Below are 43,734 nucleotides of genomic sequence, written 5' to 3'. Positions count from 1 at the left end.
ACCGGCACGTTCAGGGCCTTAAAGCGCGCCTCCAGGGCATCGACAACCGGGCCGGCCGCGCCGTTGCCGGAGTTAATTACCAGCTTCAGCGGCTTCAGGTTTGCCACGTTGATGTAGCCCAGCAGGTGGTCGATGTATTCTTTCTGCAGGTTGATTTTTTTGTAGCTGCCGCGCTTCGCCTCGTTCACCGGCGGGAAATCGTTGGCTTCCGCCAGGCGCTGCACGTCGCGCAGGCCGGTGTCGCCGCTGATAGGACGGGCGCCCTTGCGCACCAGCTTCATGCCGTTGTAGTCCATCGGGTTGTGGCTGGCCGTCACTTCGATACCGCCGTCCACGCCCAGGTGGAACGTGGCAAAGTAAATCTCTTCGGTTCCGGAAAGGCCGATGTCCAGCACGTCCACGCCTGCATCCTGCAGCCCTTTCGCCAGGGCCAGCTTCAGGGATTCACTGGTCAGACGCACGTCACCGCCCAGCACGATGGTCTGCGGTTTTAAGTATTCGCCGTACGCGCGGCCAATGCGCCACGCGATATCCTCATTCAGCTCTTCGCCCAGCTTGCCGCGAATATCGTAGGCTTTAAAACAGGTTAATTTTTCCATGATGACCCCTTTTTCAGGCAACAGTCGGCCCTGACCACTAAATGGCCAAATTGATTTTTTTGTCATTCGTAGGCCCGGTAAGCGTAACGCTACCGGGCATAATGCAGAGTGCTACACCCGCCCGTAGCGGTCCTGGAAGCGCACGATATCGTCCTCTTCCAGATACGAGCCGGAGCGCACCTCAATTAAGTCGAGAGGAATTTTCCCCGGGTTCTCCAGACAGTGCGTCGCCCCCAGCGGAATATAAATGGACTCGTTTTCGCCCAGCAGTTTGACTTCACCGTCGATAGTGACTTTAGCGGTACCCGCAACCACCACCCAGTGCTCGGCGCGGTGATGGTGCATCTGCACCGACAGCCCCTCGCCCGGCTTCACGGTGATGCGTTTCACCTGATAGCGGTCGCCTGCGTCGATGGAATCATATTTACCCCAGGGACGGTAGACTTCACGGTGAATGTGGTGCTCGTGGCGTCCATCCGCCTTGATCTTCTCCACCACTTTTTTAACGTCCTGCACGGCGTTACGGTCAGCAATCAGCACCGCGTCTTTGGTCTGGACCACCACCAGATCCTTAACCCCAACCGTGGTGACCAGGCCGGACTCGGCGTAGACGTAGCTGTTTTCCGTTTTGTGGCTAATGACATCGCCGTGGTGGACGTTACCCTCAGGGGTATGGGCGCTGATCTCCCACAGGGAGGACCAGGAGCCCACGTCGCTCCAGCCCGCATCCATCGGTACCACAACGGCGTCCGCCGTGCGTTCCATCACCGCGTAGTCAATCGACTCTTCCGGGCAGGCGAGGAACGCCTCTTCATCCACGCGGATGAAGTCGAGATCCGGGTCCACCACCGCCATCGCTTTCTCGCAGGCGTGCAGAATATCCGGGCGATATTTGCTCAGCTCTTCCAGATAGCGTCCGGCGCGGAACAGGAACATCCCGCTATTCCAGTAATACTCACCGCTGGCGACATACGCCTGCGCGGTTTCCAGATTCGGTTTTTCAACGAACTGCGCCACGTCAAACGCCACGCTGTCGCCTTCACCCGGCGTCACGTTGCCGCGACGGATGTATCCGTAGCCGGTTTCCGGCAGATCCGGCACGATGCCGAAGGTCACCAGCTTACCGCTTTCGGCGTAAGGAATGGCCGCACGCACCGCGTCGCGGAAGGCCTCTTCCTGCTGGATGACATGGTCTGCCGCCAGCACCAGCATCAGCGGGTCACAGTTCGGGCTGCTGCGTTTTGCCGCCAGCGCCGCCAGGGCGATCGCAGGCGCGGTATTGCGTCCGGCAGGCTCCAGAATGATGTTTTCTGTTAGTTTGTTCAGCTGACGCAGCTGCTCGGCAACAATAAAGCGGTGCTGTTCGTTACAAATCACCACCGGGCTTTCACACTCCACGCCGTGGAGACGGTTCACCGTCGTCTGCAGCATGGTGAGATCCCCTTTCAGGCAGAGGAACTGTTTTGGATAGAGCACGCGGGACAGCGGCCACAACCGGCTACCAGAGCCACCAGCCATCACAACCGGATACAAAGTGGTTTGACTCATGATTTATCCCCGTATATCTGCAATAAATTGGCTCAGCACGTTCTCTTTCTCAAGCGTGCGTTCGGCATATTCACGTGCCACCGTGTTCACTTTTGGCATGGCAAGTGCCAGCTCAATTCCGGTGACCAGCGCCGGAACCGATTCCGGCTCTACGCACACGGCAATCCCCGGATAGCTGTCACACAGCTGGCCTAATTCAGTTTCGGCTTCGGCCGTAATCACCGCGTTGCCGCCCACTGCCAGAATGTTGGTCAGCTTGGACGGCAGCACCGCATCCGCCGCGCCGCGTTTTTGCACTACCAGATGGCAGTCGCCCATCTTCAGCAGCGCAGGCAATGCCTCGTAAGACTGAAGCGGGAAGAATTTCACGTTGGTCATGCCGCGTTCGTTGACCATTTTTTCCAGACGCGCTTTCCCACCGCCCTGCCCGACAATCACAAACGTCCATGGATGTTTGTTCAGCAGTTGAGCCGCCTCGATCACGCTCTCCAGCCCCTGCTTTTCGCCGATGTTGCCTGAGTAAAGAATGATTTTTTGATCTTCAGGCAAACCGAGCTGCGCGCGAAGCGCCTGAGCGTCTTGCTCAGTCACGTCGCGAAAACGCGCCACTTCGGACCAGTTCGGGAAGAAGATCACCTTCTCCGCCGGGACGCCTTTCTCTTGCGCCTTGTTCATCATCGAGCGCGAAATAGTTGAGACGTAATCCACGTTGTGTAAGCCACTGCGCTCAAAGGCGCTGGCGAGCTTCGCCACCTTTCCACCTTTGCTTTTGCCTGCCATCCCCAGGCCCAGCATGGCGTCCACTTCATAATCCTGAATGTGCAGCAGGGTGCGCGCGCCGGAGAGTTTGCCCAGCAGGCGCATGCCCGGCGTGCAAAACAGCGTCGGCACCACGCCGATAATGCGATCCGGCTTCCAGCGACGCTGCGCCATCAGCGGGAAGAAGCTGCTCAGAGCAAAGCTGCCGAGATGAATCAACCGCTTCAGCGTCGAGGGCTGCTTAGGCACATACAGGGGGCAGCGCCAGACGGTCGCTGCGCCCTCTTCGCGACGGTAGCGCCAGCTTGAGTAGCGCTCCCCCACTTTCCATTCCGGGTAGTACGGCGGCGCGGTAATGACCCGCACGTCATGTCCCTGGCTCGCCATCCACTCGACCATCTCGCCGGTGTATTTACCGATGCCGGTTAATTCCGGCGAGTAGTTGATTCCGTATACGAGGATCTTCATAAGCCCGGCACCCCGGACTGACGTTCAGCGAGGAAATAGGCGCGACTGTTGTCATGCACATTGTCGCTCGCCAGCAGCGCCTCTGGCGTCTGCCAGCGGTAGTCGTCGTGCTGAGAATCAGGCAGACGCAGGTCTGCCTCACTCACCTTCAGGCGGAACCCCAGCACGATGTAGTGCGTGGTGAACCCGGTGCCTGAAAAGTTATCGTCATAGAAGTGCTGCCAGACCCCGTAAAACTGGCCCGCTGCCATCGGCAGCTGCAGGCCCAGTTCCGCCAGAGTAAGACGCTCAAACGCATCGGCAAGCGTCTCATCCTTCTGCACGCGCCCGCCGGGCACGAACCAGAAGCCCTGTGCAGGACGGTTGGTTCGTTTCCCCAGCAAGAACTCGCCGCGTTCGTTCTCCACGATCAAATCAATTGAGATGAGCGGAGTGGAACGCACTACCGTGGCAAAATCTTCCTGACTTAAAAACATCGTTACCCCCGGAAGCGGTGCTGGTTTTCCAGGAACCACTGGTAGGTACTGGCCAGACCCTGCTCCAGTGACACCTCGTGATACCAGCCCAGCTGATGCAGACGGGTCACGTCCAGCAGCTTGCGCGGCGTGCCGTCCGGTTTCGTGGCGTCAAACACCACGCGGCCTTTATAGCCCACCACCTGCGCGATGGTCTGCGCCAGCTCGCGAATGGTGCAGTCCACGCCGGTACCGACGTTGATGTGCGACAGCATCGGCTCGGTGTTCTCCTGCCACACCTCGCGATCCAGCTCCATAACGTGAATGCTGGCCGCAGCCATGTCGTCCACGTGCAGGAATTCACGCATCGGCGTACCGCTGCCCCACACCACCACGTCCGGGGCGTTCTCGGCGGTCGCCTCGTGGAAGCGACGCAGCAGCGCCGGGATCACGTGCGAGTTGCTCGGGTGGAAGTTGTCGTGCGGTCCGTACAGGTTGGTCGGCATCACCGAACGATAGTCGCGGTTGTACTGACGGTTGTAGGACTCGCACAGCTTGATCCCGGCAATTTTGGCAATCGCGTACGGCTCGTTGGTGGCTTCCAGCGTGCCCTGCAGCAGCTCGCTTTCGGCGATCGGCTGTTTCGCCATTTTCGGGTAAATACAGGATGAGCCGAGGAACAGCAGCTTGTTCACGTTGTGCAGATGCGCCGCGTGAATAATGTTGCTCTCAATCATCATGTTTTCGTAGATGAAATCCGCCGGGTAGGTGTTGTTGGCAACAATGCCGCCCACCTTCGCCGCCGCCAGATACACCTGGTCAATGCGTTCGTTAGCAAAGAAGTCCTGTACCGCACGGCTGTCGAGCAGGTTAAGCTCGTCGCGCGTGCGTACAACCACTTCGACGTCACCGCGCTGTTCAAGCTGGCGAACAATCGCGGAACCCACCATTCCGCGATGACCGGCGACAAAAATACGTTGTTTTGTCATTCTCAGGACTCCAGCGCGATGGCAACCTCGTAGCCATGAGATTTGAGCAGGGAGTGCTTTTTCGCTGCTTCAAGATCTTTGGCTACCATCTCGGAAACCATCTCCTGCAGAGTGGTTTCTGGTTTCCAGCCCAGCTTCTCGTGCGCTTTGGTTGGGTCGCCCAGCAGGGTTTCTACTTCAGCAGGACGGAAGTAGCGCGGGTCAACCTGCACAATCACGTCGCCAGGCTTCACGCCCGGTGCGTCATGGCCGGTCACGGAAACCACGATGCCCTTCTCTTCCACGCCGGTGCCTTCGAAGCGTAGCTTGATGCCCAGCTGTGCGGCAGCCATTTCAACGAACTGACGAACGGAGTACTGCACGCCGGTCGCGATCACGAAGTCTTCTGGCTGTTCCTGCTGCAGCATCATCCACTGCATTTTCACGTAGTCTTTGGCATGGCCCCAGTCACGCAGGGAATCCATGTTGCCAAGGTGCAGGCAAGACTCCAGACCCTGCGCGATGTTGGCGATAGCGCGGGTGATTTTGCGGGTCACGAAGGTTTCGCCGCGACGTGGGGATTCGTGGTTGAACAGAATGCCGTTACAGGCGTACATGCCGTAGGATTCACGGTAGTTCACGGTGATCCAGTAAGCGTACAGTTTCGCTACCGCGTACGGAGAGCGCGGGTAGAATGGCGTGGTCTCTTTCTGCGGGATTTCCTGCACCAGACCGTACAGCTCAGAGGTGGATGCCTGATAGAAACGGGTTTTCTTCTCGAGGCCCAGGAAGCGAATCGCTTCCAGCAGACGCAGCGTGCCCATGGCGTCAACGTCAGCGGTGTACTCCGGGGATTCGAAGGAGACCGCAACGTGGCTCATCGCGCCCAGGTTGTAGACTTCATCCGGCTGCACTTCCTGCAGGATACGGGTCAGGTTGGAGGTATCGGTCAGGTCGCCGTAATGCAGGTGGAATTTCGGGTTCGCCGCGTGCGGATCCTGATAGATGTGATCCACACGTTCGGTGTTGAAAGAAGACGCACGACGCTTAATACCGTGTACTTCATAACCTTTTTCCAGCAGTAATTCTGCCAGGTAAGAACCATCCTGCCCGGTAACGCCGGTGATGAGAGCGACTTTAGACATGTTTATATTCCTCTACTAATGAATTTAATCAGTTTCAACGCGTTCGCGTATCACCACTGCGGGGTTGCCACGGCAAACTTTATTTGCCGGTAGCGATTTAAAAACGCTGCTGCGGGCACCGACTACCGTGCCATCGCCAACAGAAACACCCGGTGCAACAAAAACATCCGTTGCCAGCCAGCATTTTTCGCCAATCACAATAGGCGAGGCGGTAATATCAAAATGCTGACTCATAAAGTCATGGCTTCCGGTACACAAATAACATTTCTGTGAAACCACCGAATTTGCGCCAATCGTAATCTCGCCAAGGGTATATAACACCGCGTCATCCCCTACCCAGGCATAATCCCCGAGCGTTAATTTCCACGGATAGGTAATTTTCACCGAAGGCCGAATGACTACGTTTTTTCCTATTTTTGCGCCAAACAGGCGCAATAAAAATGCTCGCCAGCGGTACAGTATTTGCGGTGACCAGGCAAATAAGGTGCCCTGAACGGCCCACCATAGCTGCACTTTAATACCGCCCGCCCCCCGAAAACCTTTCGGTACGGAGAAACCGTTCAGATCCTGCATTACGTTTCCTTATATTCAGGCTTTGTTATATAAGGCTTTCGTTTTACTCGTGGTGCGCACGCGTAAAAAATAAGATAATTCCGCCCAGAACCCCGGCACGCGTAATATTTTACGCTGTACATTTTTGGCATCCTGGCACAACTCCAGATTATTCGAGGTTGACACACCACCCATTGAAAATTCAGATACCAGCCCTTTAATTCGGCGGAACGGGTAACCTGACTTATACAGACTGGCTGCCAGCGCATAATCGGATGACACTTTATACTGCAAATCGTAAGGCTGTTTTTTCAGACCTTTTACCGGAAAGAAAATGGCCTGATGGCTGGCGGGCAAACTATGGTAGATATACCAGCCCGGCTTCGCGCTGCGGCACACTTTATGTCCGTCGCCAAAATCAAGCATCGCATCGCCAATATACATTGCGTCCTCTTTCTGGCGCGCCAGCTGACGGGCAAACAGCGCCACGTCGTCATGGAAAATATCACCCGAATTCAGGAAGATGGCATAACGGCCTTGCGCCATATTGATGCCTTTGTTCATCGCATCGTAGATGCCTTTATCTTTCTCACTGATGTAGCGTAAGTTGAACTCACCGTTGAGTTTTTCCAGAAACTCCGCCGTGCCATCGTTCGAGCCGCCGTCGACCACAATCCACTCAAAGGTGAGGCTTGGATCGCGCGCCAGGTTGCGCAGCGAGCGCCAGGTTTTTACCACCCCTTCGTAATTACGAAAAGCGACAGTAATGACGCTAAGAAACATAAATCACCTCATTTCGTCATACGTGCGTAATATTAAGCGCTTTGCGCAGAATAAACGGACAGACAATCAAGAAAGCATATTCCGGGCTAAATATTGACCCGGTAAAAAACAGCGACACCGGCGTAAACAGATAAAGTTGCACGCGAAAGTTCTGGTTATCACCAAACGCGTTAATCATCATTTTGAAAACTTTAAACAGATACCACAGCGTCAACAGTACGGCGAACCACGAAAAATAAATAATTAACAGATACAGACCATTGTCTATGGTTTTACCGACATCCGCACCGTTAAAGATTCCGAATGATGCAACATATTCGTAAAGTGAGCCGAATCTTACTACACCATCAATATGGGTTAAGGAATAACCCACCATCACCAGCGGTCCAATGATGCGATAATAGGACGAAGACCCTTCCGTTCCCAAATCACCCAGACGTTCTGAGATGTACGGGAAGGCAAATATCACGCCCACCATAAATACCGTCAGGGAGATAATCGCCAGCGGCAGTTTTTTCTTAATCGCATCTTTGTTCAGGTACTGAAACGCCCATTCCAGCAGGTAAAACAGGATAAATGTCATTACCCCTGAGAACGATCCAGAGAGAACAATTCCTGCAAGAATCATAGCATCGGTCTTAGGCGTTTTGATACCAAACTGTTTGATGCTGAGCCAAATTGAGATTAACGCCAGAGCGAAAAACGCCGGTTCAAAATAGAGGGCCGTGGTACGCTTCCCGCCGAACTTGATGAAGTTCAATACATAGCTGTTGCTGTAAATGAGATATTTCGAAATTATCTCCATCAGGCTGCTGCCGCCGGTAAGAATAATTTGCGCCATCTCCATTGCAGCAAGCATAACAATTAACGCAACGGCAATATAAAAGAACCTGAGGATTTTCCGATAATTGTGCGGAGAAATCGTTTTGAAGCGAATACTCCAGACCATTCCGATAATAATAACGATATAAACAAACAGCATGGTCGAGGTGACGTATTTACTGGCATCCAGCGACTGGCCAAAGATGTAGTTAAACAGCGTCAGGCCCGTGCCCAACCCTAAGGCAATCATCAGCTTCTTAAGGTTGATTTTATCGACATACAGCAAAAGCAGAACGGGCAAGAAGGTGACGATGGTTATCGGAAAGCTTTCGCCGAGCTGGGCAATTTTGACGTTGACCAGCAGGTAGATCAGCGGCAGCAGCAGATAACTACAGATTCTGATAGAACGAGACATATTCCTCCAGCATCTGTTGTCCACTGTAGGCCTTGCGGCTGCGGTTGCGGAACGATTCCAGGTCAGTGCCAAAAACGGCCTGAGCGATCTGCGCCTTCGGCAGCTGAACCAGCGGCAGAACCTCCTGCTCGGCAAAAGTTTTGCCGCCGGATTTTTCCAGCACTTCACGTGCCGCATCGCTGTGGGTGGCAATCACCGGCACGCCGATGGAGAGCGCTTCACAAAGGATCAGCGGATAGTTATCCACGCGTGAACTGAATACCAGCGCATCCATTTCATTAAGCGCGCTCATCAGCTTGCGCTTATCGGTTTCAAACCCGTGGTTCACCACGTTATCCCCTTCGAACGGGGAAAATTTGCCGAAGGTATGAAGCTCAATTTTGTCACCCAGCGCCATCATGTCGCGCACCAGCTGCTGGTTTGTTTTCCCGTCGTAGCGCAGGTCATGCGCTACGATAGCAATTTTCGGTTTGCCCGCGGTTTCTGCCACCGGCGTCAGCTCGGCGAGAATGGCTTCCGTCGCCACGTCGATGCCGTTGTTAATAATCTGACAGCGCCCTGCCCCGTACAGGCTGTTGAAGGCATCGGCCACGTGCTGGCTCGGGGAGATAAACGTACAGCCGAGCGACAGCATGTCGCGGAAAAGCTGGCGCTTTCCGGCGACCAGCTGATGCGCGCGATCCACCTTCACCGGCGGGTAGTTGCTTAATGTGGGGCACTTCTGGCAGTTATCTTTCCAGCCTTCGCAGCCGTCGGTAAACGCACAGCGCCCGGTTACGCTCCAGTGATCGTGCAGCGTCCAGACAAAGCGGGTGTCGGGCTTGTGGGCCTGCACCTTCTGGCAAAACGCCACCACCTCTTCCAGATTCAGCCAGTAGCTGTGCAGCACGTGAAAATGCAGCACAACCGGGCCGGTGGTACGGGTTACCGTGCGGTACAGCGTGTTCAGGTTGCCAAACAGATCGCGGTTAAACAGACGGAACAGCGCAATGTTAGCAATCGAGGTCAGGCGCGGCGTGTGCTTATGCACCTGCGGGAAATTATCGTGGCTAACGCTTTTCTTGCCGCCTTTGCCATAGCCGTAAATAAAACGAGACTGGAGTCCTTTTTGCAGCGCGCGCTGGTGCAGATCCAGCGCCACCCCTGCCGCTCCGCCTTCTGCGAGGCGTACGTTAAATTGCAGAATGTTCATTTAATCACCTTCACGCGGGCTTTTTCTCCCACCACCAGCGCGTTATCCGGAATGCTGTCCAGCACCACGCTGCCAGCACCAATCGTGACGTTATTACCAATCGTAATGTCACCGATGATCACCACGTTCGCGCCCAGCTCGACGTTATTGCCGATAACCGGGCAGGCCAGGCTGTCCGGCCCGCGGTTGCCAATGGTCACCCCATGGCGGATGGTGAAATCATCCCCGGCAACCACGAACTTGTTGATCACCACCGCATAGCCGTGATGGATGGTAAAGCGGCGGCCAATGGTGGCAGCGGCCTGAATTTCATAGCCAAAAAAGCATTCGGTAATGATGCGGTACAGCACCAGCACGGGTGCCGCCCAGATATTGTTCAGCACATTTTTCTTGCGCCACACCGAGCAAAAGTGCGCGATGCGGTACGCCAGAACCATGCAGCACGGACGCAGGCTCCAGCTGTTAGCGCGGCAATCTTCCAGAAACATTATTTCCCCCGAAGTCCATCAGCCAGACGCTTGCCGTTACGCACGGACAGCAGCGTCAGCAGCGTGCGCCAGTTCATGCGCTTATTGCGGATCTGATAGAGGGTAAAGAGCTGATATTTACGGCTGGCACGGTCAAACTTGTCCTTGTGCTTGCGGTAAAAATGGAAGTAGCCGGAGAACTTCTTCGGCGAGGAGGTGATTTGCATCTCCCCGTGATTGATGTGCAGGATCTGCGTAGCCTCTTCTACTTTCCACGGCTCGCCGTATTCCACCACCATGCGCAGGAAAATATCGTAATCCTGCGCGGCCTTGAGTTCGGTATCAAACAGGCACTCTTTGAAACGCCAGGCCCAGGTGAATACCTGGTTACCAATGATGTTGCGCTTGTAGAACAGGCGGCGTGAGTACGGTGATTTCGGGTACAGCGGCAGGCTGGCGGGCTGCGAGTAGACCTCGCCCTGGCAGACATAGTCGTTGGCGTACAGGAAAGCGTGCGTAACCAGCTGTTCTTTATGCGACAGGAAAATAGACAGGCGGTTAGGCGTCCATTCGTCGTCGTCGTCGATTCCGGTGAGATACTGCCCTTTGGCCTGCATAATCGCCTGATTACGCACCGCACAGGCGCCGGAGTTGATGGCGTTGTGGGTATAGACCACCCGCGGGTCGTTGAGGTCAGTCACAAACTTTTGCAGCTGTTCATACGAGGAAGAGCAGTCATCAACGATGATCAGCTCCCAGTTATCGTAATCCTGACGTAACACCGACTTGATTGCGCGGATCGCCAGCTGCTGACGATTCCATGTCGGCATATAGATTGAAACTAAAGGGCGTTGTGTGGTCATGATCTTCCCCTGATCCCTCACCCCGCCCCTCTCCCCTCGGGAGAGGGTTAGGGTGAGGGGGATTGTTATTTGCTGTCAGACTTATATTCGTACTCGTAATACCCGTAATCCTGGTACCCGGTCGCGCGGCGGAAGATGGAGTTCAGGATCACCCCTTTCACCTCAATCCCGTTCTGCTCGAAGCGACTCAGGCTGGTTTCCACCTCTTTCAGGGTGTTCACCGCGTAACGCGCTACCATCAGCGTGGTGCCCGCATGGCGGCCAACAACGGCTGCGTCGGTCACGGCCAGAATTGGCGGCGTATCGATCAGCACCAGGTCGTAGTTTTTGCTCGCCCACTCCACCAGTTCGGTGAAGCGTTCGCTCATCAGCAGTTCGGACGGGTTAGGCGGCACCTGACCGCGTGGGATCAGATCGAATTTCGGCACCGTTGTAGGTTTCGCGCTCTGGCTGATGTCACCTTTACCGAGCAGGATTTCCGACAGACCGTTAACGTTGTTGGTACCCAGCAGCTCGTGGGTGTAGCCCTTACGCATATCGCAGTCGATCAGCAGCACACGCTTGTTGGTCTGGCTGACAACGGCCGCCAGGTTGGCGCAGACGAAGGTTTTACCGATTGACGGGCTAACGCCGGTTAACATCAGGACGTTGTTTTTGGCCTGCATCATCGCGAAGTGCAGGCTGGTGCGCAGGCTGCGGATCGCTTCGATAGCGAGGTCGGTTGGGTTACCCACCGCCAGAAGCTGGCTCTGTTTGTAACGCTTAACGCCCTTGATGGTTTTCACGCTGTCACGGGATTTTTGCCACTCAGACAGCGGAATGCTGGCATAGACGTTGATACCGCTCTCTTCCAGCACCTGCGGGCTTTCGATTCCGCGGTTGAACAACGAACGCAGCAGTACACCGACGATGGAGAGCATCAGGCCGAGAATAATGCTGCCGAGAATAATCAGCGCTTTCTTCGGCTTCAGCACCCCTGGCTGGGTAATCGCCGGGTCGACAATACGCACGTCACCGACGGTACTGGCTTCGGTGATTTTCAGCTCCTGCTGCTTGTTCAGCAGCTGCATGTAAACCTGCTGTCCGGACTCCACGTCGCGGGTCAGACGCACGATCTCCTGCTGCGTTTTCGGCATCGCGGTCACGCGGTCATTGAGCTTCGCCTTCTCCTCTTCCAGCGTACGGCGTTTCTCCAGCAGCGTGCGGTAGGCCGGGTGGCGTTTGGTATAAAGCTTGGAAATTTCCGCCTCTTTGAAGGTCAGCTCGTTGAGCTGCGCATCAATGTTGACCATCGAATCAAGGACCGATTTTGCCTCCAGCGGCAGGTCAACGGAGTCTTTATCCTGACGATAAGCGTTCAGCTTGTTCTCGGCTTCATCCAGATGGGCGCGCACTTCCGGAAGCTGTTTTGACAGGAACGCCAGGCTTTTCGCCGCTTCCGCCGACTTACGCTCGACGTTCTGCTCAAGGTAGTTGCGGGTAATGCTGTTCAGGATGTCGCGGATTTGATCCTTATCTTCACCGGTAAAGGTCATGCTCAGCACGCCGGTGTCCTTACCGTTTTCGGTGACGGTCAGGTTGTTTTGCAGATTGTTGATCATCCCCAGCGTGGAGAATTTGGTGACGGTGAATTCACCGCCCTCCTGGGCGTTAATCGCGCTGACCATCATGCTGACGCCGTCTTTGGTCAGCATCTGCCCCACTTCACCGCGGGCGCTAAAACCTGCGTCGCTGGTTAGCTGATACTGTTTCGGGCCAAGAACCGTCAGGGTAAACGTCTGATCGGCAGCCCCTTTCGGCAGCACAAAGTCAGTGACTTTCACCGTGTCATTGCTTCGCCCCATCAGACGGTCCCAGCCGGCACCAAAGACTGGGAAGGTATTTTTGGTGACGGAGATATCGAGCCCGAGATCGTGAACCGTTTTACCCAGCACCAGACGTGACTGGATGAGCTGAATTTCAGCGTCGGATGCCGGCGGCTTGTTCGCCAGCGCGGAGCCGATATCCTGCACCAGCGAGTTGCCGGTATTCTGCTCGATCTGCACCAGCGCGTCGGCGCTGTAGATAGGGGTGGCGAACAGCGTATAAACGACGGCCGCCGCGGCGAATACGGCGGTAATGCCAAGCACCCACCACTTTGCCTCTACAACAGTGCCGACCAGGCGCCCAATATCAATTTCATCACTGCCCGAAGTCGGGGCGGCAGAAGGTCTTGTTTTTTCTGTCATTGTTATCCCTGCTGAACTTTCAGTGCCTGCGCCCACTGTTGGGCAGACTGGTCAAGTAAGGTGTAAACCGCCTCAAAGGCCTCATGGCTTTTGCGATACGGATCGGGGATTTCACGTTCATTGTCCCAGTGACCAAACAGCATCACCTTGCCGCGCATCTCCGGAGCGATATCGCACAGCGCATGAATATGGCGTTTTTCCATCGTCAGGATCAGGTCATACTCCCGGCACATGCGGCCAGTGACCTGGCGGGCCACGTGACCGTCAAGAGAGAGGTGATGATCCCGCGCTACGCTCGTTGCGCGCTCATCGGCACCTTTACCGACCAGTGCACCCAGCCCTGCCGAATCAACGGTTAGTTCGGGCTGGTAGTGTTTCAACAACCGTTCAGCCGTAGGGGAACGGCAAATGTTCCCCACGCATACCACCAGAATTTTGTTAAACATCGCGGATTACCAGGTATGAATGTCGCGCGCCGTATCCGTCATGTAGCGAACGCCACTGATGGTTGGCAGCAACTGGTTGATCAGACGGTTCCAGCGGGCAACCGGCGCGGTGGTGACATACACCACATCGTATGGCTGGAGACGGAACTCCGTCGCCATCACCAGAGAGGTCGCATCGGACATATCCAGCTGGTAGATGTTGGCGATCTTGCCTTTCGCGCTGCCCTCACCTTTCAGCGGACGGATCACGAAGATACCGGTCGCGTTAGAGGTCGTCAGATCGATACCCTCAGCATTGCCCAGCGCTTCGGTCAGCGTCATACCGCTGAAGTCCATCTTGAGGGTGCTCTGTTTCTTCACTTCACCCATCACGAAGACTTTCAGATCGTCATTGCGCGGCACGTAGAGAATGTCGCCCGGATAAAGCAGGCGGTTCTGGGTCAGATCGCCGTTTTGCATCAGCGCCTGTAGCGAAATGCGCTGCTCCTTCCCGTTGTGGGTGAGCACGACGTTGCGCCAGTCGGCGCCGTCGGTTAACCCGCCCGCGGCGTTGATGGCATCCAGTACGGTCAGAGGAACGTTGGTGATGGCCTGCTGGCCGGATTTGTTCACCTGGCCCGAGATATAGGCTTTTTGCGAGCGGAATGCGGCGATATTAACGTCCACCTGCGGATCGGCGATGTACTGCGCTAAGCGGCCGGTAATATCACTACGGATCTCGGCAAGCGTTTTCCCCGCAACATGGACTTTACCAATGTAGGGATAGAACATGGTGCCATCTGACTGCACCCAGTTACCGGTGTCGCTTGAGCTGCGGTACTGGCCCGCAGGCGTGGTCAGTTCAGGGTGGTCCCAGACGGTCACGTTGATCACGTCACCCGGCCCCACGCGATACTGGTAGGACGCAATTTCCTGGTCCAGCGACATATTCGGCTGGGCAACATTCGGACGTGGACGTAATTGTTCGACCAGACGAGGCGTAAGTGGATAAACATTCACCATTTTGTCGAGATCAAAATCGGCATCCTGTTGCTTGATCACATCCTTACCCATTGTTGACATATTGCTGCCGGGAAAGACCGTGCAACCACTCATCAAGGTCACAGACACCAATAATGGCATCAATTTCATTTTGGATTTCATCATTGATTATTTATCACTTTGGCAGAGTAATTATCCTGTGCAATTTAAATAAGCTCGAGTCGTATTGGGTTTCAGCATGCAGTTAATCAAATAGAAATATAACTGGCATCAGTCCTAAAAAAAGCTTATTCATCCATTGGCTCTTGACAGAATAATCGAGGCTGATTCACACGCTTTCAGGCACGCTACCGCCCTTGGCTTTCAGTTACCAATCCACTGACTAAACAATGTGTTATGGATAGACACCCTCTTGAGCAAGGTCTTCTGGAAATATATCAGTCGCTTGAGAAACCCGACGAATAATGAATAACCATCCCTGAAGACCGAACATTAATAGCAACACCGAGATTTAACATTTGATGCTGGGAGAATTGTTGCAGCTAACCTAATAGCAGGCAAGGAGACAACTGTCCTAATATCGGTTTTTAAGATTAATATTAAGAGCAAATTTTTGACCTTTTAGGATTTTCTTTATATTGACAAAATGAAAGTAAAAATCATCGCCTGCGATATATCCTAAAATGCTTTCCCTGTAATTAAATATACGTATTTCGCTTATTTACAGATTATTGAGAATGCTCTCTTTTTTACCCGTCGTATTAAGAGAAATCTCAGCCCGGCATTGCAATTTCCCCCAGCTTTATCCATGATCGAAGTGTGACATTTGTCATATTACAGAAGGTATTGCTATTACTATGGAATGGATTGCCGATCCCTCAATCTGGGCCGGGCTGGTTACGCTGGTCGTCATCGAGCTGGTGCTCGGGATTGATAATCTGGTCTTTATCGCCATCCTCGCTGAAAAACTGCCTCCTTCCCAGCGCGACCGCGCGCGCGTAACGGGTCTGCTGCTGGCTATGGTGATGCGGCTACTGCTGCTGGCCTCTATCTCCTGGCTGGTGACGCTCACTCAGCCTCTGTTCTCCATTCACGGTCTGAGCTTTAGCGCCCGCGATCTGATCATGCTCTTCGGCGGGTTGTTCCTGCTGTTTAAAGCCACCGTGGAGCTCAACGAGAGGCTGGAGGGCAAAGACAGCGAGAACCCGACCCAGCGCCGCGGGGCGAAATTCTGGCCGGTGGTGGCGCAAATCGTGGTGCTGGATGCGGTCTTCTCCCTTGACTCGGTGATCACCGCCGTCGGGATGGTGGACCACCTTGCGGTGATGATGGCCGCAGTCATTATTGCCATCACGCTGATGGTAATGGCCAGCAAGGCGCTGACCCGCTTCGTGAACAGTCACCCGACCATCGTGATCCTCTGTCTGAGCTTCCTGCTGATGATTGGCTTTAGCCTGGTGGCCGACGGCTTTGGCTTCCATATTCCGAAAGGCTACCTGTATGCCGCCATCGGATTCTCCGTCATGATTGAAGCGCTTAACCAGCTGGCGATATTTAACCGCCGCCGCTTCCTTTCCGCGAATCAGACCCTGCGTCAGCGCACGGCCGACACGGTTATGCGCCTGTTAAGCGGTAAGAAAGAGGATGCCGAGCTTGACGCCGAATCCTCCGCCATGCTGGCCGATCACAGCGACGGGCAGATCTTTAACCCGCAGGAACGGCTGATGATTGAGCGGGTGCTCAATCTCAATCAGCGGACGGTTAGCAGCATCATGACATCGCGACATGACATTGAACATATCGACCTGACGGCCCCGGAAGCGCACGTTCGCGCACTGCTGGATAAAAACCAGCACACCCGCGTGGTGGTGACCGGCGGTGAAGAAGAAGATGAGCTGCTGGGCGTGGTGCACGTTATTGACCTGCTCCAGCAGCAGCTTCACGGTGAGCCGCTCAATCTCCGCGTCCTGGTCCGCCAGCCGCTGGTATTCCCGGAAGGGCTACCGCTACTTTCCGCCCTGGAGCAATTCCGTAACGCGCGCACGCACTTTGCCTTTGTAGTAGATGAGTTTGGTTCAGTGGAAGGGCTGGTCACGCTCAGCGACGTGATGGAAACGATCGCCGGTAATCTGCCTAACGAGGTGGATGAGATTGACGCGCGCCACGACATTCAGAAAAACGCAGACGGCTCCTGGACGGCTAACGGCCACATGCCGCTGGAAGACCTGGTGCAATACGTGCCGCTGCCGCTGGATGAAAAACGAGAATATCACACCATTGCCGGCCTGCTGATGGAGTACTTGCAGCGTATCCCGCAGCCGGGAGAAGAGGTTCAGGTGGGAGACTATCTGCTCAAAACGCTGCAGATTGAAAACCATCGCGTGCAGAAGGTTCAGCTCATTCCGCTGCGGGATGAAGAAGAACTGGATTTTGAGGTTTAGGTAAAAAAAAACGGCAACCCGGTTGCCGTTTTAGTATTTGCTCCCTCTCCCGTGGGAGAGGGTCGGGGTGAGGGCATCAGGCCGCACTGGCCTCCGGGTAAGGCGAGGCACAACGGACATCACAGCTTATCCAGCAGCTTTTTCACATCCTTGCCGTCCTGTGAATCTTTATTACGATCCGCCCAGCCGCTAAGCCGACGTTTCGCTTCATCCTGCAGATGCTTGCGCAGGATCTGATCCACCTGCAGGCTGTAATTCAGTGCCTGCCATTTGCCGTATACGGTCAGCGGGACCGGCGTCTCTTTCAGGAAGTCGATGAGCTTGCTTTCACCCTGCCAGCCGGAAAGTACCCGAACGTTAAAGCGCGTATCCGCCGTCTCTTTCACCAGATCCAGCTTGCCTTCACCGGTCACAGATAAGAGTGAAGAGTCGCCCTGCATTCCGTCGAGAGTAAGCTGGCCGTTGTCCAGCGTCAGGTCCGCGGTGAAGCTCTCGAGGCGGGTGGCGCTGTCGTAGTTATCCTGGGCTTTTACATCGCTGCTGCGCTCAACCGCCTGCTGCACCAGCTGCTGGAAGTTAAGCCCTTCCATACGGGAATTTTTCAGATCGAGATGCGCCTGCCCCTGCCACTCGCGGCGGAAAGCATCGGCATCAATTTGCGAACCTGAGAAGTCACCCGCGAGCGTCAACTGCCCCGTCAGGGATATCGGGTAGTTAAACGCCTTCAGGATGGTGCCTATCTCAACATTGTCGAGACGCGGCTGGAATTCGGCGCTGGCAACGTCTTTACGGACATCCAGCGTACCGGGCAGCGAGAGGTTTCCTGCGCCCATCTTACCGCTCAGTTCGGAGATCACCAGCAAACCGTTATGGTTAAACATCTGGCTGCTCACGTCGGTAAATTCCATGCCTCGCCAGCGCAGGCTATTGGCTTTCAGCAGAATATCCGCCGTGAATCCACGCAGGGCGTTATAGTCAGGCTGATCGAGATTAGACGAGATGACCGGACGTGATACCGGTGCCTGGCTTTGCCCCGTCTGCGTGGCATCGCTGTCCGTGGCGCTGGCTGGCAGAGGCGGCAACAGGTTTTCAAGGTTGAGCCTGTCAAACTGCAGATTCAGCACCCACTTCGGCTTCTCTTCGAGCGTGACGCTCGCCTGCCCCTTCAGGCTACTGTCATTAGCCTGCAGGTTGAGATTATCCAGCTCCAGCTGTTTTTGTTCTTCGCGCCATACGGCCTGCAGCGTTCCCTGCCCGGCGATCCCCAGGGCGGGAAGATCTGCCCCCGTCAGCTGCCAGTTAAGCTGCTGGATATCAGCCGTGAGCTGATGCGGGTAGTCTGACGCATTCACATTCGCATTCAGCGACAGGGTCAAATCACGCTGATCGCGATTCACGCGTCCGCTAAACTCTACCGTCGCAAGGTGGTGAGCATCCTGTTCCATCTGTAGGTTAATGTCGCGAACGGTCACCTGCTCCTGGTGTTCATGCTGGAAAACTAACACGCTATCGGCAACTTTCAGCTTGCCGATATCAAAAGACCAGCCAGTATCGGACGGCTCATCAGGAAGGGTATTCTCGCGCGGCGCGACCGGCGCATTTGCATCACGCACGGCTTCGGTTTGTGGGGTGAGCTGAATCACCGCGCCTTTCAGCATCACCTGCTTAACCTGCAGCTGATGGGAAATGAGCGGGATCAGCGCCACATCAAGGCGCATGTTGTCTGCGGACACCAGCGGCTGGGACGCTCCCGGCGCGGTGAGCGACATGCGGCCAGAGAGAATGCTGAGCTGCGGCCAGACGTGCCAGCGCAGCGGCCCGTCAAGATTCAGTTGATAACCACTGCGTGCCTCGACCTGCCGCACCATGTAAGTGCGGAAATCGTTGGGGTTAACCAGCAGAACCAACGCCGAAAGGCCAGCCACCAGCACCACCAGCAAAATCATCAGCGTTGTCAGAACTCTTCTCATGGCATCCTCAATGGGCTAACGATCAGTCTTTATCAATGCGGCTGGCAACCGCGCCCTGCTGGTCGCGATATTTTGCGTCCTGCCGACGGTTATAAGGACGATCTGCCGGGCCTGACAGCGGTTCAAAACTTAACGCGCCGATCATCATTCCCGGACGCAGCGCCAGCGGTAATTTACCGGCATTGAAGAATTCCAGAACGATACGCCCCGACCAGCCGGGATCGATACGGTGCGCGGTCACGTGAACCATCAGCCCCAGTCTCGCCAGCGAAGAACGGCCATCAAGCCAGCCGACCAGGTCCGCAGGCAGGGTTACAGATTCAAACGTCACCGCCAGGGCCAGTTCACCCGGATGCAGATAAAAAGCTTCGCCCTCGTCGATAACGATTTCGTCACTCATCACACGATCGAGCGCAGCGCTGACTTCGTCCTTCGGCCCGCTGAGGTCAATGAACGGTGCGGTATGGCCGCTAAAGGTGCGGAATTTATTCCCCAACCGTACATCAACGGTCACACCATTGATACGCTCAATGGGTGGACGTGGGGTAATAGACAAACGGCCTTCATCCAGCCAGGCTTCTATATCGCGATCACAAAGACGCATGGCACTTTCTCCTTTCATGCATCGTACCCTGAGGCGGTAAGCGCTCAGGGTAAAACCAGGTTATCTCTGAACGGTACACAATTCACGCGGCTTATTCAAAAAACTGGCTGATTTTCGCTTTTAAGATATCTATAGCAATGCGGTTTTTACCCCCGCGCGGCACAATGATATCGGCGTATTGTTTGGATGGCTCAATAAACTGCAGGAACATCGGGCGAACCGTTTTCTGGTATTGCGCCATGACGGAGTCCATCGAACGGCCGCGCTCATTCACGTCACGCTTGATGCGGCGCATCAGGCAGATATCCAGCGGAGTATCAACGAAAATCGAGAAGTTCATGGATTCACGCAGGCGGGCGTCGGTCAGAAGCAGGATGCCTTCGAGGATAATGACCTTTTTCGGCTCGATGCGGATGGTTTCCTGGGTGCGGGTGTGTTCTACGTAACTGTAAACGGGCAGTTCAATCGCCTGGCCGCTTTTGAGCGCTTCTAAATGCTGGAACAGCAAGCTGTGATCCATTGCATTTGGGTGGTCATAGTTCGTTTTAACGCGCTCTTCCATCGACAGATGGGATTGATCTTTGTAATAGCTGTCTTCGGGAATGACGCCGATATGCTCATCACCTACTTGTTCACGCAGTTCGCGATAAAGCGTACTGGCAATTAGACTTTTACCTGAAGCCGATGCGCCGGCGATGCCTATAATGACGCACTGATGAGACTTATCAGTCATAAATTTAGCGACCTGATTAACCTGGATGTTAAGGAAGGACGACGCCGGAGCGTCAAACGCGGCAATTATAGGGATTTCGCGGGCGTGATACCAGTCGAATGCACAGGTTCTGCGAGACTGGCCTAAAAGTGACGTCTTATTCCCTGAGTGAAATTTAAATGAGCGTTTTTTCAGCGTTTAACCGTTTTTTTTCACGGAGCTTCTATTTAATAAGTCTGTGGTGTCAAATTCTGAGCGGTCACCATATGAATTGTAAATTGTTTGTACTAGCATAAACCAAATTATCAAATTCACGCGTTCGGACATCTTCCCTGACGGCATGGCGTCTCTGGATAAAGCGGTAATGAATAAACAATACCAGCGGGTTTTGGTTACCACCCCACATCCTTTAATACGACTTGTCTGTCTGGGCCTGGTCACCTTTATCTTTACCTTATTTTCGCTGGAGCTCACCCGGTTCGGCACCCTGCTGGCCCCGCTCTGGTTCCCCACCGCCATTATGATGGTGGCGTTTTACCGCCATGCAGGAAAAATGTGGCCGGGAATCGCCCTGGCCTGTTCGTTCGGCAATATTCTGGCCACATGGATGCTGTTTTCGTGGGGATCGATAAACCTCACCTACACCTCAATTAACGTGGTTGAAGCCTTTACCGGTGCGTTATTGCTGCGCAAATTGCTGCCGTGGTACAACCCGCTGCAGAATCTGAATGACTGGATCCGGGTGGCCATCGGCAGCGCCGTGATACCGCCCCTGGTGGGCGGCGTCCTGGTATCTCTGCTGGCGCCCGGCCCTGAACCAGCGCGTAATTTCTTCGTCTGGGTGTTGTCTGAAGCCATTGGCGCGCTGGCGGTGGTACCACTGGGACTGTTGTTTAAACCGCATTATCTGCTGCGCCACCGTGACCCACGATTGCTGCTGGAAACCCTGACCACCCTGGCCGTGACGCTGGCCCTCAGTTGGGCAGCCATTACCTGGCTGCCGTGGCCTTTCACCTGCGTTATCGTTTTGCTTATGTGGAGCGCGGTGCGCTTGCCGCGAATGGAAGCGTTCATGGTGTTTCTTGTCACCGTGATGGTTGTGTCGCTGATGATTGCCCGGAACCCTGTGGCGCTGACAACCCAGCACGTCGGGCCGATGTTGAACGCCCCCTGGCTGCCGTTTCTGATGCTGCTCCTGCCTGCCAACGTGATGACCATGGTGATGTACGCCTTCCGCGCCGAGCGCAAGCACATTACCGAAAGCGAGGAGCGTTTCCGCAATGCGATGGAGTATTCCGCCATCGGTATGGCGCTGGTCAGCATCGAAGGTAAATGGCTTCAGGCTAACAAGGCGCTGTGCAATTTCCTCGGTTACAGCCAGACGGAGCTCCAGTCGCTGACCTTCCAGCAGCTCACCTGGCCGGAAGATCTGAATACCGACCTGGAGCAGCTCGAACAGCTGGTCAACGGCGACATCAACACTTACACCCTCGAGAAGCGCTATTACACCCGCGACGGGGAAGTGGTCTGGGCGCTGCTTGCCGTCTCCGTCGTGCGCCATGCCGACGGCTCGCCGCTCTACTTTATCGCCCAGATTGAAGACATTAACGACCTGAAGCAGACCGAGTGGGTCAATAAGCGCCTGATGGAGCGCATTACGCTTGCTAACGAAGCGGGCGGCATCGGCATCTGGGAGTGGGATCTCGAGCCAGACATCATCAGCTGGGACAAGCGGATGTTTGAGCTGTATGAAATCCCGCCGCATATCAAGCCTACCTGGCAGCTCTGGCACGATACGATGCTGCCGGAAGATCGTGCCCACGCTGAGAAGGTGCTGCGGGACTCGCTGATATCCCGTCTGCCGTTTAAGCTGGAATTCCGCATCCGCGTGAAGGAAGGCGTGCGCCATATTCGCTCCCTGGCGAACCGGGTGCTCAATAAGCAGGGCGAAGTCGAACGGCTGCTCGGTATCAACATGGACATGACCGAGGTTAAGCAGCTTAACGAGGCGCTTTTCCAGGAAAAAGAGCGGCTACACATCACGCTCGACTCTATCGGTGAAGCGGTGCTGTGCACCGATATCAACATGAACGTCACCTTTATGAACCCGGTCGCGGAGAAAATGAGCGGCTGGCTGCAGACCGAAGCTATCGGCCAGCCGATCCTGAAGGTGTTGCATATCACCTTTGGTGAAAAAGGGCCGCTGATGGAGAATATTCACAGCGGCGATATGTCCCGTTCTGATATCGATCAGGACGTGGTGCTGAACTGCCGTACCGGTGGTAATTTTGATATTCATTACAGCATTACGCCGCTCAGCACGCTGGATGGACAGAATATTGGCTCGGTTATCGTGATTCAGGACGTGACAGAGTCGCGCAAAATGCTGCGCCAGCTGAGCTACAGCGCCTCCCACGATGCCCTGACCCATCTGGCAAACCGGGTCAGCTTCGAAAATCATCTCAAACGACTCCTGCAGACCGTTCGCGAAACGCGACAGCGCCATGCCCTTGTCTTTATCGATCTCGATCGCTTTAAAGCCGTCAACGATACGGCGGGCCATGCGGCGGGCGATGCCCTGCTGCGGGAACTCTCTTCTCTGATGCTGACCATGCTCCGCTCCAGCGACGTGCTGGCGCGTCTGGGCGGGGATGAGTTTGGGTTACTGTTACCGGAATGCAATATTGAAAGCGCGCGCTATATTGCCGGTCGCCTGATTCATGCCATCAACGACTATCACTTTATGTGGGAAGGCCGCCTGCACCGGATCGGCGCCAGCGCAGGTATCACGCTGATTGATGAAAATAACCATCAGGCGTCAGAGGTAATGTCGCAGGCGGATATTGCCTGTTACGCCTCAAAAAACAACGGGCGCGGTACTGTGACGGTTTACGAACCCCAGCAGGAGCGGGATCACAACACGCGCAGCATGATGTCGCTTGATGAACAGTGGCACATGATTAAAGACAATCATCTGATGATGATCGCCCGCAGCGTCGCCTCCCCGCGCATCCCGGAAAGCAGTAATTTCTGGCTGCTTTCGTTACGCCTGTGGACCAGCCAGGGTGAAGTACAGGAGGAGCATGCCTTCCGCTCGGGCCTGGCGGAGCCTGAGCTTTTGCACGCCCTCGACAGACGTATCTTTAGTGAATTTTTCCGTGCCTCCGCCGCGCAGGTGGCCAGTAAAGGCATGGGCGTGGCACTGCCGCTTTCTGAGGCCGGTTTAGCCAGCGTAACGCTGGTCGATGAACTTCTCGAGCTGCTGGATAAAAGCCCCATGCCGGGCCGTCTCCTGCATCTGGTTATCTCTGCCGACGTGGTGTGCAGCCCGGATAAAAACCTGCAGCGGGGTCTGCAAAAGCTTCGCCAGGCGGGCTGCCGTGTGATCTTCAGTCAGATAGGACGCGACATGAACGTCTTCACGCACCTGAGCCCGAACATGGCCGACTATCTGATGCTGGACGCAGAGGTGGTCAGCAACGTCTATGGTAATCTGATGGATGAGATGATGGTGACCATTGTTCAGGGCCACGCCCAGCGTCTGGGAATGAAGACCATAGCAGGGCCGTGTAATCAGCCCATCATGATGGATACGCTCTCGGGCATCGGCATTGATTTTATCTATGGCGACACTATCGCCGAGCCGCAGCCATTAGATCTTCTGCTAAACACCAGCTATTTCGCCATCAACTGACGGTGCCCAGCCGTCGGTATACCAGATGTGCAGCAGCGCGTAGGAGCGCCACGGTTTCCAGCGTTCGGCATAACGACGAATTTGCGCGGGCGTCATTCCTGCGAAGCGTTGCTTAATCAGGTAATCATCCGGCAGAAACACATCTTTCGCCTGCCAGCCGCGCAGGGCCAGATAATTTGCCGTCCAGCGCCCTATCCCCGGCCGCTGCTGTAGCGCCTTCATCCCCTCTTCTATATTCACGGGCGGGAAAAGCGGAAACGTTCCGTCGATAACCGACTGCGCCAGATGAATCAGCGACTCCGCGCGTTTTACGGGCATGCCCAACGCTTTCAGCGCCAGCGGGTCCGCTGCCGCCAGCGCCTGCGGCGTGGGGAAGCAGAGATACCCCGGGCAATCCGCCACCGGTTCGCCGCATAACGCCACCACGCGCGACGCCAGCTTCGCCGCCATCGCCACGCTCACGAGCTGCCCGAGGATCGCCCGGACGCCCTGCTCGTACGCATCCATCGATCCCGGCAAACGTAAGCCCGGCCTTGCAGCTCCGAGATCGCCCAGCGTATCCGCTATGTGCTGCGGGTTGCAGGAGAGATCGAACAGGCGTTCTATGCGCTCGAGACATGCCTGCGCAACCGGAATCAACCCCGGACTGAACGTCACGGTCAGCGTATGGGCTGCGATATCCGGCGTCACGCGAAATATTCCCTGATGCCCTTCGCAGGCAAAACTGCGCTCGTAGTAGTCGTTTGTGACGGTTTCAATGCTCGTCACCGCACGCGCGCCAAGAAAGCCAAACATCCACTGCCAGTCGTAAGGGGGAAGCCAGTTCAGGGTGTACATCGTCTCTCCTTTTGGGTTCTTCACAGCATAAACGGAAAGGTCCTGTTTCGCCTTGCTTTCATATTCCTGTTGTCGCCATGCGGACATTTCGTTAAAGTCTCGCCCCTTCTCACCGGCATGGGGATTCATCGTGTTTATTGGATTTGACTACGGTACGGCAAACTGCTCGGTTGCGATTATGCAAAACGGGCAGCCACGGCTCCTGAAAATGGAAAAAGAGAGCACGCTGCTGCCGTCTATGCTCTGCGCACCGACGCGTGAAGCGGTGAGCGAATGGCTGTTCCGCCACCATCAGGTTCCGGCCACGGCGGCGGAGACCCAGGCGCTGCTGCGCCGGGCGGTCAGCTTTAACCGTGAGGAAGATATCGACGTTACGCCGTCCAGCGTGCAGTTCGGCCTCTCTTCGCTCGGGCACTACATTGAAGATCACGAAGAAGTCTATTTCGTTAAGTCGCCAAAATCCTTCCTCGGCGCCAGCGGCCTGAAGCCGCAGCAGGTCGCGTTGTTCGAAGACCTGGTGTGCGCGATGATGCTGCATATTCGCAATCAGGCGCAGACGCAGGTCACCGATGCGATTACCCAGGCGGTGATTGGCCGCCCGATCAACTTCCAGGGGCTGGGCGGCGACGAGGCCAACCAGCAGGCGCAGGGGATCCTTGAACGCGCGGCGCACCGCGCAGGCTTCCGCGATGTGGTATTCCAGTATGAACCGGTTGCCGCGGGGCTGGACTTTGAAGCCACGCTGACGGAAGAGAAGCGCGTATTGGTCGTGGATATCGGCGGGGGCACGACGGACTGCTCGCTGCTGCTGATGGGCCCCGAATGGCATAACCGTCGCGATCGTGAAAACAGCCTGCTCGGGCACAGCGGCTGCCGCGTAGGCGGTAACGATCTCGATATCGCGCTGGCATTCAAAAGCCTGATGCCGCTGCTCGGCATGGGCGGTCAGACGGAAAAAGGCATCGCCCTGCCGATCCTGCCGTGGTGGAATGCGATTGCTATCAACGATGTACCTGCGCAAAGTGATTTTTACAGCACCGCGAACGGCCGCTTCCTTAACGATCTGGTTCGCGACGCGCAGGACGCCGAAAAAGTCGCCCTCCTCTATAAAGTGTGGCGCCAGCGTCTGAGCTACCGCGTGGTACGTACCGCGGAAGAGAGTAAAATCGCCCTTTCCGACCGCGCCGAGCATGCGGTCTCCCTGCCGTTCATCAGCGACGAACTGGCCACCGCCATTTCGCAGGACGGTCTGGAGACGGCGCTTGCCCAGCCGCTGCAGCGCATTCTGGAACAGGTGCAGCTGGCGCTGGAGAACGGCAAAGAGAAGCCGGACGTCATCTACCTGACCGGCGGTAGCGCCCGTTCACCGCTGATTAAGAAAGCGCTGGCCGAACAGCTGCCGGGTATTCCGATTGCAGGGGGCGATGATTTTGGTTCCGTTACAGCAGGGCTGGCGCGCTGGGCGCAGGTGATGTTTAGCTAGCGTTGTTGCGGTGCGGCCTGGTGCCCTCACACCGCCCCTTTCCCACAGGGAGAGGGATAAAACACCAAAAACGGCAGCGGATGTTGCCGTTTTGCGTTTACCTCCATTCAGACCATTCCTGACAGTCTTCCATATTTCCTCCATTTTTCCGCTGTGTTAGCTGACTAAACTAGTATCATTCCCCGAAGTCTTCAGGATGAGAACGTATAACGATGAAAGGCAGTAACAAACCCCGCTGGGCAATCGCCGCTGGCATCATTGTGGTGGCCCTTGCCGCCGCCTGGTACTGGCACAGCCAATCCGCGAACTCCGCAGCTCCCGCCGGTGCCAGCAATCAGGCACAGCGCCCGGCAGGCGGAGGGCGTCACGGCATGCGCGGCGGAGCCCTGGCGCCGGTACAGGCGGCGACGGCGGTGAATAAAGCCGTTCCTCGCTATCTCACAGGTCTCGGGACCATTACCGCCGCCAATACCGCCACGGTGCGCAGCCGCGTCGACGGCCAGCTCGTCGCGATCCACTTCCAGGAAGGTCAGCAGGTCAAAGCGGGCGATCTGCTGGCCGAAATTGACCCGAGCCAGTTTAAGGTTGCCCTCGCCCAGGCGCAGGGACAGCTCGCGAAAGACAAAGCCACGCTCGCCAACGCCCGCCGGGATTTAGCGCGCTACCAGCAGCTGGTGAAAACCAACCTCGTGTCTCGTCAGGAGCTTGATACCCAGCAGTCGCTGGTCAGCGAAACGCAGGGCACTATCAAAGCCGACGAAGCCGCCGTTGCCAGCGCCCAGCTGCAGCTGGACTGGAGCCGCATCACCGCGCCGATTGACGGACGCGTCGGCCTGAAGCAGGTCGATATCGGCAACCAAATCTCCAGCGGCGACACCACGGGCATCGTGGTGATCACCCAAACCCACCCGATTGATTTAGTCTTTACCCTGCCGGAAAGCGATATCGCGACCGTCATGCAGGCGCAAAAAACCGGTAAAGGCCTGGTGGTGGAAGCCTGGGACCGCACCAACAAGCAGAAACTGAGTGAAGGGTCCCTGCTCAGTCTGGATAACCAGATCGACACCACCACCGGCACCATCAAGCTGAAGGCGCGCTTTAATAACCAGGACGATGCCCTCTTCCCGAACCAGTTCGTCAATGCGCGCATGCTGGTCGCGACCGAAGAGAACGCGGTGGTGATCCCCACCGCTGCACTGCAGATGGGTAATGAAGGTAACTTTGTCTGGGTGCTTAACAGCGACAATAAGGTCAGCAAGCATCTCGTAAAAACCGGAATTCAGGACAGCCAGACGGTGGTCATCAGCGCCGGCCTTTCCGCAGGCGACCGCGTGGTCACCGACGGTATTGACCGTCTGACCGAAGGAGCCAAAGTAGAAGTGGTTGAACCGGCGAAACAGGGAGCGACCTCCTGATGCAGGTGCTGCCGCCAGGCTCTACAGGTGGGCCATCACGCCTGTTTATCCTCCGTCCTGTCGCCACCACGCTGCTGATGGTGGCGATCCTGCTCGCCGGGATTATCGGCTATCGCTTCCTGCCCGTATCGGCGCTGCCGGAAGTGGATTACCCAACCATTCAGGTGGTGACGCTCTATCCCGGCGCCAGCCCTGATGTCGTGACGTCCGCCATCACCGCCCCGCTTGAGCGCCAGTTCGGCCAGATGTCGGGGCTAAAACAGATGTCCTCCCAGAGCTCCGGCGGCGCATCCGTCGTGACGCTGCAGTTCCAGCTGACGCTGTCGCTGGACGTCGCCGAGCAGGAGGTGCAGGCCGCCATCAACGCCGCCACCAACCTGCTGCCGTCGGATCTGCCTAACCCGCCTGTCTACAGCAAGGTGAACCCGGCGGATCCGCCGATCATGACGCTGGCCGTCACCTCCTCCGCCATGCCGATGACCCAGGTAGAGGACATGGTCGAAACGCGCGTGGCGCAAAAAATTTCTCAGGTTTCCGGCGTCGGCCTCGTCACCCTGGCGGGTGGACAGCGCCCGGCGGTGCGCGTCAAGCTGAACGCGCAGGCCATCGCCGCGCTGGGGCTCACCAGTGAAACCATCCGCACCGCCATTAGCAACGCCAACGTCAACTCGGCGAAGGGCTCGCTGGACGGCCCAACCCGCGCCGTGACGCTCTCGGCGAACGACCAGATGCAGTCCGCCGACGAATATCGTCAGCTGATTATCGCCTACCAGAACGGCGCGCCGGTGCGTCTGGGCGACGTGGCGACCGTAGAACAAGGTGCGGAAAACAGCTGGCTGGGAGCCTGGGCCAACAGGCAGCAGGCGATCGTGATGAACGTGCAGCGCCAGCCGGGCGCGAACATCATCGAAACCGCCGACAGCATCCGCACCATGCTGCCGCAGCTGATCGAAAGCCTGCCGAAATCGGTCAGCGTGAAGGTGCTTTCCGACCGTACCACCAACATTCGCGCGTCGGTCACCGACACCCAGTTTGAGCTGATGCTGGCGATTGCGCTGGTGGTTATGATCATCTATCTGTTCCTGCGTAACGTCCCGGCGACCATTATTCCTGCCGTCGCCGTACCGCTCTCGCTGGTCGGCACCTTTGCGGTGATGGTGTTCCTCGATTTTTCGATCAATAACCTGACGCTGATGGCGCTCACCATCGCCACCGGGTTCGTGGTGGATGACGCCATCGTCGTTATCGAGAACATCTCGCGCTATATCGAGAAAGGCGAAAAACCGCTGGCCGCCGCGCTGAAGGGCGCAGGGGAAATCGGCTTTACCATTATCTCGCTGACCTTCTCGCTGATTGCGGTGCTGATCCCGCTGCTGTTTATGGGCGATATCGTCGGGCGGCTGTTCCGCGAGTTTGCCGTGACGCTGGCGGTCGCCATTTTGATCTCCGCCGTGGTGTCGCTGACTCTGACGCCGATGATGTGTGCCCGCATGCTGAGCCACGAGTCCCTGCGCAAGCAAAACCGCTTTTCGCGCGCCTCCGAGCGCATGTTCGAGCGCATTATTGCCGCCTATGGTCGCGTGCTGGCGAAAGTTCTGAACCATCCGTGGGCAACGCTCGGCGTGGCGCTCGGCACGCTGGCGCTCAGCGTGATGCTGTGGATTTTCATTCCGAAAGGCTTCTTCCCGATCCAGGACAACGGCATTATTCAGGGCACGCTTCAGGCCCCGCAGTCGGTCTCCTTCGCCAATATGGCACAGCGCCAGCAGCAGGTGTCTGAAATCATCATGAAGGATCCGGCGGTCGAGAGCCTGACCTCCTACGTGGGCGTCGACGGCACCAACCCGTCGCTCAACAGCGCGCGTCTGCAGATCAACCTCAAGCCGCTGGATGAACGCGACGATCGCGTCAACGCCGTCATTGAGCGTCTGCAAAACGCCGTCGCGCGCGTGCCGGGCGTTGAGCTTTACCTGCAGCCGATTCAGGATTTGACCATTGATACGCAGGTCAGCCGCACGCAGTACCAGTTCACGCTGCAGGCCACCACGCTGGATGCCCTCAGCACCTGGGTGCCGCAGCTGGTGAACAAGCTTAACACCCTGCCCCAGCTCTCCGATGTTAGCAGCGACTGGCAGGACAAAGGGCTGGCGGCGTACGTTAACGTCAACCGCGATACCGCCAGCCGTCTGGGTATCACCATGGCGGACGTGGACAACGCCCTGTACAACGCCTTCGGTCAGCGCCTGATCTCCACCATCTACACCCAGGCGAACCAGTACCGCGTGGTGCTGGAGCACAACACGGAGAACACGCCCGGCCTGGCGGGGCTGGACTCGGTGCGCCTGACCAGCAAAGACGGCGGCATTGTGCCGCTGAGCGCTATCGCCACGGTGGAAGAACGCTATACCCCGCTGTCGATCAACCATCTGGATCAGTTCCCGTCCACCACCATCTCATTTAACGTGCCGGACAACTATTCTCTGGGCGAAGCGGTGGAGGCCATTCAGGCGGCGGAAAAAGATCTCAGCTTCCCGTCCGATATTCAGACCCAGTTCCAGGGCAGCACCCTGGCGTTTCAGGCCGCGCTGGGTAACACCATCTGGCTGATCGTGGCGGCGGTCGTGGCGATGTACATCGTGCTCGGCGTGCTGTATGAAAGCTTTATCCACCCGATCACCATCCTCTCTACCCTGCCGACGGCGGGCGTGGGGGCACTGCTGGCACTGATGCTGGCGGGCAGCGAGCTGGACGTGATTGCCATCATCGGCATTATTCTGCTTATCGGGATCGTGAAGAAAAACGCCATCATGATGATCGACTTTGCCCTGGCCGCCGAGCGCGAGCAGGGCATGTCGCCGCGCGATGCGATTTTCCAGGCCTGCCTGCTGCGTTTTCGCCCCATCCTGATGACCACGCTGGCCGCCCTGCTGGGCGCGCTGCCGCTGATGCTGAGCACCGGCGTCGGCGCGGAGCTCCGTCGTCCGCTGGGTATCGGCATGGTAGGCGGTCTGCTGGTGAGCCAGGTGCTGACCCTCTTCACCACGCCGGTGATCTACCTGCTGTTTGACCGCCTGGCGCTGTGGACCAAAAGCCGCTTCCCGAAACGTGAAGAGGAGGCGTAAGTGAAGTTTTTCGCCCTCTTCATTTATCGCCCGGTGGCGACGATTTTAATCTCGCTCGCCATTACCGTCTGCGGCGTGCTGGGCTTCCGGCTGCTGCCGGTAGCGCCTCTGCCGCAGGTGGATTTCCCGGTGATCATGGTCAGCGCTTCGCTGCCAGGCGCCTCACCGGAAACCATGGCCTCGTCGGTTGCCACGCCGCTGGAGCGTTCGCTCGGGCGGATTGCGGGGGTCAACGAGATGACCTCCAGCAGCTCGCTGGGCAGCACGCGCATCATTCTGGAGTTCAGCTTCGACCGGGATATTAACGGCGCAGCGCGCGACGTGCAGGCGGCCATCAACGCCGCGCAAAGCCTACTGCCGAGCGGGATGCCGAGCCGCCCAACCTACCGCAAGGCCAACCCGTCCGACGCGCCGATCATGATCCTGACGCTGACCTCGGATACGTACTCGCAGGGGCAGCTGTACGACTTTGCATCCACCCAGCTGGCGCAGACAATCTCACAAATTAACGGCGTCGGCGACGTGAGCGTTGGCGGGAGTTCCCTGCCCGCGGTGCGCGTGGGGTTAAACCCGCAGGCGCTGTTTAACCAGGGCGTGTCGCTGGACGACGTGCGCTCCGCCATCAGCAACGCCAACGTGCGTAAACCGCAGGGAGCGATTGAGGACGGCAGCCACCGCTGGCAGATCCACACCAACGACGCGCTGAAAACCGCGGCGGAATATCAACCGCTCATCATCCACTATAACAACGGCGCGGCGGTGCGATTAAGCGACGTTTCCAGCGTCACCGATTCGGTGCAGGACGTGCGTAACGCCGGGATGACTAACGCAAAGCCGGCGATTCTGCTGATGATCCGCAAGCTGCCGGAGGCCAACATTATCGAGACGGTGAACAGCATTCGCGCCCGTCTTCCGGACCTGCAGGAGACCATACCGGCGGCGATCGATCTGCAAATTGCCCAGGATCGCTCCCCGACCATTCGCGCCTCGCTGGAAGAGGTAGAGCAAACGCTGGTGATCTCCGTCGCGCTGGTGATCCTGGTGGTCTTCCTGTTCCTGCGATCCGGCCGCGCGACGCTTATTCCGGCGGTCGCCGTGCCGGTCTCGCTGATCGGTACCTTTGCCGCCATGTATCTGTGCGGGTTTAGCCTCAACAACCTGTCGCTGATGGCCCTGACGATTGCGACGGGTTTCGTGGTGGATGACGCCATCGTGGTGCTGGAGAACATTTCCCGCCATCTGGAAGCGGGCGTGAAACCGCTGCAGGCCGCGCTGCAGGGCACGCGCGAGGTGGGCTTTACGGTACTCTCCATGAGCCTGTCGCTGGTCGCGGTGTTCCTGCCGCTGCTGCTGATGGGCGGGCTGCCGGGCCGGTTGCTGCGCGAGTTTGCCGTCACTCTCTCCGTCGCCATCGGCATTTCGCTGGTCATCTCCTTAACGCTGACGCCAATGATGTGCGGCTGGATGCTCAAGCGCAGCAAACCCCATTCGCAGCCGCGCCGCAAAGGCTTTGGTCGCCTCCTGATCGCCATGCAGGAAGGCTACGGCAAATCGCTGAAGTGGGTGCTGAACCATACCCGACTGGTCGGTCTGGTGCTGATCGGCACCATCGTGCTTAACGTCTGGATGTACATCACCATCCCGAAAACCTTCTTCCCGGAGCAGGACACCGGCGTGCTGATGGGGGGGATTCAGGCGGACCAGAGCATTTCGTTCCAGGCGATGCGCGGCAAGCTGCAGGACTTTATGAAGATCATTCGTGAAGACAACGCCGTGGATAACGTCACCGGCTTTACCGGCGGGTCACGCGTTAACAGCGGGATGATGTTTATTACCCTGAAACCGCGCGGCGAGCGCAACGAAACCGCCCAGCAGGTGATTGACCGCCTGCGGGTGAAGCTCGCCAAAGAGCCGGGGGCAAACCTGTTTTTGATGGCCGTTCAGGATATCCGCGTCGGCGGGCGACAGGCGAACGCCAGCTATCAGTACACGCTGCTCTCGGACGATTTGGCCGCCCTGCGCGAGTGGGAGCCGAAGATCCGCAAGGCGCTAGCCGCCCTGCCGGAGCTGGCGGACGTAAACTCCGATCAGCAGGACAACGGCGCCGAGATGGCGCTGACCTACGACCGCGAAACCATGTCGCGGCTGGGTATTAATGTTGAAGCCGCCAACAGCCTGCTGAACAACGCCTTCGGCCAGCGCGAGATCTCCACCATCTACCAGCCGATGAACCAGTACAAGGTGGTAATGGAAGTTGACCCGCGCTACACCCAGGACATCAGCGCCCTGGACAAAATGTTTGTGATTAACAACGACGGCAAGGCGATTCCACTCTCCTACTTCGCCAGCTGGCAGCCTGCCAACGCGCCGCTGTCGGTGAACCATCAGGGGCTTTCGGCGGCATCGACCATCTCCTTTAACCTGCCCGCCGGTTCGTCACTTTCTGAGGCCAGCGACGCAATCAACCGCGCGATGACCCAGCTTGGCGTGCCGTCCACCGTGCGCGGCAGCTTTGCCGGGACCGCGCAGGTGTTCCAGGAGACGATGAACTCGCAGGTAATTTTGATTCTGGCCGCCATCGCCACGGTCTATATTGTGCTGGGCGTGCTGTACGAAAGCTACGTGCACCCGCTGACCATTCTCTCGACGCTGCCGTCGGCGGGCGTGGGGGCACTGCTGGCGCTGGAGCTGTTCGGCGCGCCGTTCAGCCTTATCGCGCTCATCGGGATCATGCTGCTGATCGGTATCGTGAAGAAAAACGCCATCATGATGGTGGACTTCGCGCTGGACGCCCAGCGCAACGGCAATCTGTCGCCGGAAGAAGCCATCTTCCAGGCCTGCCTGCTGCGCTTCCGTCCGATTATGATGACCACCCTGGCGGCGCTTTTTGGCGCGCTGCCGCTGGTTATCTCGGGCGGCGACGGCTCAGAACTGCGCCAGCCGCTGGGGATCACCATTGTCGGCGGCCTGGTGATGAGCCAGCTGCTGACGCTGTACACCACGCCGGTGGTCTATCTGTTCTTCGACCGCCTGCGGCTGCGCTTCTCGCGTAAAAACAGAACCACGGTGACCGAGTAAATGACCGATCTCCCCGCTAACGTTCGCTGGCAGTTATGGATAGTCGCCTTCGGCTTCTTTATGCAGTCGCTGGATACGACCATCGTCAACACCGCCCTCCCCTCAATGGCGAAAAGCCTGGGGGAGAGCCCGCTGCATATGCACATGGTGATTGTCTCCTACGTGCTGACGGTGGCCGTGATGCTGCCCGCCAGCGGCTGGCTGGCCGATAAGGTGGGCGTGCGGAACATCTTCTTTATCGCCATCGTGCTGTTTACTACCGGCTCGCTGTTTTGCGCCCAGGCCAATACCCTCGACCAGCTGGTGATGGCGCGCGTGCTGCAGGGCGTCGGCGGGGCGATGATGGTGCCCGTCGGGCGGCTAACGGTGATGAAAATTGTGCCGCGCGAGCAGTACATGGCGGCGATGACCTTTGTGACCCTGCCCGGTCAGGTGGGGCCGCTGCTGGGTCCGGCGCTGGGCGGCATTCTTGTGGAGTACGCCTCGTGGCACTGGATCTTCTTAATCAACCTGCCGGTGGGCATCATCGGTGCCATCGCCACCCTGGCGCTGATGCCGAACTACAAAATGCAGACGCGGCGCTTTGATTTCTTTGGCTTTATCCTGCTGGCGGCGGGCATGGCTACGCTTACCCTGGCGCTGGACGGGCAAAAAGGGCTCGGGATTTCCACCATGACGCTGGGTATTCTGGTCGCTCTCGGCGTCATCGCTATTTTGTGGTATCTGCGGCATGCCAGAGGTAACGATAAGGCGCTGTTCAGCCTGAACCTGTTTAAAAACCCTACCTACCGCCTTGGCCTGTTCGGCAGCTTCGCCGGGCGCGTCGGCAGCGGGATGCTGCCGTTTATGACGCCCGTTTTTCTGCAAATTGGCATGGGCTTTTCGCCGTTCCACGCGGGCCTGATGATGATCCCGATGGTGCTCGGCAGCATGGGGATGAAGCGCATCGTGGTGCAGGTCGTGAACCGCTTTGGCTACCGTCACGTGCTGGTGGCCGCCACGCTGGGGCTGGCGCTGGTCAGCCTGCTGTTTATGGCCGTGGCGCTGATGGGCTGGTACTACGTTCTGCCGCTGGTGCTGTTCTGCCAGGGGATTGTCAACTCCATGCGCTTCTCGTCGATGAATACCCTGACGCTGAAGGACCTGCCGGACGATCTGGCGAGCAGCGGCAACAGCCTGCTGTCGATGATCATGCAGCTCTCGATGAGCGTCGGGGTGACCCTCGCGGGCTTACTGCTCGGCATGTACGGCCAGCACCATCTCAGCGTCGACACGCCGGTGGCGCATCAGGTCTTTTTGTATACCTACCTCAGCATGGCGGTCATCATCGCCCTGCCCGCTTTCATCTTCGCCAGAGTGCCGGATGATACCAGCAAGAACGTCGTGATTAGGCGCGGCAAAAGGAGTGGCTCATGAAATTCTGGCGTCCGGGTATTACCGGCAAGCTCTTTGTAGCGATCTTCGCCACCTGTATCGTCCTGCTGATCACCATGCACTGGGCGGTGCGGGTAAGCTTCGAGCGCGGCTTTATTGATTACATCAAGCATGGCAATGAACAGCGTTTACAGGGCTTAAGCGATGCGCTGAGTGAACAGTACGCCCAACACGGCAACTGGCGTTTTCTGCGCAATAACGACCGCTTTATTTTCCAGATCCTGCGCTCGCTGGAGCACGATACCGGTGACGATCGCCCGGGGCCGGGCATGCCGCCGCACGGCTGGCGCACCCAGTTCTGGGTGATCGACCAGGATATGCGCCCCCTGGTTGGGCCGCGCGCGCCGATACCGCCGGACGGCACCCGGCGGGCAATTAAAGTGAATAACGCCACCGTGGGCTGGGTGATCGCCTCGCCGGTGGAGCGCCTGACGCGCAACACCGACATCAACTTTGACCGCCAGCAGCGCCGCACAAGCTGGCTGATTGTCGCCCTCTCCACGCTGCTCGCCGCGCTCGCCACCTTCCCGCTGGCGCGCGGCCTGCTCGCCCCGGTGAAACGGCTGGTGGAAGGCACGCACAAGCTGGCCGCCGGGGATTTCACCACCCGCGTCGATACCCGCAGCCAGGACGAACTGGGCAAGCTGGCGCAGGATTTTAACCAGCTCGCCAGCACGCTGGAGAAAAACCAGCAGATGCGCCGCGACTTTATGGCCGATATCTCGCACGAGCTGCGCACCCCGCTGGCGGTGCTGCGGGGCGAGCTGGAGGCCATTCAGGACGGCGTGCGCCAGTTTACGCCCGAATCGGTGGCCTCCCTGCAGGCGGAGGTGGGTACGCTCACCAAGCTGGTGGACGATCTCCACCAGCTCTCCATGTCTGACGAAGGCGCGCTGGCCTACCAGAAAGCGCCGGTGGACGTGATTAACATTCTGGAAGTGGCGAGCGGCGCCTTCCGCGAGCGGTTTGCCAGCCGCGACCTGAAAATCGACCTCTCCCTGCCGGACAGCGCGGTGGTGTTTGGCGACAAAGACCGGCTGATGCAGCTGTTCAACAACCTGCTGGAAAACAGCCTGCGTTACACCGACAGCGGCGGAGGGCTGCACATCTCCGGCAGGCAGGAAAACGGGCGCTTTGCCCTCACCTTCGCGGATTCCGCCCCCGGCGTGCAGGACGTGCAGCTGGAAAAACTGTTTGAACGTTTCTACCGTACCGAAGGCTCCCGCAACCGCGCCAGCGGCGGCTCCGGCCTGGGGCTGGCGATTTGCGTTAACATCGTCGAGGCGCATAATGGCACGATCCGCGCCGCCCATTCGCCTTTTGGCGGGGTTAGCATTACAGTAGAGTTACCTCTGGAACGGGATTTATCGAGAGAAGTATGACCGAGTTACCGATTGACGAAAACACGCCGCGCATTTTGATCGTCGAAGACGAACCCAAGCTGGGACAGCTGCTGATCGACTACTTACGCGCGGCCAGCTATGCCCCGACTCTGATAAGCCACGGCGACCAGGTGCTGCCGTATGTACGCCAGACTCCGCCGGATCTTATCCTGCTTGATTTAATGCTGCCAGGCGTTGATGGCCTGACCCTGTGCCGGGAAATTCGTCGCTTCTCCGACGTGCCGATCGTCATGGTCACCGCCAAAATTGAAGAGATTGACCGCCTGCTGGGGCTCGAAATCGGCGCGGACGACTACATCTGCAAGCCCTACAGTCCGCGCGAGGTGGTAGCCCGCGTGAAGACCATTCTGCGCCGCTGCAGGCCGCAGCGCGAGCTTCAGGTGCTGGACGCTGAAAGCCCGCTGATTGTGGATGAAAGCCGCTTCCAGGCAAGCTGGCGCGGCAAGCTGCTGGACCTGACCCCTGCGGAGTTCCGCCTGCTGAAAACCCTCTCCCACGAGCCGGGGAAAGTCTTTTCCCGCGAACAGCTGCTGAACCACCTGTACGACGATTACCGCGTAGTGACCGACCGCACCATCGACAGCCATATCAAAAACTTGCGCCGCAAGCTGGAAGCGCTGGACGCCGAACAGTCGTTTATTCGCGCGGTGTATGGCGTGGGGTATCGCTGGGAAGCGGATGCGTGCAGGATTGCCTAGTCATCCGCAGGTCAATCCAGGCCGGGTAAGGCGAAGCCGCCACCCGGCACAATAACTTTACCTCCCTGCCCCGCAGCGCTACAATGCCCGCCCTTAAAGTGGGGGATCTCCCCTTACCGCTGCACCAGGTGCACGCGGATCTGACCTGTCATCAGAACGAGAACAAACATGTTTAAACCGGAACTCCTTTCCCCGGCGGGAACGCTGCAAAATATGCGTTACGCTTTCGCCTATGGCGCCGACGCCGTGTATGCGGGCCAGCCGCGCTACTCGCTGCGCGTGCGTAACAACGAATTCAACCACGAGAACCTGCAGCTCGGCATCAACGAAGCGCATGCTCTGGGCAAAAAATTCTACGTGGTCGTGAACATCGCGCCGCACAACGCCAAGCTGAAAACGTTCATCCGCGACCTGAAGCCGGTGGTGGATATGGGGCCGGACGCGCTGATCATGTCGGACCCGGGTTTAATCATGCTGGTTCGGGAGAATTTCCCGGAGATGGATATTCATCTCTCCGTACAGGCTAACGCCGTCAACTGGGCGACGGTGAAGTTCTGGAAGCAGATGGGGCTGACCCGCGTCATTCTGTCCCGCGAACTGTCTCTGGAAGAGATCGAAGAGATCCGCACTCAGGTGCCGGATATGGAAATCGAAATCTTCGTCCACGGCGCGCTGTGCATGGCCTACTCCGGCCGCTGCCTGCTTTCCGGCTACATCAACAAGCGCGACCCGAACCAGGGCACCTGCACCAACGCCTGCCGCTGGGAATATAACGTCCAGGAAGGCAAAGAGGATGACATCGGCAACATCGTCCACAAGCACGAGCCTATTCCGGTGACCAACGTTGAGCCGACGCTGGGCATCGGCGCGCCAACCGACAGCGTGTTTATGATTGAAGAAGCCAAACGTCCTGGCGAGTACATGACCGCCTTTGAAGACGAACATGGCACTTACATCATGAACTCAAAAGATCTGCGCGCCATCGCCCACGTCGAGCGTCTGACGCAGATGGGCGTGCACTCCCTGAAGATTGAAGGCCGCACCAAATCCTATTACTACTGCGCGCGTACCGCGCAGGTGTACCGTAAAGCCATCGACGATGCGGTCGCCGGTAAACCGTTCGATACCAGCCTGCTGGAAACTCTGGAAGGCCTGGCGCATCGCGGCTATACCGAAGGCTTCCTGCGCCGTCATACCCACGACGACTACCAGAACTACGAGCACGGCTACTCCGTTTCCGAGCGCCAGCAGTTTGTCGGTGACTTCACCGGCGAGCGTAAAGGCGCGCTGGCGGCCGTCGCGGTGAAAAACAAGTTCACCAAAGGCGACAGCCTGGAGCTGATGACCCCGCAGGGCAACATGAACTTCACGCTGGAGCATCTGGAAAACGGCAAAGGCGAAGCGATTGACGTGGCGCCGGGTGACGGGCATACCGTCTGGCTGCCGGTTCCGGAAGAGGTGGAGCTGAAGTTCGCGCTGCTGATGCGTAACTTCAACGGTGAAAGCACCCGAAACCCACACGGCAAATAGTCAATCAGGGAAATTTTTTCGCGCTGGGATAATTCTTAGAATCGGATCACATACCGCTTCGTTCAATACGGGTATTATCCCCCCGCTGAAAAACATAACCCATAAATGCTAGCTGTACCAGGAACCACCTCCTTAGCCTGCGTAATCTCCCTTACGCGGGCTTATTTTTTGCCTTCTCTCTCCTCAATCCAGGCAATGAGTTCGTCGATTTGCTTCTCTGAGAACACGGCGATCCCATGCTCAGCGAGCAACGATGCCGCAACCCCCCTCCCCGCTTTATGTATGCCGCGAAACGATCCGTCATAAATGAACTCGCTGCCGCACGTTGGGCTGCCATCGGTTAACAATGCAGCGCTACACCCCGACTCCTGAGCAGCGCGTAGCGCAAGCCAGGCTGCAAGCTGATAATGTGCGGTCACATCCTGCCCGGTATTTTCAATAATTCTGGCTTGCCCGTGCATCACGTCTTTCCCATCAGCGGACATAATCTCTGCCGGAGGACGAGGTACAGGCAACCCGGCCGCCAGTTCAGGGCAGTGGATAACCAGACGTTGTTCCTGTTGCCAGCGAGCAAGTTGCTCACCCATTCGCGCTTTCTCACTTGCGTTATAACGAACCCTGAAGCCCATCAGGCACGCGCTTACCAAAATTTTATTCATCATCACTTTCCTGTGATTACGTTCATATCATCGCTGGAGTGTAACGCGCTTTCGGGCATATTTTGTTCCTTTCATCCTGTTCTTACCCGCTTTTTTCCTCTCTGCTATACACTCTTACTAACGCTAAAAAAGGGAGCAGCGCGGATGGCAACCTATCCAGACAGTTTATTGATTCTCAACGGCAAAAGCGCGGGCAACGATCTGTTGCGTCAGGCAATTCACGGCTTGCGCGACGACGGCGCGCGCATTCACGTCAGGGTGACGTGGGAAAAAGGCGACGCGGCACGCTATATCAATGAAGCCCTCGGGCTTGGCGTTGAGACCATCATTTCCGGCGGCGGCGATGGCACTATCAATGAGATTGCCTCAGCGCTAATCGACCTGCCCCCGGCAAACCGCCCGGTGATGGGCATTTTACCGCTCGGCACCGCCAATGACTTTGCCACCAGCGCCGGGATCCCGGAGGAGTTAGAGAAGGCGCTCCAGCTGGCGATCCTCGGTAAAGCCACCGCTGTAGATATTGCGCAGGTGAATGATAAAACCTGCTTTATCAATATGGCGACCGGCGGGTTTGGCACGCGCATCACCAGCGAAACGCCGGAAAAGCTGAAGGCGGCGCTGGGCGGCGTGTCATACCTGATCCACGGCCTGATGCGCATGGACACCCTCAAGCCTGACCGCTGCGAAATTCGCGGCGAGGATTTTCAGTGGCAGGGTGACGCGCTGGTAATTGGCATTGGCAATGGTCGACAGGCAGGCGGCGGTCAGCAGCTGTGCCCGGAGGCGCTAATCAATGACGGTCAGCTACAGCTGAGGATTTTCACGGGCGACGGCCTGCTGCCCGCGCTGTTTACCACGCTGACGCAGCCGGAAGAGAGTCCAAATATCATTGACGGGAAATCGGCGTGGTTTGAGGTAAATGCGCCGCACGGGATGACGTTTAACCTCGACGGAGAGCCGCTGAGCGGGACGCAGTTCCGCATTGAGGTGTTGCCCGGCGCGCTGCAGTGTCGGTTGCCGCCGGACTGTGTGCTTTTGCGCTGATGGTATTGCCGGGTGGCGGCTACGCCTTACCCGGCCTACACTTCGCCCTCAGGTCAGGCAATCGTGACTTTGCTGTCCAGATAGACGTCCTGCACCGCATTGATCAGCTTCACGCCGTCGGCCATCGATTTCTTAAACGCCTTACGGCCCAGGATCAGCCCCATGCCGCCCGCACGTTTGTTAATAACCGCCGTACGCACCGCATCTGACAGGTCAGTATCGCCGCCCGCCGCGCCGCCGGAGTTAATCAGCCCAGCACGTCCCATATAGCAGTTCGCCAGCTGGTAGCGCACCAGATCGATCGGGTTATCGCTGGTCAGCTTGCTGTAAACGCGGTCATCGGTGTAGCCAAAGTTCACCGCTTTATAGCCGCCGTTATTCTCGGCCATTTTCTGCTTCACGATATCAGCGCCAATGGTCGCCGCCAGATGATTCGCCTGGCCGGTCAGGTCGGCCGACACGTGGTAATCCACGCCGTCTTTTTTGAACGCCGAGTTACGCAGGTACGCCCACAGCACGGTCACCATGCCGAGCTCATGAGCGCGCTCAAACGCCGCAGAGATCTCTTCAATCTGACGACGGGACTGTTCAGAGCCAAAGTAAATCGTCGCCCCAACGGCAACCGCCCCCATATTGAACGCCTGCTCGACGCTGGCGTAGAGCGTCTGGTCATATTCGGTAGGGTAACTCAGGGTTTCGTTGTGGTTCAGCTTCACGAGGAACGGAATGCGGTGGGCATAGCGACGCGAGACGGAGGCCAGCACGCCGTAGGTGGAGGCTACACAGTTACAGCCCGCTTCAATCGCCAGTTCAACAATGTTCTTCGGATCGAAGTAGAGCGGATTCGCCGCAAAGGAGGCGCCCGCCGAGTGCTCAACGCCCTGGTCTACCGGCAGAATAGAGAGATACCCGGTGCCGCCGAGCCGTCCGGTGTTGTAGAGCGTCTGCATATTTCGCAGCACGGCAGGGGGACGGTTGTTGTCGACCATCACGCGGTCAACGTAATCATGACCAGGCAGGTAAAGCTGGTCGGCTGGAATGGTCATACAACGATGCTGTAAAAGGCTGTCGGCGTCTTTGCCAAGCAACTGCGCAATATCAGTCATGTGATACTCCCGTAAGTTCGACGTCATGTCGGTGTGCGTTAATCCAGTCCCATTATTTATGGGCAGACTAAGCCTGGTACCGACTTAACAGATTTTCCAGCCTTTGCATTTTTTTTCAGCACAATCTGCTGGCTCGATTCGTGTACAACAAAACTGTTACATTGATCAAACAATCGCCACAAAGGTATTTAAAAGGTATTATTGAGTGGTATGTTAAAGGCGTACCCTCTCTGACATGCAGGATTAAAAAATGAAAACGAAAGTCCAACTGTCATTCATGATGTTTGTTGAATGGTTTATCTGGGGCGCGTGGTTTGTGCCGCTGTGGCTGTGGCTGAGCAAAAGCGGTTTTACCGCGGGGGAAATTGGGTGGTCTTACGCCTGTACTGCCATTGCCGCTATCCTCTCCCCGATTCTGGTCGGCTCACTGACGGACCGCTTCTTCGCCGCGCAGAAAGTGCTGGCGGTGCTGATGTTTGCCGGCGCGATTCTGATGTACTTCGCCGCACAGCAAACCCAGTTCAGCACCTTCTTCCCGCTGCTGCTGGTTTACTCCCTGACCTACATGCCCACCATCGCGCTGACCAACAGTATTGCCTTCGCGAACGTGGATGACGTCGAAGCCGATTTCCCGCGTATCCGCGTGATGGGCACTATCGGCTGGATCGCCTCCGGTCTGGCGTGTGGGTTCCTGCCGCAGATGCTGGGCTACAGCGATATTTCCGATACCAATATTCCGCTGCTGATGACGGCCGCCAGCTCCGCCCTGCTCGGCGTCTTTGCCCTGTTCCTGCCGAACACCCCGCCGAAAAGTACCGGCAAGCTGGACTTCAAAGTGATGCTCGGGCTGGACGCGCTGATCCTGCTGCGCGACAGAAACTTCCTCGTGTTCTTCTTCTGCTCGTTCCTGTTCGCCATGCCGCTGGCCTTCTACTACATTTTCGCCAACGGCTATCTCACCGAAGTGGGAATGAAAAACGCCACCGGCTGGATGACGCTCGGCCAGTTCTCCGAAATCTTCTTTATGCTCGCCCTGCCGTTCTTTACCAAACGCTTTGGTATTAAGAAGGTCTTACTGCTGGGTCTGATTACCGCCGCCATCCGCTACGGGTTCTTCGTATACGGTGGTGCGGAACAGTACTTCACCTACGCCCTGCTGTTCCTCGGGATTCTGCTGCACGGCGTGAGCTACGACTTCTACTACGTCACCGCGTATATCTACGTGGATAAAAAAGCGCCGGTGCACATGCGCACCGCCGCACAGGGCCTGATTACGCTGTGCTGCCAGGGCTTTGGTAGCCTGCTGGGTTACCGCCTGGGCGGCGTGATGATGGAAAAAATGTTCGCATACAAAGAGCCGGTGAATGGGCTGACCTTCAACTGGGCCGGAATGTGGACGTTTGGTGCAATCATGATTGCCGTGATTGCCGTGCTGTTTATGCTGTTTTTCCGCGAATCGGACAAAGAGATCGCCGCAATTGCGGTGGTTGATGGCGATACCGCGCTGACACAAGGGGAAGTTAAATGAAACAAGAACGTGTTCTCGGTGCCCTTTACGGGCAGGCTTTAGGGGATGCGATGGGCATGCCGTCGGAGCTGTGGCCGAGAAAGCGCGTCAAGGCGCACTTCGGCTGGATTGACCGCTTTTTACCCGGCCCGGCAGAGAATAATGCGGCCTGCTATTTCAAACAGGCAGAGTTTACCGACGATACCTCAATGGCGCTGTGCCTGGCTGATGCGATCGTCGAGTGCGACGGGGAGATCAACGCGGACGTTATCGGCAAGCATATTCTGCGCTGGGCTCTGGATTTCG

34 protein-coding genes (1 of these 34 only partly in view) are annotated in these 43,734 nt (G+C 57.2%); 13 read left to right on the top strand and 21 right to left on the bottom strand.

The window, feature by feature from the left end; genetic code table 11:
* From F0319_RS06475 to F0319_RS06405, 15 genes are all read right to left on the bottom strand, one after another.
* On the bottom strand, positions 1-599 hold a 599-nt coding region (locus F0319_RS06475), incomplete at its 3' end, for a phosphohexomutase domain-containing protein (protein ID WP_478210371.1).
* A 111-nt stretch (positions 600-710) separates the two neighbouring features.
* Positions 711-2,147, bottom strand: a complete 1,437-nt coding sequence (cpsB, locus tag F0319_RS06470; protein ID WP_047174549.1) for a mannose-1-phosphate guanyltransferase — start codon at positions 2,145-2,147, stop codon at positions 711-713.
* A gap of 3 nt (positions 2,148-2,150) precedes the next feature.
* Positions 2,151-3,374, bottom strand: coding sequence for a colanic acid biosynthesis fucosyltransferase WcaI (gene wcaI / locus F0319_RS06465; RefSeq protein WP_149366518.1), 1,224 nt, complete (start codon positions 3,372-3,374; stop codon positions 2,151-2,153).
* Positions 3,371-3,850, bottom strand: a complete 480-nt coding sequence (locus F0319_RS06460) for a GDP-mannose mannosyl hydrolase (RefSeq protein ID WP_115875796.1) — start codon at positions 3,848-3,850, stop codon at positions 3,371-3,373. The genes wcaI and F0319_RS06460 overlap by 4 nt, the downstream gene beginning before the upstream one ends.
* Before the next feature lie 2 nt (positions 3,851-3,852).
* Entirely contained in the window at positions 3,853-4,818 is a 966-nt protein-coding gene (gene fcl, locus F0319_RS06455) for a GDP-L-fucose synthase (RefSeq protein WP_013097874.1), read from the bottom strand.
* A 2-nt stretch (positions 4,819-4,820) separates the two neighbouring features.
* The gene (gene gmd / locus F0319_RS06450; protein WP_003863514.1) at positions 4,821-5,942 is read right to left on the bottom strand and encodes a GDP-mannose 4,6-dehydratase; all 1,122 of its coding nucleotides are present in this window, start codon (positions 5,940-5,942) and stop codon (positions 4,821-4,823) included.
* A 24-nt stretch (positions 5,943-5,966) separates the two neighbouring features.
* A complete protein-coding gene (gene wcaF / locus F0319_RS06445) occupies positions 5,967-6,515 on the bottom strand; it encodes a colanic acid biosynthesis acetyltransferase WcaF (RefSeq protein WP_149366517.1) in 549 nt (182 codons plus the stop codon).
* Positions 6,516-6,530: 15 nt separating this feature from the next.
* The gene (gene wcaE / locus F0319_RS06440) at positions 6,531-7,277 is read right to left on the bottom strand and encodes a colanic acid biosynthesis glycosyltransferase WcaE (protein WP_149366516.1); all 747 of its coding nucleotides are present in this window, start codon (positions 7,275-7,277) and stop codon (positions 6,531-6,533) included.
* 16 nt (positions 7,278-7,293) lie between these two features.
* Positions 7,294-8,514: a colanic acid polymerase WcaD gene (gene wcaD, locus F0319_RS06435; RefSeq protein WP_008499419.1), complete on the bottom strand. Its 1,221-nt coding sequence runs from the start codon at positions 8,512-8,514 to the stop codon at positions 7,294-7,296.
* Entirely contained in the window at positions 8,489-9,706 is a 1,218-nt protein-coding gene (wcaC, locus tag F0319_RS06430) for a colanic acid biosynthesis glycosyltransferase WcaC (RefSeq protein WP_149366515.1), read from the bottom strand. Before wcaC ends, wcaD begins: the two co-directional genes overlap by 26 nt.
* Positions 9,703-10,194 carry a colanic acid biosynthesis acetyltransferase WcaB gene (gene wcaB, locus F0319_RS06425; protein WP_115875801.1) on the bottom strand — a complete coding sequence of 164 codons (492 nt, stop codon included), beginning with the start codon at positions 10,192-10,194 and terminating at the stop codon, positions 9,703-9,705. The genes wcaC and wcaB overlap by 4 nt, the downstream gene beginning before the upstream one ends.
* Positions 10,194-11,036: a colanic acid biosynthesis glycosyltransferase WcaA gene (wcaA, locus tag F0319_RS06420; protein ID WP_023312403.1), complete on the bottom strand. Its 843-nt coding sequence runs from the start codon at positions 11,034-11,036 to the stop codon at positions 10,194-10,196. The genes wcaB and wcaA overlap by 1 nt, the downstream gene beginning before the upstream one ends.
* A 65-nt stretch (positions 11,037-11,101) precedes the next feature.
* The gene (gene wzc, locus F0319_RS06415) at positions 11,102-13,264 is read right to left on the bottom strand and encodes a tyrosine-protein kinase Wzc (RefSeq protein WP_111965784.1); all 2,163 of its coding nucleotides are present in this window, start codon (positions 13,262-13,264) and stop codon (positions 11,102-11,104) included.
* 2 nt (positions 13,265-13,266) lie between these two features.
* Positions 13,267-13,710, bottom strand: a complete 444-nt coding sequence (gene wzb, locus F0319_RS06410) for a low molecular weight protein-tyrosine-phosphatase Wzb (protein ID WP_023312405.1) — start codon at positions 13,708-13,710, stop codon at positions 13,267-13,269.
* Between the two features lie 6 nt (positions 13,711-13,716).
* On the bottom strand, positions 13,717-14,856 hold the full coding sequence (locus F0319_RS06405; protein ID WP_014170829.1) for a polysaccharide export protein: 1,140 nt from the start codon (positions 14,854-14,856) through the stop codon (positions 13,717-13,719).
* 692 nt (positions 14,857-15,548) lie between these two features.
* Here F0319_RS06405 and F0319_RS06400 point away from each other — a divergent pair.
* The gene (locus tag F0319_RS06400; RefSeq protein WP_115875802.1) at positions 15,549-17,132 is read left to right on the top strand and encodes a TerC family protein; all 1,584 of its coding nucleotides are present in this window, start codon (positions 15,549-15,551) and stop codon (positions 17,130-17,132) included.
* Between the two features lie 119 nt (positions 17,133-17,251).
* Here F0319_RS06400 and asmA read toward each other — a convergent pair whose 3' ends face one another.
* The 3 genes from asmA to udk all read right to left on the bottom strand — a co-directional run bounded on the left by asmA (position 17,252) and on the right by udk (position 20,439).
* Complete coding sequence (asmA, locus tag F0319_RS06395; RefSeq protein ID WP_111965786.1) at positions 17,252-19,102, bottom strand: outer membrane assembly protein AsmA; 1,851 nt, start codon at positions 19,100-19,102, stop codon at positions 17,252-17,254.
* Positions 19,103-19,124: 22 nt separating this feature from the next.
* Positions 19,125-19,706, bottom strand: coding sequence for a dCTP deaminase (gene dcd / locus F0319_RS06390; protein WP_111965787.1), 582 nt, complete (start codon positions 19,704-19,706; stop codon positions 19,125-19,127).
* A 91-nt stretch (positions 19,707-19,797) separates the two neighbouring features.
* On the bottom strand, positions 19,798-20,439 hold the full coding sequence (gene udk, locus F0319_RS06385) for a uridine kinase (RefSeq protein WP_008500855.1): 642 nt from the start codon (positions 20,437-20,439) through the stop codon (positions 19,798-19,800).
* Between the two features lie 343 nt (positions 20,440-20,782).
* Here udk and F0319_RS06380 point away from each other — a divergent pair, with 343 nt between their 5' ends.
* Positions 20,783-24,112 carry a diguanylate cyclase gene (locus F0319_RS06380; protein WP_149366514.1) on the top strand — a complete coding sequence of 1,110 codons (3,330 nt, stop codon included), beginning with the start codon at positions 20,783-20,785 and terminating at the stop codon, positions 24,110-24,112.
* Here the strand turns inward: F0319_RS06380 and alkA are convergent.
* The gene (gene alkA, locus F0319_RS06375; protein WP_149366513.1) at positions 24,083-24,949 is read right to left on the bottom strand and encodes a DNA-3-methyladenine glycosylase 2; all 867 of its coding nucleotides are present in this window, start codon (positions 24,947-24,949) and stop codon (positions 24,083-24,085) included. The genes F0319_RS06380 and alkA overlap by 30 nt on opposite strands.
* A 130-nt stretch (positions 24,950-25,079) precedes the next feature.
* On the opposite strand from alkA, the gene yegD reads away from it, so the two are divergent.
* The 8 genes from yegD to trhP all read left to right on the top strand — a co-directional run bounded on the left by yegD (position 25,080) and on the right by trhP (position 39,112).
* Positions 25,080-26,432 carry a molecular chaperone gene (gene yegD, locus F0319_RS06370; RefSeq protein WP_149366512.1) on the top strand — a complete coding sequence of 451 codons (1,353 nt, stop codon included), beginning with the start codon at positions 25,080-25,082 and terminating at the stop codon, positions 26,430-26,432.
* 212 nt (positions 26,433-26,644) lie between these two features.
* Positions 26,645-27,847 carry an MdtA/MuxA family multidrug efflux RND transporter periplasmic adaptor subunit gene (locus F0319_RS06365; protein WP_149366511.1) on the top strand — a complete coding sequence of 401 codons (1,203 nt, stop codon included), beginning with the start codon at positions 26,645-26,647 and terminating at the stop codon, positions 27,845-27,847.
* On the top strand, positions 27,847-30,969 hold the full coding sequence (locus F0319_RS06360; protein WP_149366510.1) for an MdtB/MuxB family multidrug efflux RND transporter permease subunit: 3,123 nt from the start codon (positions 27,847-27,849) through the stop codon (positions 30,967-30,969). Before F0319_RS06365 ends, F0319_RS06360 begins: the two co-directional genes overlap by 1 nt.
* A complete protein-coding gene (gene mdtC / locus F0319_RS06355) occupies positions 30,970-34,047 on the top strand; it encodes a multidrug efflux RND transporter permease subunit MdtC (RefSeq protein WP_149366509.1) in 3,078 nt (1,025 codons plus the stop codon).
* Positions 34,048-35,463 carry an MFS transporter gene (mdtD, locus tag F0319_RS06350; RefSeq protein ID WP_149366508.1) on the top strand — a complete coding sequence of 472 codons (1,416 nt, stop codon included), beginning with the start codon at positions 34,048-34,050 and terminating at the stop codon, positions 35,461-35,463.
* Positions 35,460-36,863 carry an envelope stress sensor histidine kinase BaeS gene (gene baeS / locus F0319_RS06345; RefSeq protein ID WP_149366507.1) on the top strand — a complete coding sequence of 468 codons (1,404 nt, stop codon included), beginning with the start codon at positions 35,460-35,462 and terminating at the stop codon, positions 36,861-36,863. Before mdtD ends, baeS begins: the two co-directional genes overlap by 4 nt.
* A complete protein-coding gene (gene baeR, locus F0319_RS06340) occupies positions 36,860-37,582 on the top strand; it encodes an envelope stress response regulator BaeR (RefSeq protein WP_111965796.1) in 723 nt (240 codons plus the stop codon). Before baeS ends, baeR begins: the two co-directional genes overlap by 4 nt.
* A gap of 168 nt (positions 37,583-37,750) precedes the next feature.
* Entirely contained in the window at positions 37,751-39,112 is a 1,362-nt protein-coding gene (trhP, locus tag F0319_RS06335; RefSeq protein ID WP_111965797.1) for a prephenate-dependent tRNA uridine(34) hydroxylase TrhP, read from the top strand.
* Positions 39,113-39,273: 161 nt separating this feature from the next.
* On the opposite strand, the gene F0319_RS06330 is transcribed toward trhP, so the two are convergent.
* The gene (locus F0319_RS06330; protein WP_149366506.1) at positions 39,274-39,774 is read right to left on the bottom strand and encodes a 2-thiouracil desulfurase family protein; all 501 of its coding nucleotides are present in this window, start codon (positions 39,772-39,774) and stop codon (positions 39,274-39,276) included.
* A 141-nt stretch (positions 39,775-39,915) separates the two neighbouring features.
* Here F0319_RS06330 and yegS point away from each other — a divergent pair, with 141 nt between their 5' ends.
* Positions 39,916-40,815, top strand: a complete 900-nt coding sequence (yegS, locus tag F0319_RS06325) for a lipid kinase YegS (RefSeq protein ID WP_047174536.1) — start codon at positions 39,916-39,918, stop codon at positions 40,813-40,815.
* A gap of 53 nt (positions 40,816-40,868) precedes the next feature.
* On the opposite strand, the gene fbaB is transcribed toward yegS, so the two are convergent.
* Positions 40,869-41,921 carry a class I fructose-bisphosphate aldolase gene (fbaB, locus tag F0319_RS06320; RefSeq protein ID WP_008500869.1) on the bottom strand — a complete coding sequence of 351 codons (1,053 nt, stop codon included), beginning with the start codon at positions 41,919-41,921 and terminating at the stop codon, positions 40,869-40,871.
* Positions 41,922-42,171: 250 nt separating this feature from the next.
* On the opposite strand from fbaB, the gene F0319_RS06315 reads away from it, so the two are divergent.
* Together F0319_RS06315 and F0319_RS06310 are read left to right on the top strand one after the other, a co-directional pair.
* The gene (locus F0319_RS06315) at positions 42,172-43,449 is read left to right on the top strand and encodes a nucleoside permease (RefSeq protein WP_047174535.1); all 1,278 of its coding nucleotides are present in this window, start codon (positions 42,172-42,174) and stop codon (positions 43,447-43,449) included.
* On the top strand, positions 43,446-43,734 hold the start of the coding sequence (locus tag F0319_RS06310) for an ADP-ribosylglycohydrolase family protein (protein WP_149366505.1). Its footprint extends 716 nt past the window's final position; only the first 289 of its 1,005 coding nucleotides appear in the window; its start codon is at positions 43,446-43,448; its stop codon lies off the right edge, out of view. Before F0319_RS06315 ends, F0319_RS06310 begins: the two co-directional genes overlap by 4 nt.

The sequence above is a fragment of the Enterobacter vonholyi genome (assembly GCF_008364555.1).
Classification (GTDB): Bacteria; Pseudomonadota; Gammaproteobacteria; order Enterobacterales; family Enterobacteriaceae; genus Enterobacter; species Enterobacter vonholyi.
The sequence above is the reverse complement of the archived record's forward strand: the minus strand, read 5'-3'. Positions and strand labels throughout refer to the sequence as shown.

What these genes read in the sequence shown, in the direction of transcription:
- wcaA (WP_023312403.1), bottom strand. Translation starts at nt 11,036, where the DNA reads ATGACCACACAACGCCCTTTAGTTTCAATCTATATGCCGACATGGAAT.
- F0319_RS06380 (WP_149366514.1), top strand. Translation starts at nt 20,783, where the DNA reads ATGAATAAACAATACCAGCGGGTTTTGGTTACCACCCCACATCCTTTA.
- fbaB (WP_008500869.1), bottom strand. Translation starts at nt 41,921, where the DNA reads ATGACTGATATTGCGCAGTTGCTTGGCAAAGACGCCGACAGCCTTTTA.
- yegS (WP_047174536.1), top strand. Translation starts at nt 39,916, where the DNA reads ATGGCAACCTATCCAGACAGTTTATTGATTCTCAACGGCAAAAGCGCG.
- wcaF (WP_149366517.1), bottom strand. Translation starts at nt 6,515, where the DNA reads ATGCAGGATCTGAACGGTTTCTCCGTACCGAAAGGTTTTCGGGGGGCG.
- wcaI (WP_149366518.1), bottom strand. Translation starts at nt 3,374, where the DNA reads ATGAAGATCCTCGTATACGGAATCAACTACTCGCCGGAATTAACCGGC.
- baeR (WP_111965796.1), top strand. Translation starts at nt 36,860, where the DNA reads ATGACCGAGTTACCGATTGACGAAAACACGCCGCGCATTTTGATCGTC.
- cpsB (WP_047174549.1), bottom strand. Translation starts at nt 2,147, where the DNA reads ATGAGTCAAACCACTTTGTATCCGGTTGTGATGGCTGGTGGCTCTGGT.
- gmd (WP_003863514.1), bottom strand. Translation starts at nt 5,942, where the DNA reads ATGTCTAAAGTCGCTCTCATCACCGGCGTTACCGGGCAGGATGGTTCT.
- F0319_RS06400 (WP_115875802.1), top strand. Translation starts at nt 15,549, where the DNA reads ATGGAATGGATTGCCGATCCCTCAATCTGGGCCGGGCTGGTTACGCTG.
- trhP (WP_111965797.1), top strand. Translation starts at nt 37,751, where the DNA reads ATGTTTAAACCGGAACTCCTTTCCCCGGCGGGAACGCTGCAAAATATG.
- wcaE (WP_149366516.1), bottom strand. Translation starts at nt 7,277, where the DNA reads ATGTTTCTTAGCGTCATTACTGTCGCTTTTCGTAATTACGAAGGGGTG.
- wcaD (WP_008499419.1), bottom strand. Translation starts at nt 8,514, where the DNA reads ATGTCTCGTTCTATCAGAATCTGTAGTTATCTGCTGCTGCCGCTGATC.
- fcl (WP_013097874.1), bottom strand. Translation starts at nt 4,818, where the DNA reads ATGACAAAACAACGTATTTTTGTCGCCGGTCATCGCGGAATGGTGGGT.
- F0319_RS06360 (WP_149366510.1), top strand. Translation starts at nt 27,847, where the DNA reads ATGCAGGTGCTGCCGCCAGGCTCTACAGGTGGGCCATCACGCCTGTTT.
- F0319_RS06330 (WP_149366506.1), bottom strand. Translation starts at nt 39,774, where the DNA reads ATGATGAATAAAATTTTGGTAAGCGCGTGCCTGATGGGCTTCAGGGTT.
- wcaC (WP_149366515.1), bottom strand. Translation starts at nt 9,706, where the DNA reads ATGAACATTCTGCAATTTAACGTACGCCTCGCAGAAGGCGGAGCGGCA.
- baeS (WP_149366507.1), top strand. Translation starts at nt 35,460, where the DNA reads ATGAAATTCTGGCGTCCGGGTATTACCGGCAAGCTCTTTGTAGCGATC.
- wcaB (WP_115875801.1), bottom strand. Translation starts at nt 10,194, where the DNA reads ATGTTTCTGGAAGATTGCCGCGCTAACAGCTGGAGCCTGCGTCCGTGC.
- wzb (WP_023312405.1), bottom strand. Translation starts at nt 13,710, where the DNA reads ATGTTTAACAAAATTCTGGTGGTATGCGTGGGGAACATTTGCCGTTCC.
- alkA (WP_149366513.1), bottom strand. Translation starts at nt 24,949, where the DNA reads ATGTACACCCTGAACTGGCTTCCCCCTTACGACTGGCAGTGGATGTTT.
- F0319_RS06315 (WP_047174535.1), top strand. Translation starts at nt 42,172, where the DNA reads ATGAAAACGAAAGTCCAACTGTCATTCATGATGTTTGTTGAATGGTTT.
- dcd (WP_111965787.1), bottom strand. Translation starts at nt 19,706, where the DNA reads ATGCGTCTTTGTGATCGCGATATAGAAGCCTGGCTGGATGAAGGCCGT.
- F0319_RS06365 (WP_149366511.1), top strand. Translation starts at nt 26,645, where the DNA reads ATGAAAGGCAGTAACAAACCCCGCTGGGCAATCGCCGCTGGCATCATT.
- F0319_RS06460 (WP_115875796.1), bottom strand. Translation starts at nt 3,850, where the DNA reads ATGTTTTTAAGTCAGGAAGATTTTGCCACGGTAGTGCGTTCCACTCCG.
- udk (WP_008500855.1), bottom strand. Translation starts at nt 20,439, where the DNA reads ATGACTGATAAGTCTCATCAGTGCGTCATTATAGGCATCGCCGGCGCA.
- asmA (WP_111965786.1), bottom strand. Translation starts at nt 19,102, where the DNA reads ATGAGAAGAGTTCTGACAACGCTGATGATTTTGCTGGTGGTGCTGGTG.
- F0319_RS06405 (WP_014170829.1), bottom strand. Translation starts at nt 14,856, where the DNA reads ATGATGAAATCCAAAATGAAATTGATGCCATTATTGGTGTCTGTGACC.
- mdtD (WP_149366508.1), top strand. Translation starts at nt 34,048, where the DNA reads ATGACCGATCTCCCCGCTAACGTTCGCTGGCAGTTATGGATAGTCGCC.
- wzc (WP_111965784.1), bottom strand. Translation starts at nt 13,264, where the DNA reads ATGACAGAAAAAACAAGACCTTCTGCCGCCCCGACTTCGGGCAGTGAT.